This is a genomic window from Paraburkholderia sp. GAS348 (assembly GCF_050434205.1).
In the GTDB taxonomy this organism is placed as follows: domain Bacteria; phylum Pseudomonadota; class Gammaproteobacteria; order Burkholderiales; family Burkholderiaceae; genus Paraburkholderia.
Map to the genome: position 1 here is coordinate 570,639 of NZ_JBNPVT010000001.1, position 49,227 is coordinate 619,865.

The 49,227-nt window shown below is 58.1% G+C and carries 45 protein-coding genes and 4 pseudogenes (1 of these 49 cut by a window edge); 16 read left to right on the forward strand and 33 right to left on the reverse strand.

The annotated features are described in order from the left end of the window. Nucleotides 1–452 carry the 3' portion of an alpha/beta hydrolase family protein gene (locus P3T22_RS02655; protein WP_063498527.1) on the forward strand. Its footprint begins 1,135 nt before the window's first position, so only the last 452 of its 1,587 coding nucleotides appear in the window; the start codon falls outside the window, past its left edge; it ends in the stop codon at nucleotides 450–452. A gap of 77 nt (nucleotides 453–529) precedes the next feature. Here P3T22_RS02655 and P3T22_RS02660 read toward each other — a convergent pair whose 3' ends face one another. From P3T22_RS02660 to P3T22_RS02685, 6 genes are all read right to left on the reverse strand, one after another. Then, nucleotides 530–1,132: a phosphatase PAP2 family protein gene (locus tag P3T22_RS02660; RefSeq protein WP_063498528.1), complete on the reverse strand. Its 603-nt coding sequence runs from the start codon at nucleotides 1,130–1,132 to the stop codon at nucleotides 530–532. A 343-nt stretch (nucleotides 1,133–1,475) separates the two neighbouring features. Next, entirely contained in the window at nucleotides 1,476–1,781 is a 306-nt protein-coding gene (locus P3T22_RS02665; RefSeq protein WP_063498530.1) for a hypothetical protein, read from the reverse strand. Nucleotides 1,782–1,894: 113 nt separating this feature from the next. Beyond that, nucleotides 1,895–2,317 carry an arsenate reductase (glutaredoxin) gene (gene arsC, locus P3T22_RS02670; protein WP_429324144.1) on the reverse strand — a complete coding sequence of 141 codons (423 nt, stop codon included), beginning with the start codon at nucleotides 2,315–2,317 and terminating at the stop codon, nucleotides 1,895–1,897. Then, complete coding sequence (gene arsB, locus P3T22_RS02675) at nucleotides 2,314–3,399, reverse strand: ACR3 family arsenite efflux transporter (protein ID WP_063498532.1); 1,086 nt, start codon at nucleotides 3,397–3,399, stop codon at nucleotides 2,314–2,316. Before arsB ends, arsC begins: the two co-directional genes overlap by 4 nt. After that, entirely contained in the window at nucleotides 3,396–3,722 is a 327-nt protein-coding gene (locus P3T22_RS02680; RefSeq protein WP_429324145.1) for an ArsR/SmtB family transcription factor, read from the reverse strand. The genes arsB and P3T22_RS02680 overlap by 4 nt, the downstream gene beginning before the upstream one ends. Nucleotides 3,723–3,893: 171 nt before the next feature. Continuing rightward, complete coding sequence (locus P3T22_RS02685; RefSeq protein WP_063498534.1) at nucleotides 3,894–4,508, reverse strand: methylated-DNA--[protein]-cysteine S-methyltransferase; 615 nt, start codon at nucleotides 4,506–4,508, stop codon at nucleotides 3,894–3,896. 213 nt (nucleotides 4,509–4,721) lie between these two features. On the opposite strand from P3T22_RS02685, the gene P3T22_RS02690 reads away from it, so the two are divergent. Together P3T22_RS02690 and P3T22_RS02695 are read left to right on the forward strand one after the other, a co-directional pair. Further along, nucleotides 4,722–6,092 (forward strand): leucine-rich repeat-containing protein kinase family protein, encoded by a 1,371-nt coding sequence (locus P3T22_RS02690; RefSeq protein ID WP_063498535.1) that lies wholly within the window; start codon nucleotides 4,722–4,724, stop codon nucleotides 6,090–6,092. A gap of 60 nt (nucleotides 6,093–6,152) precedes the next feature. Next, the gene (locus tag P3T22_RS02695) at nucleotides 6,153–7,115 is read left to right on the forward strand and encodes a substrate-binding domain-containing protein (RefSeq protein WP_063498536.1); all 963 of its coding nucleotides are present in this window, start codon (nucleotides 6,153–6,155) and stop codon (nucleotides 7,113–7,115) included. 95 nt (nucleotides 7,116–7,210) lie between these two features. On the opposite strand, the pseudogene P3T22_RS02700 reads toward P3T22_RS02695, so the two are convergent. Beyond that, nucleotides 7,211–7,966, reverse strand: a pseudogene (locus P3T22_RS02700) (SDR family oxidoreductase). Nucleotides 7,967–8,009: 43 nt separating this feature from the next. Beyond that, nucleotides 8,010–8,411: a nuclear transport factor 2 family protein gene (locus P3T22_RS02705; RefSeq protein WP_063498538.1), complete on the reverse strand. Its 402-nt coding sequence runs from the start codon at nucleotides 8,409–8,411 to the stop codon at nucleotides 8,010–8,012. A 227-nt stretch (nucleotides 8,412–8,638) separates the two neighbouring features. Here P3T22_RS02705 and P3T22_RS02710 point away from each other — a divergent pair, with 227 nt between their 5' ends. Beyond that, a complete protein-coding gene (locus tag P3T22_RS02710) occupies nucleotides 8,639–9,277 on the forward strand; it encodes a TetR/AcrR family transcriptional regulator (protein ID WP_063498539.1) in 639 nt (212 codons plus the stop codon). A gap of 181 nt (nucleotides 9,278–9,458) precedes the next feature. Here the strand turns inward: P3T22_RS02710 and P3T22_RS02715 are convergent, their stop codons facing one another. Both P3T22_RS02715 and P3T22_RS02720 read right to left on the reverse strand, forming a co-directional pair. Beyond that, nucleotides 9,459–9,884 carry an organic hydroperoxide resistance protein gene (locus P3T22_RS02715; RefSeq protein ID WP_063498540.1) on the reverse strand — a complete coding sequence of 142 codons (426 nt, stop codon included), beginning with the start codon at nucleotides 9,882–9,884 and terminating at the stop codon, nucleotides 9,459–9,461. A 202-nt stretch (nucleotides 9,885–10,086) separates the two neighbouring features. Further along, the gene (locus tag P3T22_RS02720) at nucleotides 10,087–10,653 is read right to left on the reverse strand and encodes a TetR/AcrR family transcriptional regulator (protein WP_429324146.1); all 567 of its coding nucleotides are present in this window, start codon (nucleotides 10,651–10,653) and stop codon (nucleotides 10,087–10,089) included. Nucleotides 10,654–11,186: 533 nt separating this feature from the next. Here P3T22_RS02720 and P3T22_RS02725 point away from each other — a divergent pair. Beyond that, entirely contained in the window at nucleotides 11,187–11,645 is a 459-nt protein-coding gene (locus P3T22_RS02725; RefSeq protein ID WP_063498542.1) for a zinc-finger-containing protein, read from the forward strand. A 569-nt stretch (nucleotides 11,646–12,214) separates the two neighbouring features. Here P3T22_RS02725 and P3T22_RS02730 read toward each other — a convergent pair. Both P3T22_RS02730 and P3T22_RS02735 read right to left on the reverse strand, forming a co-directional pair. Next, nucleotides 12,215–12,550: a hypothetical protein gene (locus tag P3T22_RS02730; protein ID WP_429324147.1), complete on the reverse strand. Its 336-nt coding sequence runs from the start codon at nucleotides 12,548–12,550 to the stop codon at nucleotides 12,215–12,217. Between the two features lie 157 nt (nucleotides 12,551–12,707). Further along, a complete protein-coding gene (locus P3T22_RS02735) occupies nucleotides 12,708–14,411 on the reverse strand; it encodes a methyl-accepting chemotaxis protein (protein WP_063498543.1) in 1,704 nt (567 codons plus the stop codon). A 968-nt stretch (nucleotides 14,412–15,379) separates the two neighbouring features. On the opposite strand from P3T22_RS02735, the gene P3T22_RS02740 reads away from it, so the two are divergent. Beyond that, entirely contained in the window at nucleotides 15,380–15,535 is a 156-nt protein-coding gene (locus P3T22_RS02740) for a hypothetical protein (protein WP_158515313.1), read from the forward strand. A 380-nt stretch (nucleotides 15,536–15,915) separates the two neighbouring features. On the opposite strand, the gene P3T22_RS02745 is transcribed toward P3T22_RS02740, so the two are convergent. Further along, nucleotides 15,916–16,548 (reverse strand): isochorismatase family cysteine hydrolase, encoded by a 633-nt coding sequence (locus P3T22_RS02745; RefSeq protein WP_063498544.1) that lies wholly within the window; start codon nucleotides 16,546–16,548, stop codon nucleotides 15,916–15,918. 403 nt (nucleotides 16,549–16,951) lie between these two features. On the opposite strand from P3T22_RS02745, the gene P3T22_RS02750 reads away from it, so the two are divergent. The 5 genes and pseudogenes from P3T22_RS02750 to P3T22_RS02770 form a co-directional block, all read left to right on the forward strand. Further along, nucleotides 16,952–17,545 (forward strand): TetR/AcrR family transcriptional regulator, encoded by a 594-nt coding sequence (locus tag P3T22_RS02750; RefSeq protein WP_063498545.1) that lies wholly within the window; start codon nucleotides 16,952–16,954, stop codon nucleotides 17,543–17,545. Nucleotides 17,546–17,578: 33 nt separating this feature from the next. Beyond that, nucleotides 17,579–17,697, forward strand: a pseudogene (locus P3T22_RS02755) (oxidoreductase); the annotation flags it as partial. 52 nt (nucleotides 17,698–17,749) lie between these two features. Further along, a complete protein-coding gene (locus P3T22_RS02760) occupies nucleotides 17,750–18,175 on the forward strand; it encodes a PAS domain S-box protein (protein WP_063498546.1) in 426 nt (141 codons plus the stop codon). Nucleotides 18,176–18,434: 259 nt separating this feature from the next. Further along, nucleotides 18,435–19,409 carry a LysR family transcriptional regulator gene (locus P3T22_RS02765; protein WP_063498547.1) on the forward strand — a complete coding sequence of 325 codons (975 nt, stop codon included), beginning with the start codon at nucleotides 18,435–18,437 and terminating at the stop codon, nucleotides 19,407–19,409. A gap of 70 nt (nucleotides 19,410–19,479) precedes the next feature. Further along, nucleotides 19,480–19,749: pseudogene (locus P3T22_RS02770) on the forward strand (transposase); the annotation flags it as partial. Between the two features lie 74 nt (nucleotides 19,750–19,823). Here the strand turns inward: P3T22_RS02770 and P3T22_RS02775 are convergent. From P3T22_RS02775 to P3T22_RS02805, 7 genes and pseudogenes are all read right to left on the reverse strand, one after another. Further along, complete coding sequence (locus tag P3T22_RS02775) at nucleotides 19,824–20,477, reverse strand: DUF5134 domain-containing protein (protein WP_429324148.1); 654 nt, start codon at nucleotides 20,475–20,477, stop codon at nucleotides 19,824–19,826. Between the two features lie 368 nt (nucleotides 20,478–20,845). Next, complete coding sequence (locus tag P3T22_RS02780; RefSeq protein WP_201788178.1) at nucleotides 20,846–21,613, reverse strand: DUF899 family protein; 768 nt, start codon at nucleotides 21,611–21,613, stop codon at nucleotides 20,846–20,848. 237 nt (nucleotides 21,614–21,850) lie between these two features. Further along, nucleotides 21,851–22,699: a fumarylacetoacetate hydrolase family protein gene (locus tag P3T22_RS02785; protein ID WP_063500632.1), complete on the reverse strand. Its 849-nt coding sequence runs from the start codon at nucleotides 22,697–22,699 to the stop codon at nucleotides 21,851–21,853. Nucleotides 22,700–23,095: 396 nt separating this feature from the next. Then, complete coding sequence (locus tag P3T22_RS02790; protein ID WP_429324149.1) at nucleotides 23,096–24,076, reverse strand: MBL fold metallo-hydrolase; 981 nt, start codon at nucleotides 24,074–24,076, stop codon at nucleotides 23,096–23,098. Nucleotides 24,077–24,135: 59 nt separating this feature from the next. After that, on the reverse strand, nucleotides 24,136–24,312 hold the full coding sequence (locus tag P3T22_RS02795; protein WP_158515314.1) for a hypothetical protein: 177 nt from the start codon (nucleotides 24,310–24,312) through the stop codon (nucleotides 24,136–24,138). Between the two features lie 108 nt (nucleotides 24,313–24,420). Continuing rightward, the gene (locus tag P3T22_RS02800) at nucleotides 24,421–25,290 is read right to left on the reverse strand and encodes an alpha/beta fold hydrolase (protein ID WP_063498550.1); all 870 of its coding nucleotides are present in this window, start codon (nucleotides 25,288–25,290) and stop codon (nucleotides 24,421–24,423) included. 293 nt (nucleotides 25,291–25,583) lie between these two features. After that, nucleotides 25,584–26,004, reverse strand: a pseudogene (locus P3T22_RS02805) (alkyl hydroperoxide reductase subunit F); the annotation flags it as partial. Between the two features lie 725 nt (nucleotides 26,005–26,729). Between P3T22_RS02805 and dld the strand changes: the two are divergent. Next, nucleotides 26,730–28,421: a D-lactate dehydrogenase gene (dld, locus tag P3T22_RS02810; RefSeq protein ID WP_063498552.1), complete on the forward strand. Its 1,692-nt coding sequence runs from the start codon at nucleotides 26,730–26,732 to the stop codon at nucleotides 28,419–28,421. Nucleotides 28,422–29,180: 759 nt separating this feature from the next. On the opposite strand, the gene P3T22_RS02815 is transcribed toward dld, so the two are convergent. Next, complete coding sequence (locus P3T22_RS02815; RefSeq protein ID WP_063500633.1) at nucleotides 29,181–29,777, reverse strand: 2-hydroxychromene-2-carboxylate isomerase; 597 nt, start codon at nucleotides 29,775–29,777, stop codon at nucleotides 29,181–29,183. A gap of 121 nt (nucleotides 29,778–29,898) precedes the next feature. Then, nucleotides 29,899–30,663: an SDR family NAD(P)-dependent oxidoreductase gene (locus tag P3T22_RS02820; RefSeq protein ID WP_429324150.1), complete on the reverse strand. Its 765-nt coding sequence runs from the start codon at nucleotides 30,661–30,663 to the stop codon at nucleotides 29,899–29,901. Between the two features lie 195 nt (nucleotides 30,664–30,858). Here P3T22_RS02820 and P3T22_RS02825 point away from each other — a divergent pair, with 195 nt between their 5' ends. Further along, nucleotides 30,859–31,539 carry a hypothetical protein gene (locus P3T22_RS02825; RefSeq protein ID WP_429324151.1) on the forward strand — a complete coding sequence of 227 codons (681 nt, stop codon included), beginning with the start codon at nucleotides 30,859–30,861 and terminating at the stop codon, nucleotides 31,537–31,539. 254 nt (nucleotides 31,540–31,793) lie between these two features. Further along, a complete protein-coding gene (locus P3T22_RS02830) occupies nucleotides 31,794–32,114 on the forward strand; it encodes an EthD family reductase (protein ID WP_429324171.1) in 321 nt (106 codons plus the stop codon). A gap of 480 nt (nucleotides 32,115–32,594) precedes the next feature. On the opposite strand, the gene P3T22_RS02835 is transcribed toward P3T22_RS02830, so the two are convergent. From P3T22_RS02835 to P3T22_RS02850, 4 genes are all read right to left on the reverse strand, one after another. Then, nucleotides 32,595–33,848 carry a DUF3734 domain-containing protein gene (locus P3T22_RS02835; protein ID WP_063498554.1) on the reverse strand — a complete coding sequence of 418 codons (1,254 nt, stop codon included), beginning with the start codon at nucleotides 33,846–33,848 and terminating at the stop codon, nucleotides 32,595–32,597. 10 nt (nucleotides 33,849–33,858) lie between these two features. Next, on the reverse strand, nucleotides 33,859–34,641 hold the full coding sequence (locus P3T22_RS02840) for a 3-hydroxybutyrate dehydrogenase (RefSeq protein WP_063498555.1): 783 nt from the start codon (nucleotides 34,639–34,641) through the stop codon (nucleotides 33,859–33,861). A 32-nt stretch (nucleotides 34,642–34,673) separates the two neighbouring features. After that, entirely contained in the window at nucleotides 34,674–35,453 is a 780-nt protein-coding gene (locus tag P3T22_RS02845; protein WP_429324152.1) for an acetoacetate decarboxylase, read from the reverse strand. Nucleotides 35,454–36,124: 671 nt separating this feature from the next. Then, complete coding sequence (locus P3T22_RS02850) at nucleotides 36,125–36,331, reverse strand: hypothetical protein (RefSeq protein WP_148662281.1); 207 nt, start codon at nucleotides 36,329–36,331, stop codon at nucleotides 36,125–36,127. Between the two features lie 519 nt (nucleotides 36,332–36,850). Here P3T22_RS02850 and P3T22_RS02855 point away from each other — a divergent pair. After that, nucleotides 36,851–37,648: an enoyl-CoA hydratase gene (locus tag P3T22_RS02855; RefSeq protein WP_429324153.1), complete on the forward strand. Its 798-nt coding sequence runs from the start codon at nucleotides 36,851–36,853 to the stop codon at nucleotides 37,646–37,648. Nucleotides 37,649–38,243: 595 nt separating this feature from the next. On the opposite strand, the gene P3T22_RS02860 is transcribed toward P3T22_RS02855, so the two are convergent. Together P3T22_RS02860 and P3T22_RS02865 are read right to left on the reverse strand one after the other, a co-directional pair. Then, nucleotides 38,244–38,525, reverse strand: coding sequence for a hypothetical protein (locus P3T22_RS02860; protein ID WP_148662282.1), 282 nt, complete (start codon nucleotides 38,523–38,525; stop codon nucleotides 38,244–38,246). A 383-nt stretch (nucleotides 38,526–38,908) separates the two neighbouring features. Then, nucleotides 38,909–39,706, reverse strand: coding sequence for an SDR family NAD(P)-dependent oxidoreductase (locus P3T22_RS02865; RefSeq protein WP_063498558.1), 798 nt, complete (start codon nucleotides 39,704–39,706; stop codon nucleotides 38,909–38,911). Between the two features lie 783 nt (nucleotides 39,707–40,489). Here P3T22_RS02865 and P3T22_RS02870 point away from each other — a divergent pair. Beyond that, nucleotides 40,490–43,717: an ATP-binding protein gene (locus tag P3T22_RS02870; RefSeq protein ID WP_429324154.1), complete on the forward strand. Its 3,228-nt coding sequence runs from the start codon at nucleotides 40,490–40,492 to the stop codon at nucleotides 43,715–43,717. Nucleotides 43,718–43,724: 7 nt separating this feature from the next. Here the strand turns inward: P3T22_RS02870 and P3T22_RS02875 are convergent, their stop codons facing one another. The 5 genes from P3T22_RS02875 to P3T22_RS02895 all read right to left on the reverse strand — a co-directional run. Further along, nucleotides 43,725–45,998: a CoA transferase gene (locus tag P3T22_RS02875; RefSeq protein WP_429324155.1), complete on the reverse strand. Its 2,274-nt coding sequence runs from the start codon at nucleotides 45,996–45,998 to the stop codon at nucleotides 43,725–43,727. Nucleotides 45,999–46,230: 232 nt separating this feature from the next. After that, entirely contained in the window at nucleotides 46,231–46,455 is a 225-nt protein-coding gene (locus P3T22_RS02880; RefSeq protein WP_429324156.1) for a helix-turn-helix domain-containing protein, read from the reverse strand. A gap of 242 nt (nucleotides 46,456–46,697) precedes the next feature. Beyond that, a complete protein-coding gene (locus tag P3T22_RS02885; RefSeq protein ID WP_063498561.1) occupies nucleotides 46,698–47,720 on the reverse strand; it encodes a lysylphosphatidylglycerol synthase domain-containing protein in 1,023 nt (340 codons plus the stop codon). Continuing rightward, on the reverse strand, nucleotides 47,717–48,577 hold the full coding sequence (gene hpnK, locus P3T22_RS02890; protein ID WP_429324157.1) for a hopanoid biosynthesis-associated protein HpnK: 861 nt from the start codon (nucleotides 48,575–48,577) through the stop codon (nucleotides 47,717–47,719). The genes P3T22_RS02885 and hpnK overlap by 4 nt, the downstream gene beginning before the upstream one ends. After that, nucleotides 48,577–49,227: radical SAM protein (locus P3T22_RS02895; protein ID WP_429324158.1), on the reverse strand; the 651-nt coding region annotated here is incomplete at its 5' end. The genes hpnK and P3T22_RS02895, both read right to left, overlap by 1 nt.

The following is a 49,227-nucleotide window of genomic DNA, read 5'->3' on the forward strand; positions in this document are numbered from 1 at the left end:
AAGATGCCGCGGCCAATCCCGATGGCGCGTTTCCCAACACCACGGTTGCCCTGACCCCCGCGGCGAATCCTATGCATCCGCTGCGCCAGGCGTTCAAGCGCAATGACTTACGCAACTGGCTGCCGCGTGCGCCGGTTCTGCTGTGTGGCGGCGGCTCGGATCCGACGGTGTTTTTCTTCAACGCACGCATCGAACAGGCCTACTGGCAATACGCCAAAGTGCCGGCAGGGCTCACGTCCGTGCTGGATGTGGACTCTCCGATTGCCGGGTCCGATGATCCGTACGGGCCCATCAAACAGGGTTTTGCAAGCGCGAAAGCGACGCTCGCCAATCAGGCCGTTGCGGGCGGTGCAACCGATGGTGGCGCCTCAGCTGTACTTCAGGCCTATCACGGTGAACTGGTCGCGTCGTTCTGCATGGTCGCTGCCCGGGCCTTCTTCGCGAACTTTTGAGCGCCTGCGGCTATCGTGCGCAGACAACGAAGACCGGCGGCGAAGGGCCGAAGCACAGGCCCGCGCCTCACGCAGGCCTATGAGGACAACCAGCCACGCCTGATCGGCCACGCCAGCAGCGTGCGATACACCGTGACAAGGCCGCGCATCACCATGGCGCCGCCCAGCCGCCACAGCGGCGCGATCAGCTGGGATGCCACGCATGCCATGGCGATGGCCCCGACCATATCGAGCGGGAAGTGGACGCCGACAAACACGCGTGCCCACGCCACCGCGACACCGGACAGCAGGATCAGCATGCCGTACCGTCTCATGCCACCCAGCAACAAGCTCAGTGCGATGCAGGCGAATATCGTCCCATGGTCGCTCGGGAACGACGGGTCGGGTGCGTGCTCCAGAAACGTATGGCCGATTCCGATCACGAAAGGCCGGGGATGTGGCCAAACCAGACCGATAACCTGATTGAGCCCGAGGGCGAGCAGGGTCACGCAAAACGCGCGCACGGCGACTTCTCGCTGACGTTCGCCGCCGAAGAGCCATATCGCGATCAGCGACAGCGGCACGAGATAAATGACGTAGTCAGCGATCATTCGCGCGATGTCGATTTGCCAGGCTGGCGTCGATGGCGTGGCGTTGATCATCAGAAAGAGCGCCTGATTGAACGCTTCAAGTGTATTCATGCAGTGAGGTTTTTGAGGGGCGTGAGATGAATTGGGCCCCCGATCATAGCGAGCCAAGCTTAGGAAAGGCTTAGGCGCAGGCGGAGGCGATTGACAGAATCGTCCGGCGCGAGCCGTGTAATCTGTCGATGCATGGCGGCAAACATGTCGACGGCATAGGCAAGCATTATGAGGCGATCGGGATGAGCATGGACGAGCGCATTGATTTTATCGTGCGCAACATGTGGGCCAACGACGTCGCGTGTCGGTCGCATGGGCTGCGGCGCGTTTGCGTATGTTGCCGCCGACGGGGCATTTCGTGAACCGCAGGCGGCAAACGCATCGTTTGATACACGCGTATGCGCTACTTCCATTTTGAGCCGAGATTCTCCAGCCCGGCCTTCATGAGGTCCTGCGGTAACATGACGACGCGTAGCTCGCAGTCGGCGTTGAACTTCAGAAAAAATGGTTCCGCGAGTGCGGGAATTCCCGACGGATCGTCGAGGTTCACGACGAGTACCGCGCCGCGTGTTCCATTCTGCTCGGTGAAGTAGGCGGCTTCGGGTTTTAATTCTTCAAGTATTTTCCCTATCACTTCGCCGGCAGTGCCATCGCGCACCAGCGTGTTGAACGGTTCGTGCGGTATTCGTACGTTGAGAAGCATGCGCATGTCTTCCTCCTGGTTGATGCCCAAAGGGCATCTTAAGAATAGGAGGTTTATGCGTCGGTGTCGCAGTCGGTGTCTGCGTCGACTGCTTCATCTATCAGGCAGATTCCCGGGCTTTACCGAATCCTCCGTCCTGCGCTGTCGATCACATGCTCGCCGTCCTCTTTTGCAAACGCCCGTTGTTGCGCTGCGGGCAGGATATCGAGAACGACCTCGGAAGGGCGGCATAGACGCACGCCGAGCGGGGTAGCCACAATCGGCCGATTGATGAGGATCGGGTGCGCCAGCATCGCATCGAGCAATTGCTCATCGCTCAAGGACGCCTCCGCGAGGCCGAGTTCGGCATACGGTGTGCCCTTTTCGCGCAGCGCGGCGCGCACGGTGAGGCCCGCGCGCTCGATCAGGTCCTTCAGCGTGGCCCGATCGGGTGGGTTCTTCAGATACTCGATGATCTCCGGCTCGATGCCGGCATTGCGGATCATTGCCAGCGTATTGCGCGAGGTGCCGCAAGCCGGGTTGTGATAGATCGTGACGCTCATAGTCGCTGTCCTTTGACGCTGAGTGTTGCCTCGTACCAGTGCTGCGAACGATTGACGACGCCGACCACCAACAGCATCACCGGCACTTCGATCAGCACACCGACCACCGTGGCAAGCGCCGCGCCCGAATGAAACCCGAACAGACTGATCGCAGTGGCCACCGCAAGCTCGAAGAAATTGCTTGCGCCGATCAGACTCGACGGACCTGCAACGCAATGCGCGACGCCCAGCCGGCGATTGAGCAGATAGGCGAGGCCGGAATTAAAGAACACCTGAATCAGAATCGGCACCGCGAGCATCGCGATAACCAGCGGTTCCTTGACGATTGCCTGCCCCTGGAAGGCGAACAGCAGGATGAGGGTTGCCAGTAACGCGCTGATCGAATAAGGCGCGAGACGGCCGACCGCCTGCGAGAAATGCGCGCCGCCCTTGGCGAGCAAATGGCGGCGCAACCCCTGCGCGAGGATGACGGGGATGACGATGTACAAGCCGACCGACATGATCAGCGTGTCCCATGGCACCGTAATCGCGGACAAACCCAGCAGGAGGGCGACGAGCGGCGCGAATGCCACGATCATGATGGTGTCGTTGAGCGCTACCTGCGATAGCGTGAAATACGGGTCGCCTTTACACAGTTGCGACCAGACGAACACCATCGCCGTGCACGGCGCGGCCGCAAGCAGAATGAGACCGGCGATATAGCTGTCGAGCTGATGCGCGGGAAGCCATGGCGCGAACACATGCCGAATAAAAATCCAGCCGAGCAACGCCATCGAAAACGGTTTGACGAACCAGTTTACAAACAAGGTCACGCCGATACCGCGCCACTGGCTTTTCACTTGCGTCAGCGCGGCAAAATCGATCTTGACCAGCATCGGAATGATCATTACCCAGATCAGCACGCCAACCGGAAGATTCACCTGCGCCACTTCCATGCGGCCGATCGCCTGAAAAAGTTGCGGGAGCAGTTGCCCGAGCAGGATGCCGCATATGATGCACAGCGCCACCCAGACGGTCAGATAGCGCTCGAAGAATCCAATCGCCGGCCGTGCGTCGCGCGCCATGGTGTGGGTGGTGTTCATTTTTCGCAGCAGCCGGGGAGGTCGCTCGCGGCGCATGGCGCGCCGGCGCAGCAGTTTTCAGTCAGGAAGGCGATCAGGCCCGTCATCGCGTCGAAATTCGCCGAATAGATGATGAAGCGTCCGTCCTGCCGCGGTTTCACCAGCTCGGCATGTGACAGATCCTTGAGGTGGAACGAGAGGCTTGATGGGGAAAGCCCGAGCTGCTGCGCGATTTCACCGGCGGCCATGCCGTCCGGCCCGGCGACGACCAGCAAACGGAAGATCGCCAGCCGCGATTCATGAGCGAGCGCGCCAAGGGCGCGTACAACGAGGTTCGAGTCCATGGCCAAACGATACGCGGATCGTTATCATATTTCAAGTATTGTTGAAATGATGTGGCTGATTCGGCTGACCTGCGCAAAAGTGTGGGTGTGAGCTGACTGCATGTGCGATGTGGCGTGTTACGAGGCATTCAACGCCACATCGTGAGGCCACGGCAATCGCCTCGAATCAGCTCAGTTGCCGAACAACGAGGCCTGCGTCCCGCGGCCTGGCGCAGGGCGTGCCGGTTTGACCGGCGCTTCCCGACCGGCCTTTTCCGGCGCCGCAGCCGAATCCGCAGCCGAATCCGCAGCCGCTTCCAGCGAAGTCTGCCCGGCCTCGAGCGATAGAAGAAACATCTTGTTTGCCAGTCCACCGGCAAAGCCGGTCAGATCGCCGGACGCGCCGATCACGCGATGACATGGCGCCACGATCGAGAGCGGATTTCTGCCGTTCGCCGCACCCACGGCCCGCACCGCGTTGATGTGTCCGATTTGCGTGGCGATGTCCGCGTAGCTGCGCGTCTCGCCGAACGGGATCGTCAGGAGGGCCGCCCAAACTTTTTTCTGGAAGTCCGTTCCCTGGAAGTCGAGTTCAAGGTCGAACCGGTCTCTCGTCCCCGCGAAATATTCGTTCAATTGCCGCTCGGTTTCGATCAGGATCGGGCGATCATCCGCTTCGACCCTCTCCGGCAGACGCACCCGGTTCGGCTTGTCGTTCTCCCATAGAATGGCGGCGAGCCGGTTGCCGTTTGCAACGAGCTTTAGCTCGCCGACGGGTGAATTCATTGACTTGCATGCGTATGTCACTTTGCTGGGTTCCTGGCTGACTGGAGGCTAGGATGGCGCAATGCGAGGCTGCAAACTCGCCGTGCAATGGCTCCGATGCCTGACAGCTTAAACTCCGTCTTCGCCGAGGTCACGCCGGATCTTGCTATCCAATTCCGCGCATGGCCGCCGACTCAGTAGAATTGATACCCTCGGCACATCGCCGACCGGCAACCGGATATCTTCTCTACCACTGTGACAACCACCCTCGAACAACTGCGGGCCGGACAACTGGCGGGTACGCGCCGACTCAAACTCGCGTGCGGCCTGAGCGAATTCCCGCGTGAGATTTTCGATCTGGCCGACACGCTGGAAATTCTCGATCTGTCGGGTAATGCACTCTCAACGCTGCCCGACGATCTGCCACGCTTGAGCAAGCTGCGCATCATCTTTGCTGCGGACAACTCTTTCACGGAATTGCCGGAGGTTCTCGGGCAGTGTTCGCAACTGAGCATGGTCGGCTTCAAGGCCAACCGCATCCGCGAGGTTTCGGGTCAAGCGCTGCCACCGCTGTTGCGTTGGCTGATCCTCACCGACAACGAGATCGAAGCACTGCCGCCGGAAATCGGCGCCTGCACGCAACTGCAGAAGTTGATGCTTGCCGGTAACCGGTTGCACACCCTGCCCGAGGAATTGGCCGCCTGCTCGCGGCTCGAACTGGTGCGTCTTGCGGCGAATCAACTCAGCGGACTGCCCGCGTGGTTGCTGCGCCTGCCACGGCTCTCCTGGCTGGCTTACGCCGGCAATCCGTTCAGCGAAGCGCTGGAGACGGCCGCACTGACCGACACGCCGATTGGCGATATTCGATGGGATGCTTTGAAACTCGACGCGCAGTTAGGCGAGGGCGCGTCCGGTGTCATTTATCGTGCGGCGCTTGTTCCTCGTCATAACGATGCGAGCAGGCCTGTGGCCGTCAAGTTATTCAAGGGCGCGGTAACGAGCGACGGATTGCCCGACTGCGAGATGGCGGCCTGCATTCATACCGGCGATCATCCGAACCTGATTCCGGTGGTGGGCAAGGTGAAGGACCATCCAGCGGGCGCACATGGCCTGGTGATGGAGCTGATCGATCCGCAATTCACGAACCTTGCCGGACCACCGAGCCTTGAATCATGCACGCGCGACATCTATGGCGCCAGCATGCGCTTCGACCTGGCCTCGGCGTTACGCATTGCATATGGCATTGCATCGGCGGCGTGTCATCTGCATCGTCAAGGCGTGATGCATGGTGATCTGTACGCTCACAATATTCTGCACGGCGGGCAGGGTCGCGCGTTGCTGGGCGATTTTGGCGCGGCGTCTTTCTATGCTGCCGATGATCGAGACCTCAGCGCCGCGCTGCAGCGCCTGGAAGTCAGAGCGTATGGTTGTCTGCTCGAAGAGTTGATCGATCGATGCGACTGGCTGGATGCGGACGCGGACCTCGCGGCGAAGCTGGTGGCGTTGAAGGAGAATTGCCTGAGCGAGGATATCGGCAGCCGGCCCTTGTTCGACAAAATCACTTCCGTTTTGCGGCAGCTAACCGGCGCCGGCGATCGGGACGCTGCAGCGTGGGCGGCGATTTGATCCTCTTTTGTATGAACGCAATGCAACCATTCGTCCGTGTGTTTTAAGGAGAGAAAATCGATGACGCAGAGGATGCGCCGCCGCTTGCTGGTTGCCGGCACGCTTGCTGCGGCAGGTCTGACAGGTGCGGCTCGTGTCGATGCAATGCAGGGCGGCAAGCTCAAGATCGCCCTCGTGTTGAAGTCGATGACCGATCCGTTCACGGTTGCGATGACGAACGCTGCGCAGAATTATCAGAAGCACTATGCGTGGCAGTTCGGCTTGACCATTCGCGGAACGGCAACGGAGAGCGACACTGCCGTGCAGATCCGAATGGTGGACGAGTTGATCAAGGCGAGGATGAACGCGATCGTCATTGCGCCGACTGACTCGAAGGCGCTGACAGCGATCATGGCGCGGGGGATCAAGGCCGGCATCATCATGGTCACTATCGATAACCCGCTCGATGACGCAGCGCAGGATGCCGCCCATATCTCCGTGCCTTTTGTCGGGCCGAATAACCGCAATGGCGCGAAGCAGGTGGGGGACTATCTTGCGAAGCGGCTCAAGGTGGGCGATCAGGTCGGGATCATCGAAGGCATATCCGCCGACCGCAATGCGCAGCAACGCACGGCCGGCAGCAAGGACGCAATGAGCGCGGCTGGCATGAAGATCGTCGCCATACAAGCCGGCGACTGGGACTATGGGAAAGGACGGGACGTGGCGTCGAGGATGTTAGCGGACTATCCGCAAATCCGGGCACTGATGTGCGGCAACGACAATATGGCAATGGGGGCGGTCGATGCTGTTCGCGATGCGGGGAGAACCGGCGGTGTTTATATCACCGGGTATAACGGCAGCGATGCGATCAAGCCACTGCTGGCCGACGGCCGCGTACTCGCGACGATGAATCAGTTTGCCGATCGGCAAGCTGTGTTCGGCGTCGACGTGGCGTTGAAGGCGGTCACTGAACAGAGAAAGCAGAGCGAATTGTCGCGGGTCATCGAAACGCCATTGCAACTGATGACTGGGGTGAAGCGGTGATGTGAATTACGCGGGCGAACCCGCGTTTAAGTCAGCATGACGGACCCGATGGCGCCGGGCTAGTACTTGAGCTCACCTGTCGGACAGGTAGCCATTCACCCACCCAGCACTTCCAGCATCTGGGTATTCAAGCCATTGACGAAAGCGTGCTCACCGGGTCCCGGGTTCTCGCGGAACTCCTTCGCACGTTCAACCAGAACCTCGTCCACATCGGTCCCGAGGACAGCAATTGTTTCGTCGATGAAGGCGTCAAGCGGCATCGCCTGCTCGGCTTCGCGGCTGTTCATGAGGTCCGTGCGCACCTAGGGCGGTGCGATCTCGAGTACGCGAACCTTCGTGTCCCGCAGCATGAAGCGTTGCGACAGGACGTACGAATGCAGCGCCGCCTTGGTCGACGAATACACGGCAGTCACGGCCAACGGCACGAAAGCCAGGACCGAACTGGTATAGGCGACGACAGCGTCGTGCCTGGTCTTGAGGTGATCGATCAGCGCCGACGTCATGCGGATCGGCCCCATGAGGTTGGTCGTGATGGTGGACACCATCAGCGCGTCGTCCATCTGGCCGCCCGCCTGGTCAGGCTGCATGATCCCTGCGTTGTTGATCAGCACGTTGAGATCGGGGTAATCCGCGATCAGTTGCGCCGCTACCCGCTCGATGCTGGCGGGGTCGGCGATGTCGAGTTCGATTGCCGCCATACCGGGATTCGCCGCCACCACCTCGTCGAGATGGCTGCGCCGGCGGCCGCTGATGATGACCTTGTTACCGCGCGTATGGAGCGCTTCGGCTAACCCGCGGCCAATGCCTGAACCGCCGCCCGTGATGAAGATCGTGTTTCCGGTGAGTTTCATGATCGTTTTCCTGTTGATGCAGATGTAGGTGGGGGTGCCGTGGTCAGCCGGGGAACCGGTCGCCGAACATCGGCAGGCCACTCGCGGATTCGGTCCTGGTCGCTTCGTCCTGGAGGACGTCCCAGTGCTCGGCGAGCTTGCCGTCCTCAAAGCGGACGACGTCGGCCGCAATCCACGCAGCGGGCCTGCCCATCCCAGTGAAGCGGCCATGTGCGATGACATGGTCACCCTCGGCCACGATCAACTGGTTCTCATAGCGCAAGGTGTCAGGCAGCGTGCGGACCAGGTCGAACAGACCGTCGCGTCCCGGCGCAATATGAGCGCTATGCTGAATGTAGCGGTCGGACCAGAAGCGCTCGGCTGCAGCGTAGTCGCGCTTGTTGAACAGGGTGTCGAACGCTTCCAGTACGAACGCCTTGTTCTGTTCCGGGGTTGTCTTCGTCATGTTGAGACCCTCTTTAAAGATTCAGGTGACGACGTCGTCACGCGTCGGATAGCCGTTGTGCTCTCTGCCGCCTGATTGTTCGGGCAAAGAAGGCTATACTTAAGACAATGGTGAGTGACATTGTCATTGAGAGGAATTGTGGGCGCTCGTCATGGCAATGTCAATGGTGATCGACATTGTATTTCTCGATGGATTTGATTGGGCCGTTATGGGCCGAAGGGGGGAGAGTGGGTGTTTCCAGGCAGCAGGCGGTTGAAAACCGGCGCGCGATCGTGGCAGCCGCCGAGAAGCTGTTTCGCGAGCGTGGTGTCGATGCGGTCGGGCTCGCCGAACTGATGAAGGCGGCGGGCTTTACGCAGGGCGGTTTCTACAACCACTTCAAATCAAAAGACGCGCTGGTCGCCGCCGTGATGGAGAAGGCGATGAAAGATGGAGGAGAAGGTTTTGCCTCCATCACCGAAGACGCCAGGTCAACTGACGCCGACCCGCTCAGGCACAACATTCAGTGGTACCTGTCCCACGAGCATCGCGCGAATATCGATACAGGTTGCCCCTGGTCGGGTTTTGTAGGCGACGCCCGCCGGTTCGACGACGTCGCGCGCGGCTCTTACGCAGAGGGTCTCGCGGTGAACCTCGAACGATTTGCCAAGGTCATCGAAGAGAGCACGGGGATCAGCGAAGGTAGCCGCAGGAAGGCGATCACGTTGTTCAGCCAGATGGTCGGTACGCTGCTACTTTCGCGCGCGGTTGCAGACGTTGACCCGGCGCTCGCGGATGAAATTCTTGACGAGGGCCGCGAGCATCTCCTCACCGCCGTGGACACGCAACCTGGAATTCAATCGCGTGGCCGCTCGCGTCGAGGGTAGCGCAATGTCCGTTACGTAAAATCGAATGCTCTGATAGTCGCGGCACGATGCTGTTACGCAAGGCGCCGCGCTCAAGGTTGCGCAACTTACTTGACGCTGCTGGCCACAAGCGCGGCGGCGAGAAGTAAAGGCTTGACGGTCTCCATGATTTCTCCGGTTCCGTACCGTCAAGGCGTTCGGCTCAGACGATTGTCAGCGTGACGTCGATGTTGCCGCGGGTCGCGTTCGAGTACGGGCAGACCACGTGAGCCTTGTCGACCAGCGTCTGCGCCGCTTCGCGTGCCATGCCGGGGAGCGAGATCTTCAGTTCTACTTCGATGCCAAAGCCATTCGGGATCAGGCCGATGCCGACACTGCCGTCAATCGAGACATCAGCGGGGATAGCGATCTTGTCGCGGGCGGCGACGAATTTCATGGCGCCGAGGAAACAGGCGCTATAGCCTGCCGCGAAGAGCTGTTCAGGATTGGCGCCATCGCCGCCTGCGCCGCCCAGTTCTTTCGGCGTGGTCAGCTTGAAGTCGAGGTTGCCTGCGGGCACCACGGCGCGGCCGTCGCGGCCACCGGTGGCGTGAGCTTGAGCGCGGTAGAGAACTTTATCGAGTGACATGGTGAAGCTCCTTTCAGTAGGGTGAGTGATCGAATTTACTATCTACTACTAGATTGATTCGTTCGCGAAACAAAAGCGAATGAACCGGGTTGTTTCTGCCAGTTTTACATCTTCCCCGGATAACTATCTACTCAAAGATAGGCGGCCGGGCCAAACAAAGAGGCGGCGTACCGCCTCGCAATTGACTGCTGCACTGACTGCTCTACCGCGCGATCCGCACCGTCGCCTCGACGTCTTCGAGCCGGGCTTTGGTGTGAAACAGGCGGCTGGCCAGCACGCTGCCCTGAAATGCCGCGAACAGCGCGCGCGCCGCGTTTTCCGGCTTGCCGTTCACCGCCAGCGTGTGCTCTTGTGCGCCTTGCACGAGCACCTTTGCCAGCCAGTTCTCGTTGGCCTTGAAAAACGCCTGCACCGCTTGCCGGATGTTGTCGGGCAGCGACTCGATGTCGGCGGCCAGCATGCCGCACAGGCAAATCTGATTGCCGTCGCCAAGCGTCTTGCCAAACAGCTTCGCGTACTTGCTCAGCTTTGCGTCCGCTGGCAACGAAGCGTCAATGCCGCGGAGACCGTTGAATACCTCGTTGCTGTACGCATTGACCGCTTCCAGAACCAGATCGTCTTTCGACGGAAAGTAGTAGTGGATACTCGGGGTCTTGACGCCGACCAGGCTGGACAGATCACGGTAGCTGAAACCGTTGTAGCCGCGCAGCATGATGAGCGTGACTGCGTGGTCGAGAATCTGTTCGCACACTGATGTTGTCGTTTCCATGGATCGAACTCTATCTACTCATAGATAAAATGTCAAGCGGTTCCCATGCCCGGGACATGCGTGCAGTGCCTGTGATCGCGGATCAGTCCGGCCGCCGGCCAATTGCGCAAAGGCGCACGGATCGGCTAGGCTGGTGACATTCACAACCACAGAGAGGAAAAGCAGTGAACAAGCAGGAACTGGTGGATGCAGTCGCCGCGAAGACGGGTGAGAGCCTGTCGCTGACGCGTTGAGCGACTCATGGTTGGTGATTAGCGGACGGTCGCCACTCCGAGCTGAGAGTCTCCGAAGGGGGGCGACGATTGCCGTCGCTATCGTGCTTTATTTTTCGAGCGCCCCAGGCAGACGACGCCAGGCCAAAGACCAGCGTCCAGAAGGATCAATGATGCGCGCATCGCTGTAATACACCAGGCCAGTGGGAGACGGGCGGTTCTTTCCACTCTAACGCGGCCTTTGTGGATGGCCGGTGCCAGGCAGGCACGACCGATGATGCACGGATAATGTGAAGTGCATTTAGAGAGAAGGAGTATCCGGTGCGTCTAGGTCGCCCGATCAAGGCATTACCCCAGCCCTTGTGCGATTACTGCAGCGCTCACGCCACGCTCGTGAAATACGGCGAGGCGTCGTATCCCTACCGCGAGGACCACGGCGCGCTATGGGTCTGCACAGCGTGCCAGGCGTGGATCGGCATCCACTCACGCAGCACACGGAACGTGCCGCTGGGGCGTTTGGCCGACGGTGCGTTGCGCGACGCGAAGAGCCGCCTGCACGACACGCTCGAGCCGCTGGTCGCGGGCAAGGTCAGGCGCGATCGCGTCAACCCGTTTGAGGCCCGTGCGAAAGCCATCCGCTGGGTCGCGGGCGAACTCGGCTTCGAGCCGGTATCGGCGTCCATCCACAACCTGTCCCTCGACCAGTGCGAGCAGGCGATCCGGCATGTCGAAGCATTCATCGCGCGTCGCGGTGCCGCTTCGTCAGAAGGTAACGTTTAAGCGATCGCCTGCCGTGGCCGATCGCCGTCGGGCAGTGAGCGGCCTCGAAGCGACAGTCGTCCGGTGCTGTCGAAGGGGCGGTCATGGTGCCATGGCAGCCATTTAGAGAGTCGGAAAACAGGATGGACGACTGCCAAGTGTTATGCGCGGCATGGGCATCAGGGCACAGGGTTGCGAATTGAACAGTCAACGACGATACGTTGTCCTGCACCATAGCCGCCCATGACGGCCTGCTTCTATTGGCCCGAATTGCCAACCGTTTGCAGTGGTGGACAGGCGGTCTCCGCCATTAGTCGCGTCGACGGTACGGGGTTGGCATGCGGCCTTCACAGACGAGATCAGCCATTCGTGGACGCTCGTAGACGGTGATGCGGCGCTATCTGGCCAAAAAAAAGCCGACTGCGTTGGGGGCGGCTAAAGATTTTGGCTAGTCCGCGGCTGCGCCAGAATCTGAGAGAGTATTTCAGCGCATTATCCTTATTGGCAGGTCGAGTCGCCTGACAAATTGGGCGTACGCAAGCAGGCCGTGTTGACCGGTGAGTGCTCTGGAGCGGTGAGCAGGGCTGAGGCTATCGACTCCTCACCGATTCCTGACGCAGTTCGGCGAGAACAGAGTTGGTGAGTTCAAGCAGCGTCGAGTGGTATTTGGCCGGCAGGGCCACATCGTCCATCAGCGACAGGATATCTTCAATGCCCTGCGGGAATGACCGGGTGATCGAGACACGCTGCAACGTCGTGAGATGCGGCAGGACTGCATCATGGAACGTGCCCATAACCATCGCCCTTGCTCCGAGAACACCCATTTTCCTTGTGTTGGCGGCCATAATCTCGACTACCTGGCCCAGTACACTGTTCGTATTGCTCAATTTGCCGATCCGTTCAGGTTGCTTGACTGTTTGCAGCAACGGTATCCGTCGCGACCATGGTGTTCCTGTCTGCAGGGATGACTGGTGCCGTCTCTGCCCTTTCAACGTTGCACGACGGGGCGTCCGAACTTTCGGTACGGACGCCGACAAACATGGTTCGCGCTGTCGGCGAATCACCGGCGATACGGATGGCCACCTAGAAGCTGTCCCATTCTCCACGCTCGAGGGCTTGCGCAGCCCTGACAGGCTGCGCTGCGGGCCGCTGCGGGATTGGCGCCGCCAGCGCTCGGGCTCGCGCCGGTGTCGCCGTCGCGTGCGTTTGCCCGACACGGCGGATGACCTCGGCGTCGCGTGAGGCGTTCAGCCTGAACATCGAAACGGAAGTTTTCAGATCGTTCGCCTGCGACGCGAGCGAACTGGCGGCCGCTGCCGCCTGTTCCACCAGCGCGGCATTCTGCTGGGTGACTTCGTCCATCTGCGTGACGGCCTGGTTGATTTGGCCGATACCCTTGCTCTGTTCCTGCGATGCGGCTGTGATCTCACCCATGATGCCCGTCACGCGTCTGATTTCGTGGGTGATCTCACGCATCTTCGCACCCGCATCCCGCACATGGCCGGCACCTGCCTGCACGCGCTCCACGGAATCGTGGATCAGTTCCTTGATTTCCTTGGACGCCGCCGAGGAGCGCTGCGCCAGCGAACGCACTTCCGAGGCCACCACCGCAAAACCCCGACCCTGCTCTCCGGCCCGCGCCGCTTCGACGGCCGCATTGAGCGCGAGGATATTGGTCTGGAAGGCGATGCCCTCGATGATGCCGACAATGTTGGCAATCTTGTCCGAGCTGGCATTGATGCCATCCATGGTTTCGACCACGCGTGACACCACGGTGCCGCCCTGTTCGGCCACCTGGGCGGCCTGCGCTGCGAGCTGGTTGGCCTGACTGGCATTGTCGGCATTCTGGGCGACAGTCGAGGTCAGTTGCTCCATGCTGGACGCAGTTTCCTCGAGCGAGGCGGCCTGTTCTTCGGTACGCTGCGACAGGTCCTGATTGCCCGCCGAAATCTGGTGAGTGGCGGTGGCAATCGAGTCGGCCGAAACCTTGATCGTGCTGATCGTATGCGTGAGCTGCTCCTGCATACGCTTTATCGAAAACAGCAGGCTCGAGCGGTCGTCCTGGGCGATCTTCACTACGGCAGTCAGATCGTTATTGGCTATCTGGTTGGCGATATCGGCGGCATAGGATGGCTCGCCGCCCAATGAGCGGATGATGCCGCGGTTGAGGAAGACCACGACAACCGACAGGGCTCCGGCGAGTACCAGCAGAATCCCGAGGCTCTGATACAGCGACGAGCGGAATGCGGCATCAAGGTCGTCGACAAAGAGCCCGGTCGTGAGAATCCAGTCCCACGGCTGATAGGACACGATGTAGGTGATTTTCGGAGAAGCTTCTGTTCTCCCCGGTTTCGGAAAAGAGTACGCGGTAAAGCCCTGACCGTCATGCTTGCTAACAGCGACCATATCCCTGAAGATAGTGACGCCGTTCGGATCCTTGTAGTCGTCAACGTTTGAGCCATCCATCTGCGGGCTGGTCGGGTGCATCAGGACTGTCGGCTGCGAATTGAGGATCACGAAATAACCGTTGTCCCCGTACCGCATGTTCCGGATGCTGTCCATGGCGCGCTTCTGGGCTTCCGCTGCCGACATAGAGCCGGCGGCCACCTGATCGCCAAAGGTCTTGACCACACTCAGGGCGATCTCCGATGCATGTTTCAGGTCCGCCTTGCGCTCGTCCAGCCGCATTTCTCGAGTCTGGTAAGCGTTGTAGATCGATATTCCGGCGAGACACAGCAGGCTCAGGATCAACGGCAACCAGAGTTTTTGCGCAAAAGACAGCTTCATGTGCTTACCGACCTTTCGGATTGACCAATGTGTAGGAGAGGGCGCGGAAGCTCACTTTGCAGGGTGGGCTTCGACGGAATACGTACAGATAACGGCGCAAGATCGATTGCGATTAATACTCGATCCAGGAACAGTCTCTTACGGATATTGCACAATACTGGCTGCCGGTATGTGATATAGGAAGGTGCGGACGCCACGGAAGAAAAACGCCAGATGCCAGAACTGGAACTCGGGGGAGCGGACAAGAGACGATCAGCGCTTGGTGGATTCCCTCACATTCAGGGCGACAAATTGGCCGGCCGGGATTCCCAGGGACAGGTTTTTCGCCGCTGACTTGCCACGGTCAGCGCCGCGGCATCACCCCGTTTTTCTGATGCACAGAATCCGTGAGCACCGGCCGGCAAGATACGCACGCCGGCATCTGGATCTGACCTCGGCATGTTGCGGCACGTCGCCGACAAACCGAGGTACAGACTCGTCGGCTGTTCGCCGGCGCGACCGTTCTCCGGGATAGAGCTAAACGTGAGACGATGGATCGCTCAGGCTCCGCTGGGTGTGTGCAGTTGGGTCGCGGGCGGCTGCTTTTTTGCGAGGTTGGGACATTCGGAAAAGCTCACCGGAGGGCAGCAAGGGGTCGACAGCCTCTATTCGATTTCTCCGAGACGGTCATTAAGTAATGACCAAGTTCGGGCAGGCTCGAGTGACTGTCGTGGCCGATATTCCGCCGCAAAGGGCATCGTCCTTGTTGCCGTCACGATCTCTTCAATCAGTGGTCGACATGAAAGGCAACTGTCGTTCTCAGGCAATGCCGCCAACGGAAACACCTTCGCCAGGGCGGGTAAGCCCCTCTCTCGAATTCGCGTCACCAATCCGTCCAACGATTTCGGTTCAGGCACCGTGGAGCAAGTGAGCGAATTCATTAGCAGGTCATTGGTTGACAAGGCCAGACGGTCTAAGGAATTCGGTATGTGACCAGCATCATCATGCCAGTGGAGGGAATTCGAGGAGAGGCGAAAGTGATGAAGGTACCTGACGACTTTCCTCGCGATGTCACCCCAACCGTGCTTCGCGCTTGGAACGATCGGTTCTTCAACCGACTTGAAAGTGCATTCACCCAAGCATGACGCAATTAAATTGATCAATCGGCTGACACAAAGCGAGCGACGACCTTCTGTGCCGGAACAGTCGATCATCCGCCCGCCCCACGAGATGTAGATCACCGTCGAGGTCTTAACCCAAACTGCTCTGCACGGCTGAGCAAGCGCTTCGCTGCCGCGTAGGTCGGTACCTCAACGAGATGCCCATCCATTTCCACCTGCGGATCTCCCAGCTTTTGAGCCTCCTCGAATGGTGGTAGCGAAACGGCCCTGCCAGCCCGTTCGACGTGATTGGCGGTCAGGCTAGCGTTGATGGCCAACACTTTTGAGCGAAGTGTCGATACGCGCGTTGCGTTGCTCTCATACGCGTGCCCAATCATATGCTCGCAGGTCGTAAAGCCATTGTGTTACCGACACTGAGCGGACGTTTTCATCGCTTCCACAAGCTGAGAAGTGGTGAGAATCTGGTGAGCGTATGTCGGTCCGTCAATGTTCAGTGCGGCGTGTAGAGCCTCTTTTGAGCGCGCAGCAGTTGCATCGCGTACCAGCGTTACGTGATATCCCAACTCCATACCGATTCGCGCAGTCGCTTCGACGCACGTATTTGCGAGAAGGCCAATCAAAATGATCTTCTCCTTTCCGTAGCGTTTGAGTTGATGGTCAAGATCCGTATTCGGAAAGCCGCTTGAAGCCCAATGCTCGGTCGCGACGATATCACCGGGCTGCACCTGGAAATCGTCATGGAAGGTGCCCCCCCACGTTCCCTTTGCGAAGGTTTGCCGTTCGGCAGCGCCAAGTTGATAGGGGGACGGGTATTTCCAGTTGACATAGTCACCCGACTCCCATCGATGATGCGGAACATGGTAGATCGAGATACCCACCTCCCTTGCCGTCCGGACAACGGTGCGGAGGTTTTCTAGCATGTTGTTCTCCTTCGCGATGTCCTTAACCCAAGGAAAAAGCTTGCCTCCCTCGCTAAGGAAGTCGTTGTAGAGATCGACACACAATACGGCAGTAAGTTTAGGCTCGTAAGTGACCATCGCAAATTCCAGAAAGTGAACGGAGCATACCCAGCCTGCAGCCCAGTATCGATCGAAAAAATAAATGTCGAGTATAATTTATTCTATCCGCGCTTCGTGATACCTGACAAGGTTTTGTGTGCCCCTTTGAGTGATCTTGCTCGGTATGTACGTGCTTGGAAGCCTTGAACAGCCGCGCCATTCGCATCGACACTTCCGGAAGCGCAGTCGACTAGGCGGCGCGCCGTCGTACCGGTCCCTTGAGCCCGCTCACGTGCGAGTCGCGCGTGAGCGGCGAGTTTTGCTTGAGGTGTCAGATGTCCGGGATATGCGACGTGCTGACGCCTACAATCGGGGTCCAACTGAAACAGTGTGGAAATGCGGATAGGCCGGTTTCCCAGCTCGAATATCGAAGGAGCTCTTTATGGGACGTTCGAATCGCGAACAGGCGGACAAGAACCGCCAACGCATCGTTGATGAAACTGCGGCGACCATGCGTGGCCTAGGTGTTGCCGCGGTCAGCATCTCAGAGATCATGGCACGCGTGGGCATGACGCCCGGTGGTTTCTACAATCACTTTGCCTCGAAAGACGCACTGATAGCCGAGGCTTGCTCGTCAGGGTTCGCACGGTCCGCTGAAAACTGGAGAGCGAAGACGATATCGCACAAAGGGGCCGTAACCGGTACGCTCAAGCGGCTCGTCTCGTACTACTTCGCTAGCAAGCCTATCGAGAAGACTTGCCCCATGGTCGCTCTTGGGCAAGATGCAGCTCCGCCTCGTGCGAGTGAAGGTTTGAGTCAGGCCTATCGTGAAGGTGTCGAGCAGCTATTCACGACTTTCGCGGACATCGCGCATGTCGATCCTTCATGCTCGCTGTCGCCCGAAGACCTTGTCGTGGTATTCGCCGCGATGGTTGGTGCGAATATGCTGGCTCACTCTACTGGAGACAGGACCTGGGCCACCGAAGTCGAGCGCGTTCTCGTCACGCCGCACAGTCATCAAGCGTCCAATGTCTAAAAGCCGATCGGATATTTCATGTCGTTAACGGAAAGCAATGTTTGCGCGGAGATGCAGTACCGGGGTGTGGTCTGGCTTGCGGGATGGGCGCCTGCATGCCTTTTCCAGCGACCGTCGCACCCTTTGTCCTACGCGGCGTGACGTTGGCTGGGGGCATGATGGTACGCCTGTCGATTATTGAAGCAACCACTAGGAAACGACATCATGAACTACACTCCTGCGCTGGCCGAATTGGTAATCGAACAGATATCCGACGCCGTCATCTTTGCGGACTGCTCGGAAACGATCGCACGGTGGAACCGTGCCGCTGAGACACTGTTCGGCTACAGCGCGAACGAGGCGGTCGGCAGAAAGCTTGATCTGATCATCCCCGAGCACCTACGCGCCGCGCACTCGACGGGATTCGGGACGGCAATCGCGAACGGTACGACGAGACTGCATGGACGGCCAACCTTGACCCGCGCGACACACAAAAGCGGACGCAAGCTCTACGTCGAAATGACGTTCGCGCTGGTGAAGGCCCTGGATGGGACGGCGCTTGGTTCGGCGGCGGTCGCGCGGGACGTGACGGCGCGCATCGAAAAAGAACGCGCTACCCGTTCTGTAAGCACGGCAGCGAGCGCAATTTAGGCGAGCCACAACTGACGTCACGTCGCGCTCACGGCCATGCGACTGAAAATTCCAACTTCGTTCACGCAAGACTAGCTCGTGGCTCGGCGGACAAATATAGGGCTGCATAACCCGAGGCCCGCGGAAGGCGAAAAACCGAGGGAACCTGAGGGAGTGACCGTCAGTGCTTTCTCCCCCCATACTCAAAATTCAACAGGCGACGTGCGTGTAGTGGCAATACATAGATCGTTGGAAGCGAACTGGTAAGGAACAATACAATATGGCGGATCTTGTTAGCAATATGCGGATCTTCGTCCGTGTGGTCGAGAAGGGTTCCTTCACGGCGATCGCGAAGGAAATCGATATGACTGTCGGGCAGGTTTCACGCGCCGTAAATATTCTAGAAGAGCAATTGCAGGCGGTCCTCTTGCACCGGACCACGCGCCATCTATCGTTGACAGATTCCGGCGGACGCTTCTATGAACGTGCAAAAGCGATCCTTGCGGATTTTGACGCTGCTGCGGAAGACGTGCGCAACGCTAGCCATTCGCCTGCGGGCCGCCTGCGGCTACACTGCGCACCCGGGCTCGCGCAAAGCCTAGTCGCCGCAGCGCTGGCACGCTATCAGGTAATCTGCCCCGATGTCCAGGTCGAACTGAAGATCGAGCAGTGCATGCCGAACCTCGTCGAGGACGGCTACGATCTTTCACTGTTCTCCGCAACACAACTTCCCGACTCACTTTACGTTGCGCAGCCGCTCGGCACAGCCTATTCGATAATGGTAGCTTCGCCGGGCTACCTTAAGCTCAATGGTGCACCGCGTACACGAGACGATCTCGCGTCTCACACGCTCATCGAGTTCGATTCGCCGGTGGCACCACCAAACGAATGGCATCTCGAAAGCGGACAGGAGTCGCATCTACTGAATATCCCGAAGTCGCCCCTCCAGACGAATGTGCCTGACGCAATGCGTGCAGCATTACTGGCCGGAGCGGGAATTGGTGCGCTTGCTACGTACTCTGTGGTGGATGACCTTGAATCTGGTGCGCTCATACGTGTGCTGCCGCAATACCGCCTGCGTCCTTTCACCGTATTTGCAGTGTATCCGTCTCGACGATTCCTCGATGCGAAAGTGCGGACAATACTCGACCATCTGCGGGAGACGCTTTCGCATTCGCTGAAGGATGTGATAACACGCGTCGAGGTGCTTGAGCGGACCGATGAGGAAGGCGTGAGCCTTCCCCATAGCATCTGAGAACTGCAATTTAAACTCTGTGCAATTCTCCGAAGTTGCACAACACCGCCACCCGTTCACATTTTCATGCCGGCAGGCCACACGCCGGACGGTTAACGTGGCGTTCGCCGATCGGGGATATGCAGGCGGCGAACCCGCGCAGGCTGCGCTTGACGAGGGGATCGAGCTTGAGGTGATCAAGTTGGCGGAGGCGAAAAAAAGATTCGTGCTGTGGCCGCGCCGCTAGGTGGTAGAGCGCAGCTTCGGTCGCTTGAATTGCTTTCGCCGGGCCGCGCGAGATTACGAGCGCTTACCCATGACGCTCGCAAGGCTTCATCTCGTAATCTTTGCGGTACTGATGCCCGTCGCAAACCTGACAAAACGCGCCCATCAAGCTCTATGCACGACTACCTGCGGTCGGTCTGATCGACCCGATCATCTCATGATGAGAAGCATCACTGCCATGTTCACGTTCATGGCGACACGACACGCTACCGTCGGTGCTGTGCTGCGGGCTGAGGTGGCGCCAACTGATATTTTCCGGAGACTGTAGTGTCGACCCGGCAGTTGAGCGAGTATGTCCCAAGCCCCGCAACAGACAAGGATAAACGCGAGCGCCAGAGTCGGAAGTTTGAACGGCTGTACCATGCTGCTGCTTTCCGCTCCCCCCCTGCAGATGTCGTCAGTCATCGTGAGGGCGGCGAACATGTAGACCGCGGCCGCGCAGTGCAACATATGTGCAGCGCGATGCACGCTCGCCAGAGACCGCAGGCCGTTCACCCTGGTATCGGCTAAAAAGCGCCATGCGAACCACACAGTGAGCAAGCCAAAGATCGCCTCCCATGCGTGTGACGGCAGAGTTCTAATGCTCGGTGCCAGCATTCCCGTCATCGCGACACCCATCAACAGATACGCAATGTCAGTATCGGCTCCATCTGAACACCGCGAAGACGAGCAAGGCCCGCCTGGCTTAACAGCTGAAAGCCAGTTGGCTGGTAACTTGGCGGCTCCGAGGCGGATCGTGCTTACTGCCGTGACGACCAGCATGAGCGCAGTCAGAATGCCCAGCAGCCAGGGGGGAGGCATCATGCGACGGTTCCTTTCAACGTAGCTCCGTGGCCAGTGCGGGCCAACACCGTGGCGACCAGAAGACAAGCGCCATGGTGCGCTCGCGTTGCCGACATGCGCGTCTGGGCCGTTTGTAGCTTGCGATGGGTTGGGCCGGCGACAACGGTCATAGCGCGCTTGATCATCATTTGTCACGAGGCGTGACCCGGAGGCGGCGGCGAGCGGGAGACCGCAGTATTCGGAGATAGACTTCGGCGCGTGCGGCGTGGAAGATCACGACGCACGCGCACACCGATGTGCACCGTGGATGCGGTGCCATGCCCACGGGGTCAGAGCGACCCTGTTCCAGGGCCACTCAAACCGATACGAACAGAAGTGCAAAGACTTCCTTAGTACTGCAGGTTGGGGAAGCCCCCGCCCTCTCCGCGTCCTTCGCGCGTCAGATCGAGAACACCGTAGATTGTCCAGATCGCATCGAACGAGCTGGTATCGCCGCGCTTGTACGTCGCTTCGCTCCCCCAGTGGTGGTGGATTCCGTCCGCGTCGCGGGAGAATACGTTCAAGGAGGCGCGCTGCCCGCCGTCTGGCGTTTCAGCGCGGTAATCCCGGTTGAAGGTGTTGTTCCGCGAGGACAACAGGCGCAAATTGTGCCAGCCGCGTTCACGTGCGTAGGTGCCGAGCCGTTCAGGGCTAGTCTTCGCGACGACGACGAGGTTGGCTCGCTCGGCAACGTGAAAGGCCGCGCCCTCGAGCCCGTCGACAATCGATGTGCAAGACGGACACGGCTGCTCGACAAGCGGCAGCTCGGCAGTCTTGCCTCCTGGGGCTCCCGCTCGTTGGTCTTGTGACCAGCGCGGAAACATCATGTGGTAAATGATCAGTGAGTTCTTGCCCGGCTCGAACAGTTCCGACAGCTTCACCTCGCTTCCATTGTCGGCAGACTCGAAGACGTAGTCCTCCTTGATCAGGCCGCCCGCAGGGAGTGCCCGGCGCATGGCGGCTACTCGCTCGTTCAGCTCTTTGAGCTCTAATTCTGCCTCTAACAGCTCACTACGTGCGCGGCGGTATTCATTCGACTCGCCGGGGAATCTGGCATTCGGGTCGAGGAGTACATCCCTCCACTTGTTCATGTCGCGTGGCGTGCCCTTGAGAACCATAGTTTCCATCCTTCTCTATGCTCTGAACTCTGTTCCTTGCGTAGTGTGAAGATCAGAGCGTCCGTTGGAGATTGCGAAGAGGGTACTGCGTACTACGCCGTCAGCGGGCGTATGTAAACCGGACCTACCACGTGGGTATGGGATGCCAGGAAATCATAGGTATATGCATGAATGGGGTCTCCTACCTGATAATCCTCCGTTATCCGTTATCTCTGGCGGATAACGGAGGGGTCTGTCTTATACCTGTCGCTCGACGATCAGTTGCTTTTGGGTGCCGAGTCCTTCAATCCAGAGCGTAACAACGTCGCCTTTATTGAGGTAGGTCGGTTCGGGCTTCATACCCATGCCGACGCCCGGGGGCGTGCCGGTGGTAATCACATCGCCCGGAAGCAGCGTCATGTAGCGGCTGCAATAGGCAACGAGTTCCTTGACCGTGAAAATCATGGTCCTGGAGTTACCGCCCTGACGACGCTCGCCGTTGACGTCGAGCCACATGTTCAGGTTTTGCGGGTCGGGCACTTCGTCCTTGGTCACGAGCCACGGGCCAATCGGGCCGAAGGTGTCGCAACCCTTGCCCTTGTCCCACTGGGAGGATTGCAGCTGGAAGGAACGCTCGGATACGTCGTTCACCACGCAGTAGCCGGCGACATAGTCCAGAGCTTCTTCTTCGGAGATGTACTGCGCCTTTTTGCCGATCACAACGCCGAGTTCGAGCTCCCAGTCGAGCTTCGTCGAGTGCGGAGGCACGACGATGTCGTCGTTGGGGCCACCGATGGACGTCGTCGACTTCATGAAGATGATGGGCTCGGTGGGAATGGCCATGCCAGCCTCTTCGGCGTGGTCGCGATAGTTCAGACCGATAGCAATGAACTTCGAGATGCCAGATACGGGTGCGCCGATGCGGGGATTTCCCGGGACGAGAGGCAGCTCGGACAGCCGAATTTTTGACAATTTTTCGAGCTCACTCGCCGAAAGATGCGCAGGCGTGATGTCGGACACGTAGCCGGACAGGTCGCGCAGTGCACCTTGCTCGTCAAAAATCGCAGGCCTTTCCGCGCCAAATTCGCCATAGCGACAAAGCTTCATTTTGTATCTCTCCAAGTTAGGGGCTGGAAGATCGTTACAGGGCAGCCCGGTTTTTTCTTTGCCACGCACAGCAGAATTGACGAAGTTGATTGGCCACTGGCCTTCGAGGACACGGCGCACTTCTCCCGGTGCACCGGATTGCAGGCCGGCCAGCGTGTCGCGGCTGTCTGCGATCTCCCCGAGAATGCGATTTCCAATGTCGATGGAATCCCAGGCGCAATCTGTCAGGACAACCTTTGCTTTCACTTTCATCTCATGCTCTGGCGTGTCATTAGCCTGCACCCACCTGGCTGCCATCAGGTGAGTTTGATTTGAAAATCGTCCAGGGCTTTCTATAGCAGATTGACCGTGCAGGTTTTGGGCGCTGAAGCCGATACTGTTGCGCTGTTTCCGCGATCACTCGCGGTCCATAAATGATTCAGGTACCCACGCGTAAGCGTCACCATCTGGACGAATATGTCCGACACCCGGATAAGGCAAATGCGGGGCGGCGACGAGCACTTGCGTGCGAGAGAACTCGGCGAAGGCTGATCTGCGACTCTCCACCGCGCCGGCGGGATCCACGTCAAACGCGATTGTGAATTCAGGTTCGGCAAATTGCAGTGCGGCAATATGAACGATATCGCCGACAAACACGAGGGTTTGGCCTTCGCTGGTTAGTGCGTAGAAAGCTGAGCCAGGTGTGTGTCCCGGGTGGAGTGACGCCGTAATGCCGGGGACAATCTCAGTGGTCTTGTCGAAAGGGCGCAGTTGACCCGACTCCGCATAGGGTTTAACTGTTAGTACTGCTTGCTCGAATGTGTACGGAAGTGCATCCGGCCGATATGCGGATGTGGCCGCCTGTTCCGGGTCAAGAAAGAAATCGACGTCCGGCTTGCCGACATGTACAAGTGCATTCGGGAACATTCGCTCGCCTGCCATCGTGAGACCGCCTGAATGGTCCACATGAATGTGCGTAATTAAAATGTCGGTGATGTCTTGAGGTCCAAGCCCTGTATGCTCGAGACGCGTGAAAAGTTTTCCGCCGACGTTAATTTGGCGGAACAGTTCTCCGGCACCCGTATCGACAAGAATCTTACGGTCATTCAGTTCAATCAGGTAGACGTTAATCGACGTCTCGACCTCCCCGCAAAGAAATGCCTTGGCCAACAGCTTCTCCAATGTCGCCGTATCTTTGCCGGAGATCAGTGTGGGCGCATTGAGAGGAATAGTGCCGTCAGATATAACGGTTACCTTTGCGGCGCCAACTTGCAGGCTATAGAGCGGTGCGACTTGCGGCAGTCTGCCGATGTTTGAGAAAGAAGGGCGCGAGTTGGTGATTTTTCCGCTAAATGACGACTCACCGAGTTCGGAACTACAGGAGCAGAGTGTTTGCATGGTGTTCATCCTGTAAATACGTAGATCAGCTGCAACCAGGATTTTGTGATTGCACGCATTTACGTCGTCGAATAAGAAACGCCACGGATAGGCGTCGATAGGTGCACGTTGCTCAGGTACTGGCCGAGCAGTTTCTCGAGGATCAGCACTGCCTTGATGGTAATTCTGGATTGCGCGACGGTCGCCTGTTGGGATGCTGCTGTGGCGGCAGGGACGATGTCTTGAATCTGGTCCAATGTGGTCACTGGCTTATGTGTAACTACATCGGACGTTGCGAAACAATAGAGTAATATTCCTTGATAAAAATGAATATCATGCTCTAGCGCGGCGTTTTGAGTCGATAGCTATCCTTTCCAACTCTGCAGAAAATCGAGCAGTTGGGCATTGACAATCTTAGGCTGCTCCTCCTGCGGCATGTGTCCCGCCTGCGCAATTGCGTATGTCCGTATGTCGGTTGCCATGGAGCGCCATACCTCGGCCATATCAAACATTTTACCGACGGCGTAGAATTCGGCACCCCAAAGCGCCAGCGTCGGCACCTTGATGGGCACATGTGCGTCAACCTTGTCCTGCGCGACGTCTTCGGCGTTCGCTCGGTAGTCGGACATTGCTCCACGGACGGCACCAGGAGCCTGGTATGCTCGAACGTATTCCTCGAACGCATCGCCACTAATTGCAGTTGGATCGTAGCACCAGTCCGTGAAGAAATGGCGGAGCCACACGCGCTCGTTGCCTGCAATCAGTGCTTCCGGAAGATCGGGAACCTGGTGGAACAGGAAGAACCAGTATGCCTTTGCAATCTGCGCATTCAGCCGCTCAGCGACCACTCGCGTCGGAACGTTATCCATCACAACGAGGCGGTCAAGTCTGTGCGGATGGTCCTTAGCGAAGCGCGTCGCTACTCGTGCGCCTCGGTCGTGGCCCACTAGCGCGATACGGTTGATGTCCAACTTGTCAAGCAGGGCAAGCAGGTCGTTTGCCATCGTGCGTTTGTCATATCCTGCCGCGGGCTTGTCCGTTGCCCCATAGCCACGCAAGTCTGGCGCAATCACACGGAAATGTTGCGCGAGCACGGGAATCTGATGACGCCACGCGTAATAGGTCTCGGGGAATCCGTGAAGCAAGACGACCGTGGGTCCGTCGCCTGCTTCTACATAGTGCTGACGAATGCCGTTTGCCTCAACGGTGTGATGAACCAATTCAATGTCTTTCATGATGTCGTGCAATCATTGGCCAAAGTAGATAGGTTGATACCGGGCATGTTTCGCGCCGATCCGGAGACACACGTGAAGTCTAGGACCAAGCAGAGGGGCGATAAAGGCGCTTTCGAGGTAATGAATTTCCCTGGCAGTAGACAAATCGCAATATGTTCGCTAAAGAATCGAACAAACCAGGTGTTAATACCGATTTAAAAATTGACGCTTACTTGATCTTCCTCAGTGGTATTTCGGCGGGACTCCGGATGGAGGCTCCTCGCTTGCAATTAACCGCCATGCGCTTGCCCTTGAAGAGAGCGCCAGCGCGAGTCCGTCGCGAGCACCACGCTTTTAGCGCGCAGCGTCGCGCCGCTTGCGGTGCCGATCTCAACGGTCTTCACACCCGGCACGAGCATCTCGGCACTGCAGATTCATGATGTCGACGTCGTAGGCGCGCACGTGCTACTCGAGCGCGGTCGCGAAACTCAGTCCTTCCGTTTCCTGCACCGATACGAAGTCTCGATCGCCATCGTGTAGAGCACGTGACCGCCGAAGCGTTCGGCGGGCACGCCGGTGCGAATGTCTTTGTGCGCCGCGTCGATCGCAGCCGCCGCGCCAGCGGGGCCGCAGCCGCCGGCAAGCATGTCAAAAATCTTTTTTGCGTTGAGCGTTTTCCGCGTTGCGCGCGGAGGCGCCGGTGTCCAGCTTCGCGAGAAGCTCGCCGACACCCGCCTACCGGTGGAGTTCAGCAGATAGCAGCCTGAACTTGATTTGAAGAATGCGTCCGTCACGAGCAATGCTCGCGAGCGCGAAAGCGTTTCTTTTAGCATTGTTTCCATTGCTGAGAAGGTGTTTTACGCTTTGGGTAATTTTGCGGCGAAAAAAGAATGGAAATCGCTCAAACCCAGGCCGGCTGGATATTCCCCGGTTGGCGCTTCAGTAGCAGAATCGTAGGCGTCACTTTTTCGCTATTGAAAGTGGCTGCGACTTGTACTTACCATTGCGCCTGCGGAACGCACCATGGCAACGGAAATGAACCTTGCATGGATTATTTTTTATAGCTATGTACTACTTATAATATAGTCGATCGCCATTCCGGATTTTCGATATGGGATATTTCGTCTTTTTTTGCGAGAGCGGCCTGGATGTAGTGCGCGTGATCGCTGCCTCACGTCGGGCGCCGTCTGCCTGGTTTGCTCTCGGGCCCGCTGGTTGTCAAGCAGATGCCGACATAAGCGAAAGCGGCGAGAATTTCTGAAGCTGACGTCAGAACGCCGCAGACGGGGAATGTGTCGCCGAGTCAGGACGACTGTGTACTTGAACGGGTTTGGATCGGCTGCACTGACCGGGCAATTGATTGTGGCCGGTCACGATCGGTTAACGTAGTTACGGATTTTACTAGAAGTCAGGTGGCTCCAATCAAAAGGGGTAAGCCTTGAACAGCATGGAGCATGGATATGTCAAGTAAAGAGGTACTAAGTAAGCTGCGAAGTGTGGTTGCAGCAACGGATCTGTTAACTGGTGAAGACGAGAAGGTTTTTTATACCAAGGGTTTTCGGGTTGGACACGGCAAAGCGCTCGCAATTGCGTTGCCCCGCACGCTACTGCAACTTTGGCAGGTTCTTGAGGTTTGTGTTGCGAATGACGTAATCATCTTGATGCAAGCGTCGAACACCGGCATCACCGGAGGCTCGACTCCAGACGGCGACGATTACGATAGAGATCTGATAATCGTCAGCACTCGGCGTCTTGGCGGACTTCAAATCATTGATGACGCGAGGCAAGTCATTGCATTCCCTGGATCAACGTTGACTGAGTTGGAAAATGCCCTTAAGCCATACAATAAAGAACCGCATTCTGTCATTGGTTCTTCATGTATCGGCGCATCGGTTATCGGTGGAATCTGTAATAATTCCGGCGGTTCGTTGATTCGGCGGGGGCCGGCCTTTACTGAAAAATCCCTTTTCGCCAGGATCGACACGAGTGGAAAGCTTCAACTCGTCAACAATCTCGGAATCAAGCTAGGACGGGATCCGAAAACCATTCTCGAGAACCTCGCTTCACGTCAGTACACGACGGGCGATTCGCCAGACTGGGACGGAAAGTTGTGGGCGGAAGATTACGCAAAAAATCTTCGTGACGTAACTGCGGATAGTCCGGCTCGTTACAATGGGAATCCGGAATATTTGCACGACAGCGCCGGTAGTGCAGGAAAACTTGCGGTCTTTGCCGTTCGCTTGCCTACCTTTGATGCCCCGGCGAATACCACCACCTTCTACATTGGAACTAACGACGAATCTGAATTGGTCCAGCTCCGTCATTTCCTTTTGACAAGCTTGTCTCAACTGCCGATCCAGGCGGAGTACATTCATAGAGGCGCGCTGGATCTCTCGATTCGTTACGGGAAACACATCTACAAGGCGATCCGGCGCCTAGGTCCTGAGAAGATCCCGGAATTGATCGCACAAAAGGCGAGGTGGGACAGATTGGTTAAGCGCGTTCCCTTGCTTCCCGAAAACACCGTGGACAAGGCAATCCAGATCTCCAACGCACTCACTCCAATTGGTCTGGCTGACCGCATCCCCAGCTATTTGGATCTGTATGAACACCACCTGGTGATCAAGGCGGATGAGCGCGATGCAGCGGAGATGGCTACACTTCTCGAACGCTTTTTTGCAACTCGCACAGGGAAGTACTTCAAATGTAACGAGGACGAAGCTCGCGACGCGTTTCTTGTACGATTCACCGTCGGTGCCTGCACCATCTGCTACTGCGAAAGTCACGGAATTGACACCAACGAAAGGTTGCTTGCATTTGATGTGGCACTACGTCGAAATGACACTGAGTGGCGCCTGAAGTTGCCGCCTCACCTGCGAGAGCAGGTCCTGCTGGACTCTTGCTGCGGACACTTTTTCTGCTTTGTAAATCACCAGGACTACATCCTGAAGCCCGGATACGACGCCGTTCTCTTCAAGAAAGAGGTATTGGCATACCTTGAAACTCGCGGTGCAAAATACCCCGCGGAGCATAACGTCGGCCACCTGTACCACGCTTCTGAAGGTTACGAGGCGCAAATGAGGCAGCTGGACCCGACGAATAGCTTCAATCCTGGTATTGGGAAGACGAGCAAGAAAAAATATTGGCATTAGAGAAGCCGAGGGATGTCGAAAATCAAGCAAAATTCGACATTCCGACACTTGGCTTAGTGTTAGCCAGGTGGGGGAGTTTCGTCTGCTACGCATGCAGCTCCATTTCACCGACCTCAGGTCCCGTCACTAATCCGCTGTTTTTTGGTGATCCGGTGTGGAGCGACTATTCGATTGGCCCATGGGCGGGTTCCTGTGGCCATATCGACATTGACACGGTCGGCGTAGCAACGGCTCCCAGGCTGGTGTAAATCGAACTCCTGCGGCACCGATCGGAAAATCTGGATCCCAGAAGCCAGAGTGCAATTGTGCGGCTAAGCGGGGGCGTGATGTCGAGCTTTTCGCTGCGCGATCGAAATACTCATCTCGTGCGGCGCGCGTCGGTTCGTCCGCGATGTTCGCGCCGCGGATGAAGCATGTTGCATGGGAACTCAACTGAAACCGAAAGTACCAACGAACGGCGTATGCGTCAAGGACCTCGGGGCGGATTGCGAAGTTGTCGTAGTTGACCACTGAGTGAGGCTTGACACTGGCGTCGTGGAGACGAGTTTCGACCTCAGTGCGAATGGTCTCTACGTCTTCGAGACCGGCGACTTCGTGCTCCTCAAAATTGTTGAAGAACAGACTTTGCGCCGCGTCGTAGCTGAACCGTTCGTTGAGCTGTAATCTGAGAATTGCAGCGCGCAACCCATAGGCACTAAACGGAATATCCTCTCAGGCGCTCACGCTCGCAAGATCACAATGAGCAGTAGCGCCGGTCTATCATGCTCGGGAGTCGCGCAGAGCGTCTGCCACGAATTCGAGTCGATCCTGGCCGAAGAACAACTGATCGTCGACAAGGAACGACGGGCACCCGAATACGCCAAGTCGCGCGGCTTCTTCGGTATTTTGCTTGAGTTCGTCCTTCACTTTCTGGACAGAGACGCACTGCAGGAAGTCGTCCAGAGAGATGTCAATCGGAGCAAGAACCTCTGCAAGCACAGATGGGTCGTTAAGATTCTTGGACTTTGCCCACATTGCCTCGAACACCGTGTCGAGGTAAGGACGGAAGAGGAGCGTATCCTTGAAGACCACAGCGCCTCGCTGGATAACCAAAGTGTTGATCGGCCAAAATGAATTCACCTCAAACGGCACGCCACGCTTTTTTGCGCATAGTGCCATGTCCTTCCAAAACCAGGCTCTTTTCGTGGGCACGTCGGTCGGCCCGCTATTGCCGATTGACTTGAGTAAGGCGCCGAGGAGGACAGGAACCCATTCTATCGAGGCCGCACCTTGTTCTGCAATTTTTGGGAGCTCGCAATAGGCGAGGTAGGAAGCAGGGCTACCAAAGTCAAAAAAGAACTTGAGCTTTCGAGACATATCAGTACCTTTAGTGAAACTGGGGCGGCGCATCATTCGATTTACTAACGTTCCATATACGGTCACACGTCGAACTCGAATGTCTACGCTGTCAGCTGTTGTTGATGGAGGTTCCAGTAGTTTACGCATTATGCGCCGGATTGAGAATGCCATCGATCTCTTTCGGCTTGTAGCGTTCCGGAAAGAGTGTCCGGATGAACTCGGTGTCGATCGAGCCGTCGATTACCAAATGTCCTAAGTGAATGTCTTCGGGGCCCAGTTCGCGTGCGATGTTTTGCGCCAAGTCTCTCAGGCCATTTTTGGCACCGGAGAATGCAGAGAAACCGGTGCCCCCTCGCACGCTCTGTGTTGCCCCGGTAAAAATAATCGCGCCACGTTTGCGCGGCAGCATCGTCCGCGCTGCCTCCCGTCCGGTCAGGAAGCCGGTGAAACTGCCCATTTCCCAGACCTTGTAGTACTTCTGCGCCGTTGTTTCCACGATACTGAGCTGCACGTTCGCGCCAATGGTAAAGACCATCACATCAATCTCTCCGATCCCAGCCTCGATGTGCGGGAACAGAGAATCGACCTGCTCTTCTGTTCGGGCATCAATGCCAAAGGCGTGAGACTCATGACCGTCGACCGAAATCGTGTCCGCCAGAGGAGCAAGTTTCTCCGCATCACACCGAACGGCCGCGATAGCGAAACCTTCGCAGGAAAACCGCTTTGCGATTGCGCTGCCTGGTGCGTCAACAGCCCCAATGATGAGGGCTATCGCCGAGTCGAGCGGCGATGGGAGCACGGATTCCGCATGGGTGAGCACGTCGAAGCTGCGTTTACCGTGATAGTAGCCCGTGCAGGATTGTGCCGTCCCTCCAAAGGACATGGACTCAATGAGCACTTTCATGTTGACCTAATTTGGATCGCTTCGAGCGCCATGCTCGAAACTCCTGGGCCAAGTACGGGCTATTCAGCTTAGCTTACCAGCAGAAGCTCAGTGCTCCTCGAACACCTGCGTGTCGCGTGCAATCACGGTGGGCATGAGCTGACGCAAGAACTCTATCCAAGTTCGTATCCTCGCGTCCGTATCTCGTCGAGACGGATGACCGAGAGATTCGGCATCACGCGGCTGGCGCTGGTTGTCGGCGGTTCAATGGCGGCACAGCAGACCTACGAGTGGGCCGTGAGCTATCCGGAGATGGTGCTTCGCGCGGCGCTTATTGCAGGGACTGCGAAGATCACCGAGCACGACTTCCTCTTCGTTGAAACGCTGGTTGAGGCAATCATCACCGATCGCGGATTCAAGGGCGGCGACTACGCTACGCCTGCCGAGGTGGCGGCCGGCTTGAAGCGGCACGGGAAGATGTGGACCGTGATGGGTTGGAGCACGGAGTTCTTCCGTGCCGCGCGCCACAAGGCCCTAGGCTTCGATTCGATGCAGGCCTTTGTCGATAATCTTATGACCGGCTACTTCGCGCCGATGGACCCGAACGACCTGCTCGCCATGACTTGGAAGTGGCAGCATGGAGACGTGAGCAGGCACATTGGCGGCGACCTTGCAGCAGCGCTTGGCCGCATCAGGGCCAAGACCTTCGTGATGCCGATCAGCCATGACATGTTCTTCTCGCCAGCGGAATGCGAGGCCGAGCAGAAACTCATTTCCGGAAGCGACTTCCGGTCGATCTCGAGCATCGACGGACACTTGGCCCTCTTTGGAACCGACGCTGAATGTCTGGCGCAGATCGACCTGCACCTGAAGACCTTGCTGGCCACGTCGACATGACCGGAGCCGACTGCCGGAGGCGACTGGTTTGTTAGCTTCGATCGCGTTTCGCGCGCGCGAGGCATGGTCGCCCGGCAGGCCATGGTCGTTGTCGACGGAGGGAAGTCAAGCGACTCGGGGAGGTCCGCTTGATGGCGGGGTTTGCCGCCGGTTGCCGATGGCGGTTAGACAGGTATGCATTACGACGGCGCAAATTGTTCATACTTCGGACCCAACGTTTTGGGGACTCACTTTCTACCACTTGGAGGCCTATGATGATCGAGGTTAGTGTCATGTACGCAAACACGCCTGACGCCCGCTTCGACCACGAGTACTACCGCGACAGGCATATGCCATTGCTGAAGAAGTGCATGGGCGAAGCGTGTTTGTACTACACCGTTGATAAAGGACTTGCAGGCGGTTCACCCGGCGAACCAGCAACCTACGTTGCCATGTGCCACTTCTTCTGCGACTCGGTCGAGTCTTTTCAAACAGATGTCGGGCCGCACGCGAAAGAGATCTTCGGTGACATACCCAACTACACTGACTTGGTGCCAACGCTTCAGATAAGCGAAGTTGTAGTAGAGCGGGCTTGACAGGAACGGCCGATACGTTCCGAACGGTTCTGTCGCGGTAAGGATCTCGGGGGGCGCCGCTGCAAATAGCGTGGTCGAAATGGCTACATTCGCGGACTGGGCGAATTTGGGCGCCGACGGTGGGAAAATTTGAGAGTCTGGAGAAATTGATGGCGGGGCGCCCCTCTGATCGCGAGGTGATCATCCGGTGTGTTTGCTGGCCCCGACATCGCGCCACGCTTCTCCAGCACTTTCGCATCGGGTAGAACGCAATCAACATGTCAGTTGAGCGCCCGGTGCCGACAGGGTCTCGGCGTATGTGTTGACAGGTTTATTTCCACTCCGAACTAAATAAACTCGCCAATTCACATAAGCGCGCATTAATTTTATCAAGCGCGTCAGAGACTTCGAATTTTCTCCGGAAATTACTGATCGTATGGACAATACTATGATTGTATATTGCCATCGTCGTCCGTCAGCGAACACCAGATACGCACCCGTTCAAGCTGCGACTTTCCGTTCCGCCCCGAGCGGCAATTCAGGCATGTCAAGATCAGACTGCGGCACAGCGCCAAGCTGGCGATGTACGTCATGCGTCACGAAACCCTGTTCGCGGCTCGGCACATCGAACCAATTCCGGTGGGCAAACGAATCGCGGATGTCTTCGAGACCGCTTTCCCAATGCTCTTGCATCGTGTCGACGCTGAACTCATAGTCTTTGTAATGCCCCTCGTAAGGCTTGTTCTTGTAGATGAGGTGCACCACATTGATCGCGCTGCCGTCGGCTTCTTCTTCAGCGAGACGGAATAGCGGATCGGCCCTGCGAAGATCGGGAGGGACATGTGAGAGCAGTTCCTTGATGAAGCGCGCATGCTTCTGACGATCCGCCAGCATGCCGGTAATCGCCCGCGTACGGCTCGAGTACTGAATGTCTTTGGCACGCTCGGACACGTCGAGAAAGTCCCCCGGCGCATTGCCTCTCGCGCTCCATAGATCGACCTGAAAAACGAGTGCATCCTTGTGGTCGGCATCGCGGAGCACTTCGGTTAGCGGCGTGTTGGAAACGAGGCCGCCATCCCAGTAATACTCGCCGTCGATCTCCACCGCCGGAAAACCTGGCGGCAGCGCCCCTGACGCCATGAAATGCTCCGGGTGCAGACGCATCTTCGTGTTGTCGAAGTACACCAGGTTACCGGTCTGCACGTTCACCGCGCCCACAGAAACGCGGATGTCGCCATCGTTGATACGGTCGAGATCGGAGAACTTCAACAGCGTTTCCCTCAGGGCGGCCGTGTCGTAGTAGCTGACCATGTTGGGGCTTTGCTTGCCGAAACCTGCCATTGGAAACTGGGAGCGCGGCGAGAAAAAACCCGGCTGACCCTCTGTCAACGCGCGGCTGGCTGCCCACAAACTTGCCCACTTGCGCGACAGGTCCTGCACGCCGAAACCGGGCGGCATCCATGCACCCAGACTACCTACCCAGTCGAGCGGATGGCAGATCGAATTCCAGAAACCTCGTAACGCTTCCACACGGTTTTCCGGCGCATTGCCCGCGATGATGGCGGTGTTCAGAGCGCCGATCGACACGCCGGCGATCCAGTTCGGTTGCACACCGGCCTCGGCCAGGCCTTCGTAGACGCCGGCCTGGTAAGACCCGAGTGCGCCGCCGCCCTGAAGCACCAGGGCGATCTCGTCGTAGCGCGGCAGCGCAAACACATCCGACTGCCCGTTGATTTTTTTTGTGCTGCTGCGCATACGAGACCCCTTATTGCATTGCCCAGCCGTGGCTGACGATCACCGACTGCCCGGTGAGCGCGGACGATTCGAAGCCCGCAAGGAACGCAACCGTATTGGCGACGTCCTCGACCGTGGTGAATTCACCGTCGACGGTTTCCCTGAGCATCACGTTCTTCACGACGTCGGCTTCGGAGATACCGAGCGCCTTCGCCTGCTCGGGAATCTGCTTGTCGACGAGCGGGGTATGCACAAAGCCCGGACACACCACGTTTGCCCGCACGCCGCGCGGGCCGCCTTCCTTCGCCACCACCCGGGCCAGTCCCAGCAAGCCATGCTTGGCCGTCACATAGGCAGACTTCAACTTCGACGCCTCGTGCGAATGTACCGAACCCATGTAGACGATCGAGCCGCCCTTGCCGCCGGCGTACATGTGCTTGATCACAGCCTTCGTCGTGAGGAAGGCGCCGTCCAGATGGATCGCCAGCATTTTCTTCCAGTCGGAAAAGGCATAGTCCTCGATGGGAGCGACGATCTGGATACCTGCGTTCGACACGAGCACTTCGATGCTGCCCAACTCCTTCACCGCGCGTTCGATGCCGTTATTGACGGCTTCCTCGCTGGTGACATCCATTGCGACTGCCAGCGCCTTGCCGCCCGCCGCGACGATGCTGCTGGCCACTTTCTGCGCGTTCTCGAGATTCAGGTCGGCAATCACCACTGCGGCACCGAGGCTAGCGAGTTTGCGTGCGCACTGCTCACCGATACCGCTTGCTGCGCCCGTCACGAGCGCGACTTTATTGTTCAACGACATGTTGCTTTCCTTTCCTAACGGTTCACGGAGCGTTATTGATTGACCGCAAGCTTGACGCTCTCGGTCGAAGCCAGATAATCGAGCGCAACCTCGCCGATATCCAGCGTGAGATTGGCAATCACATGACGCGCGCCGACCACCCGCTTCACCGGCAGATCGGCGATGGGCGCCAACGCGTGCGGATGCAGTTCGAGCGCAGCGGGACCCGACCACGCGCCCAGCACGCTCACGTCGCGCAGATAGAAACGCACGAGCTCGCACACGCGCGGCGAACCGTCAACGTGCGGGATCACTTTCAGCAGGTAATTCGGTGTGTCCGCAAGCTCCTTGCGTTCAGCCTCGATGTCGAGTGACACATGCTTGAAGCCCATCGTGCCGGTTGCGATACGTTGTGTGCCGTAATCGAGTGTGCCGAGCAGCGTGTCGTTGCCGTCGACGCTCAAGGTCGGCCTGGCCAGCTTCTTCGGAAAGCCCCAGATTTCCCGGCCGCCGGCGATTGGACCTTCGTCATCGAGGTACATCGAATGCGTGTAGTTACCGAGGCGCCCTTGCTGGTCTCGCACCGAGATGACCTGACCGCTTTCGGTGTAGTCACCAAAGCCCGACGAATCTGGCATGCGAATGAATTCGTAATGGACGAGATCGTTTTCCGGATGCAGCGGCTCAGGCACGATGGCGCGCAGAGCATCGAAATCGGTCTCGTATGAAATGATGAAGTATTCCCGATTGATAAAGCGGTACGGCGGCCGTGGATAGGCCGGATTGTGAACAGGCATCGCAAAGGCGTCTTTGCGGATCGAAGCGAGATTCATAACAGTCCTCTATGACAGGTGGCGCATGTAGACCCGGTGCAATGGTAGAGGCAACGCCGATGCAGTAGGAGCCACCATTTATCAAAAGACAGTTAACCAGACTGCAACGCTTCGGCTGGAACCTCTGTCAAGGTCACGGTGTCGTACGCGCTACCGGAATCGCCAGAAAGATCAACGCAGCCGCGGCTGAATCGTTCCTCGGCGGGCGCGCTTCGCCCGGGGGCAGTTGTTGATGTCCGTTAATTTCGCTAGCGCGTTTAACGTGTCCTTTAATTCCGCTAAGGCGGCTGTTGAGCGGCGCAACAGGTAAACAGGGGCAAGGCAGGGGCGAGCGGAAATATCATCCGTCGTCCATGCAAGCATACGATGCCGCTGGCCTATGGGCGCAGACGAAAAGCGGCGCACTGGAGCACTTTGAGTGTTATTCGATGGACTTCTACGTTCCACAGTCGATGTCCGGAACCGCACTCCCGCACAGCGTCATCGTCGTCCATGCTAGACGGTGAGTGCGTGTCGGCCATCAACACGCGCGCTAGCGGAAATGGCGGACATCAATTAGCGCCTCTGTGGACACGGCTAGCGCAATTAACGAACTTCAACAGGTAGCGTGTCCCCGGACAACCTTAGCGACTCATTTCTAGCCCACTGCCAGGGCTGCCTCATGGGAACATTCAGCGGGCATTGCCTACAGAGCAGGTGGTGACATCGTCGATCGGCTGGCTGGAGCGCATCAAAACTATGGGGACTTCTCCGCCGTACACGGTGTCGTAGGCAAATTGACAAATATGCTGTCGAAAGGGCGCCACTTTATCGCCGGTCCAGGAGCTAACAGCAACAAGCTTGCAACTTCGTTCATTAAAAGTGAGCGCGGCGGTCATTTTGGTCCGTGTGTTTTATCCATAAACTCTGAAGGCGTTGTATTGAATTTCTCAACCTTGAGGCGGGGTAGGAAATTGCAGCGAGCGCGGTCGTCACCAAACCGATCGCTTCTGCGGCCGCACGAAATATTCGCGCGAGCGAGCGCAGTCTGAAGACCCTATTTAGACGCTCCCGATCTAACACATCTTGGCAGATTGTTACAAAGCTATATAACGGGTGCCTTTTCTTAATCGTGCCTTATTTGTCTGAGGGGGGCGCCTCGTCTGACGGACGCCGTGCAACCGACGTCCTGCACGTCGGAGGACTCGGTGAACTGTTGATCCGAGGCGTTCAGATTCACGGGAGCGGTATCGAGGATCACGCCTCAACCCCGCCATTGGGGGGCGAGAGTTTTATAGAACAGTGGCGCGAGCAGGAGCGTCCTGCAAGCGGACCCTGCTCGTTGGTTCCAATACAAGTCGGAACTGACACCGTTACGTCCACTTCACACAAGCAAAAAAACACAACGGAGTTATCAAATGTTCGAGCTTGACTACCAGCATGCTGGCGCCATCGCAATACTGACGCTGAAACGACCGCCTGCAAACGCTTTCACTCCGGACGGTCTGTTCGCACTGCAGGAAACCGTAGAGAGGTTGAACTCCGACCCGCGCGTACGCTCGCTCGTGATAACTGGAGATGGACCTAAGTTCTTTAGTGCGGGTGCCGATCTCAATGCCTTTTCTGACGGAAGTCTCGAGATCGCGCGAACGGTTGCGACACGATTTGGCAGGGCGTTCGAGGCGTTGCAGAATGCTCGGATGGTAGTGATTGCGGCCATCAACGGCTATGCGATGGGCGGGGGTCTTGAATGCGCCCTGGCGAGCGACATTCGAATAGCGGAAGAACACGTGGTCCTTGCCCTTCCTGAAACCGCTGTCGGTTTGCTCCCATCCGGATGCGGTACCCAGACGCTACCGTGGCTAGTTGGCGAGGGCTGGGCCAAGCGGCTAATACTAACCGGCGAGCGAATCAATGCCGCCACCGCTCTTCGTATCGGCCTTGTCGAAGAAGTGGTAGGGAAGGGTGCGGCGTTGGAGAGCGCGCTGACGATGGCCCTGCGCGTAGTGAACCTCAGTCCGCAAGCGGTCGAATACAGCAAGAGGTTGATTCATCAGGCGCGCAATGGCATTCCGCGTGCTCCGGCACTCGCGGTAGAGCGCGAACGCTTCGTTGATCTATTTGACCACCCAGATCAGCGTGAGGGTGTGAACGCCTTTCTTGAAAAGCGTCGGCCAAAATGGACTTTCTCAGAGTTTCAGGAGGGGCAGTCGTGAGGACGACTCGAAGTACATTTGCATATGACGAACCATATATTCTGTTTCATGTTGTAAACAGAGGGCGGTCATTTCGCTAAACCACTCAATTTTGCCGGCGCCTTTCGGGGGCGCTGGTGGAGATTTCCGCGAGCTCTATACGTCCGACCGCCAGAAGGAGATCGGGCGACAGTTGAAGGATGAAGCGGGGCGTCTTGAAAAGCATCTCGCTCGTGCCGCTGCAATGCGGCCCAAACCCAAAACGAAGCTGCATAGATTACGCTGAACAGCCCGTTGAGCCGTTTTAGCCCGTCAGTCACCAGCAGCCTGCTAGGCGAGCAACCAGGCTTGAGCCGCGTAGAGGCTACGGGCAACTGAACGGCCTGTCTCGACACCAACCTTTTCACGTCGCACGTTCGCCAGACACTCGAATCCCGGTGCATGCAGCGCGTTAAACGACCTCTTGGTCGTGTTGCGGGTTACTAAGGGCGAACTATTTATTCTTGGTCGAAAAATTTATATCTCATTTTTATTGCAACCTCGACAGTGGTCAGCCCACGGAATCGGACTTTTCATTGATCGAACTTCAGAATCTCGAGGCTCAATAAGTTCGATATCAATTGCCAAAATACATGTTGCAAAAACTGGCCGGTCCGTCGCACCCAGGCACGTTTTGAACGGCGGTTCGACCGACGTTATAGCCGCTCCGGATGACTACCGCGGATCGATGGTTTTGAGAGTCCCCAGCACCTGTGCTGTCTGCCGCTGTGGCATAGCTGGCCACTGGCGCTCCCGTTTCTGCTTGATAATCCGTCTGCGTTTGCGCCTGAGCTGCCCCAAGACCGGCAACAAGCAGTGCACCGATGACCACACTTTTACGCACTTGACTGTTCTTCATGACTTTCTCCATAGGCGGACCCTGTCCGTGAGAAGAAATTTACCAGTCAAGTTGCTTTGCAAAAATCACTGACTTGATAAAGGAGCGTTTCACCGGGAGAAGAAATCGGGTACTCCATCCTTCGATTTTTGCAAATCCTGGTATAAGAAAGTTTCAAATGATATAGCCAGTTATCTTCGCGCTGAGTACAAGATACGGGCTACTCGTCCCGGGCGTCGGCTATGTCAAAACCAACACCGGGAGCGAGTGTTCCGAAAGCAGCGACGCAATTCACGGGAAGTTTGCAAACCCGATTCAGCATGCTGCGTGTGTCCGATAGCCGGCATGATCCCGGAGCTGCACTGGAGGCTGGTGCCGTTGCCAGCAACGAGTACCCGTGCTCGTCAGGCGCACCGCGCGGTCAGGCCGCCGTCTACCACAAGGCTGGTGCCGGTGATGTACTTTGCCTCATCTGAAGCGAGAAAGAGCGCGGCGTAGGCGGTATCCCAACCGTCGCCCATCTTTCCCGTTGGCACCTGCTTGTTTCTCTTGTCAATCATTTCGCCGGTATCGCCGCCATACGTTTCCTTGAGCGGCTCCCTGATGAGCGGCGTATCCATGAAACCAGGCAGAACGCAGTTCGCCCGAATACCTTGGGATGCGTACTGAATAGCCATGTTTTGCGTCATGGCGAGAATCGCTGCCTTCGCAGCGCTATAAGCCAGATACGGGAACCCAATCCAGCGGGTGGCGGCGACCGATGCGATGTTCACAATCGAGCCGGAACCATGTTCGAGCATGTGCGGGATGACGTACTTGCACGTGAGATACACGCTCGACTGGTTGACGGCGATGACGCGGTTCCAGGCATCCTCGTCGGTTTCAACGGGACCGCCCACTTCGACGATGCCGACATTGTTGTGCAGTACGTCGATTCGGCCGAAATGCCTGATGCACTCGGCTGCCATAGCTTGAACGTCAGCGGAGTCAGCCACGTTAGCGCGAGCTGCGACGCACTTTCCTCCTTCCGACTTAATCTGTTCGGCAGTTTCCAGCGCTGCTGCGATTCGATAATCGACGGCGAGGACGCTTGCTCCTTCACGCGCGTACAACGCGGCTGCAGCCTTACCGTTACCCCAGCCGGGTCCGGATGAACCTGCGCCGGTGACGACTACTACCTTGCCCTTCATTCTGTCTGCCATCCTGTACCTCGTATCTTCCCGAAGAACTGCGACGACCCGGAACGGGACCGCTGCCGACTTAGGAGCTAATCAATTTGTCAGTAGTCTGAACGTAAGACTATTGGTCTTTTCCGTGGACTGTACGAATTACGCCGCTACGGCCAGGCAACGCCTGGGTAGTGGCGGCCGTCTCTATGCAAGTTTGATGCCGCAGACGGAGGACAACGCGGGATTCACCGTTGCGGCGGGCGTTCCGACCCGGCGGTGTCTGTCGTACAGGTGCCTGCGTTTCGCCGCGAAACGCGACATCTGTAGCGCACCGACGCGACAGCTGTCGCATGGGCCGCCACATCGCGCGCCGGGTTTCAGCTCCGCGCCCAGTTGCGCGGCGAGCGCGACGCAGGTCCCGGCATCAGCGTCGTCGATAACCGCTGAAGGTTTGATGCTATATTTGTTGGTGTCTGGCAGACGCGTGTTAGTACTTTTTTCTCACTAACCGATCTCGTTGTTCGCAGCGTCATAGGCAGCGATCTTGCTGCGATTAGAGGTGCGGAGCAGCCAGCGCCGCGGCCGGCAATCGAAGCGTTTTGCCTGGAGCAGGAAGTGTCTTACCGTCAGGCAAACGCCGTCATGTCGACGCACTTCGCGCCGGCATGACCAAATCAAGAAGGGAAATGGTCTAGGATGCCGCTTACCGATGGTGGGCCAACCAGAGGCCAGGGGTCAGATGTTCTTTCGCCAGAAGAGGTGCAGGGTGTTTTGTCCCGCACCCTAGCCAGCCCAGAGTTTCTGTCGTCTCCACGGATGGGCGCGTTTCTGAAATTCCTGGTCGAGGAATGGCTTGCCGGCCGTGACAGGTCGCTGAAGGAACTGAACATCGCGATGTCGGTCTTCGGCAAGGATTCGTCATTCGATCCGGGCAGCAATGCCATCGTTCGCGTGGAGGCTGGACGACTACGCCGCCTGCTAACCGACTATTCCCGTGGCTCCGGGATCGATGACCGGCATTTCCTTGAGATACCGAAGGGCAGCTATGTGCCATTCCTTCGGCTGGCACCAACACCAGAACGGCTGCCTCCCGGCTTGAGCCATGCGTCCCAACTTCCGGGCCGACATCACGTCACGGTGATTGCCTGCAGAATTGCTGGAAGTTTTTCCAATCGATCGATTGATTCCGGTCGAATACACGATGACTTTCTTGTCTTTCGAAGGTTATTTGCAAAGATCACCGAAAAATACGGCGGAAGAGTTGCGGAGGAGGCTGGCGATCGATTCGTCAGCTATTTCGGCTGGCCGAGATCCCTGGAAAATGCCGCATATCTTGCCGTCGCTGCGGCAAGAGAATTGGTTCTCGGGGAAATTGACTCGCCCAGAGATGAATCCGTCGCCGGGCATGAGCAGACCCTCGACGATGTCGCGATAAAGGTCGGGGTGGCAACCGGCTGGGCGATCAGCGGTACGCGAAACTCCGATTCGGGGACACCCGTTCCGGCATTGTTGGGAGACGTATTGGCTGACGCCACGGCAATTTCTTACTGTGCCTCGGCCGGGAGCGTATTTCTGTCCGAAGCTACCTATCGGGTCTTGCGCCATTATTGCCGCGCCGAATTGCCCTGCTGCCGCCTTGCGTCCGGCGAGACCGTCTGGCGACTTGAGGAATTGGGGATCCCCTCCGAGTCCACCGAGGGCGTGCCGCTAGTCGGGCGCCGCCACGAACTCAACCTTCTGTTCGGACGTTGGTCTCTGGTCGAGGGCAAAGAGGGGCAAGTCGTCGTCATCAGCGGCGAACCGGGGATCGGCAAGTCGCGTCTGATCAACGATCTGTGGGCGTCCATCCGGCAAAATGGGGGGCGGCGCATGCTTCTCAGGGCCTTGCCGCTCTATTCGAGGAGCGCCTTGTCGCCTGTGCGGGACGCAATATCCGAATTGGCAGGGATCGTGCGTACGGATGGCGGCGAACAAATCAACGCCAAACTCCTCGCGCTGGCGATAACACCGGCCGAGTCCGAGCCCTCGGGTGTAGCGATGCTCGGCTCGCTGTTCGGCCTGGCGTTGCCGGACGCGCTGGAAGCCATGCCGGCGAGCCGTCGCAAGGAAGCGATTTTTGCAATGCTTGTTAGGGTGATTTTCACCGCGGCGCGCAAGGCCCCCCTGCTGCTAGTCGTCGAGGATGTTCATTGGCTCGACCCCTCTACGACCGAACTGATTCATTTGATCGCCCGCGGCCTCCAGGCCCAACCAATCATGCTGGCAGTGACCTCGCGGCCGGGCAACGATCAGTGGCGTCGTTTGCCGCGCGCCACGGTCCTGGAACTGGCGCCACTAGGAACGGCTGACGTCGAACAAATGATAGACGAAGTCACCGGCTCCATAAGGCTGTCGGCGGAACAGCGCAAACTCGTGGTCGAAAAGACCGAAGGCATTCCCCTATTTGTCGAAGAATTTGCAAGAACCCTTTGCGACATGCCTGAGTTCCGCGGACGACTTCCTGAACGATTGATTGACCTTCTGATGGCAAGACTGGACCGGCTGGGCGACAACAAATTCATTGCGCAAGTTGCGGCGGCGATCGGTCGGGAATTCCGCAGTGATCTTGTGGCCGCTGTAGCGGAAGTGCCGGAAGCCGCCCTCGGCAAGGCCATGCAGACTCTGGTCGAGGAGGGCGTGATTCTTCCGGGCGGGGAGAGCGGGACAGGAATAGGGTGCTTCCGCCACATCCTGTTTCGCGACGCAGCCTATGAATCGATGCTACTCGAGCAACGCCGCCAGATTCATCAGCGGATCGCCCGACTGTTGGCAGGACAAACCGGCTTCGAGCCGCGCGCCGAAATCATCGCCGACCATCTCGTCAAGGCGGGTCTGGCAGAAGAATCGGCGACCCGGTGGCTGGAGGCAGGAAAGCGGGCCGCGAGAGATTTCGCCAATGAGGAGGCGACCGGCCATTTTCGCGCAGGCCTCGCGGCGCTCAACGGACCTGCGCTCACCGCCGCAAACAAGAGGCACAGGCTCGAATTGCTCACGGAACTGGGCGTCGTTGTTCGGGTTGCCAAGGGTTACGGAGCGCTTGAGTTATTTCCTATTTACGAAGAGGCTAAAACGCTCTGTGCACAGATTCATAGTCCCGATCAGGAAGCAGCGACCTTTGCCGGGCTTTGGGCCTATTTCTGCGCGCGCGGAGACTGGGCGGAATCGGCTGCGATTGCCGCCGAGGTTGCCCACCGAGCCAAGGAAGCGCGCCATCGCGACCTGCTTCTTGAAGCCCGCAGGCTGTTCGGTACGAGCGCCCTGTTTCAAGGACGACTGTCAGAGGCAAGGCGCTGGTACGACAAAGTTCTGCGTCACTATGACTTGGCGCGTTACAGGCCTTCCTACGGCTATGACGCGGGAGCCACTGCCGCCGTTTACAGTGCATGGGCGTTATTCCTGCAAGGCGACGACAAAGCGGCCCTGACGCGAGCGGATTTAGCCTGGTCGATCGCTCGGTCGCAAAAGCACGCGCCAACACAGGCGGTCGTCCTGGGTTGGCGTTCAGTGTTGGACATTCTCCGCAGCGAAACCAAAGATGGGCGTGAACATGGCGAACTATTGAGGGAACTCAGCGAAACACATGGTTTTAACCATTGGAGTCCATTGGCAGAACTCGTCCTGGCCTGGAGCGAGACCATGGCCGGCTTGCGGCCTCTTGACTATGATGCCATGAGCCGGAATGTCGCCGATTTTTGCCGTGGTTGGGGTGGCTTCCTTTCTCCCTTCCTCTGGATGACGGTTTCCCAATGCTGCGCGCTGGGTAACCGCAACGATCTGGCGCTGGGCGCTCTTATCCAGGCCGAAGACTTTGTCCGCTCCCATAGCGAACATATTTGGGATGCCGAAATCCTTCGATGTCGAGGCGAGTTGACATTGAAAGAGGAGGGTTCCGACGGGAAGGCCCTCGCAGCCGGCTATTTCAACCACGCCGTCGCCCTGGCAGCATCGCAGGGCTCCGCTATATTCGAGCAGCGCGCGCAAAAGAGCCTGGCCGCCCTGACGTAATATGGCGCTATTCGACCGCCTTAAGCTCGGAAGGGCTGCCCCATAGCACCTGTCCGACCGTTCCGACGGACATCATTTTCTCGATATCTGCCGCGCCGTAGCCCAGTTCCTGGAGAATTTCCTGCGCGTTGGCCCCCGGTGCCGGAGCAGCCGCGAGTTCTGGCAAAGGCGAGCCATCGAAATGGAACCATGTCTGACGCAGATTGAAGGCAGGAAGATCCCCGGAGGAGGTCTTGAAGGCAACGTCCGCAGACGGGTTTTCTCGATGTCGAGCCTTGAGTTCGGCGATCGATTGCACCGGTGCCGCGATGATTCCGGCGGACTTGGCGGCGGTCAGTGCTTCCGGCACGGTTAGTTCGGAAATGCCGGGGATATCGGCATCGGCCGGCTCGACGCAAATCCAGCCGTCCTTGACCTTCCGCAAGCAGTTTGCCGTTCCGACCGGTGCGGGCGTTACCTGGAACGAAGCCTGAATGAAACTCGCGGCGCTGGCGAGGGACGTGTCGACCCAGTCGCCGCCCCTTTCAGGACGCCGTTCGCGGGCGAAGAGAGCGACGATCGCTCCGAAGGCCGCAATGTACCCGGTAAGATAGTCGACGCAGGAAGCTAGCCCGTGCAACTCGGGCGCATCGGAAGAGCCGAATCTGGTCATGATTCCGGTCGCGGCCTGCAAGAGCGGGTCGTACCCAGGGTAGTCGTCGTGACTGCCCGGCCGTTCGCCTTTGAAGGCGCTCAATTGGACGGCAATGGCATCGGGATTGAGCCGCGCGAGACCGGCCCGATCGAGACCCAACCGCTTCATGACCGGGTCGAGTTTATTGAACACGACCAAATCAGCCTGTGCAACCAACCGTCTGAGGATCTCTCGCCCGTCTTCCTGCCGCAGATTGAGGAGAATGCTTCGCTTTCCTTGGGAGAGCTCGCCCGGCCAGACCACGGTTACCGCTGGCGCATGCTCGGGCTGTGTGGAGTCCACTTTGATGACCTCGGCGCCGAGTTCAGCCAGCATCCGGCCGCAAGCCGGCCCGGCAATGACGTTGGCGAGATCGACGACGCGCATGCCGGCCAGGGGCGCTGCCAATTTTGCCGCTTCCTTTGCGGTCGCCGACTGTGAAGCAGGCAATGAAGTCTTCCCGGTCGTGCCGATGTGGAGAGCCGGATAGGGTTTGGCGGAAGCCAGCCGAACGGCACGCCCAAGCTGCGGCCAGTCGCAACCGCCAACTGTCTCGACGATTCCGGACTGCCTTGCATGATCTGACGCGCGCCATTCGTCGAAATCGCGAACCATCGCGCAGGGAATGTTGGCCTCGCCAAGGATGCGTTCCCACTCCTCGGCCGGCTTGCGGGCGACGGCGGCAGCAATCAGTTCAGCCAATTTGGCGCGAAGCGGCAAACGCAGATTTTGCGCCACGGCAATATTGTGGTCGGCGTATTCGGCGTTGGATGAATCATAGATCGGGAGGTCGACCACCCCCAAGGCCTGCATGTCCTCCCAGATCCCTAGCGTCTCAAGCAGTCGCCGAGCGTAATCACGATGAATGACGCTGAGAAACATGACTTGGCGATCGTCGGCGGCAGGATAGCAGGCAAACAAGGGGTTCATCTGGCGTTTGAGCCATTCGAAATAGGCCTTGTCGGCACGAGCCTTCCCGACATGCGCAGCCAGTTCGGGAGGCAGCGAAATAATAGGTCCTGTCTTCAGATGCTCAGGAATGCCCCCAACCTCCAGCGCCAGCGCGCCGACCGAAGACAGGCCGGCAGCCAGACGCGAAATGACGATATCCCGGCCGGCATCGGACCGGAGGCGGTCCATCAGAGCCGCTCCGACTGCCGTCGCACCGAGGACGCCGGCATAGACCGAGCACAGCGGCACGGGGGTGTAGAGGACGTTGTCGCCGAGCAGACTTCGGGTCATCGCCAGATCGGTATAGAAGCCCGAGACCGCCTTGAGGATGTCGTCACCAACCTCGTCCGGGAAAGGATAGGCGGTTTCACCGGGAAGGACGGCTGTAATGGCGAGACGAATTTGCTCGTGAATTCTTTCGCCATTATCGGTGCCGTCGCGGATCACCACGTCGGCCCCCGCCGAGCAAGCCGGTTCTGCACCGGCATGAATATGCTTGCCGCGGTCCAGATACGCATCTAGGGGCGCGGGCTCGCCGCCTTCGCGGCAAACGATTACGGTTGCACCTTGATCCGCCAGCAGCAGGCCCGCCAACCGGCCTGCCATTCCAGTGCTGCATTCGACGACCGAGATTCCCGACAAAGGCAAAAGCGACATTTATTCCTCCCATCCTGCAACTATGTAAACCTTGGAGAATTATCTGCTCTAGCTGTTCTCGGCGAAACGTTTGTTACGGTAACATACGTCGCAGAACGTGGTGTTTTTCCATAAAATTCAATAGGTTAGGAGGGGCGATAAAATAATCGCCGCCTTGATGTCCAAATGGTCGCCCGCCTTCGAAATTTGCGGCAGCCACTCGATCGAATAATCGGGTACTTCGAACACGGAGTCATCGGCCCGTGCGTGCCCAGGTAACCACGAGCCTCTCGCTGACCGAGTACCCTCCCTCCCGCGTGAGAGCAACTTTATTCCCTGGCAGTGCTGCCGAATAGTTCGGATACTCCCTCCTTACGCTGATTAGCGTAAGCACTAGCCGATGCACGGTCGGTTCGTTGAGGTCGGTGTCGCGCATGAGTTGCGGGAGACTGATGCCAGCGCCGAGCGTTCCTGCCACCGCTCACAACAGGCGCAGGGCGCGTCATACGGCCTGCGCTCCAGGCGCAGTCTCCATCACGACGCCACCAGTTCAGATTTTAGGTCGCCGATTCTGGCACGACTCATGATGCCGAAACCCGACGACGTGGTTACTGTTGACTCGGCACTATTGCAGGATCCGCCGCGTGTAGGCCGAAGCGTGGGAGATATACTGACAAGGTCGAGGTCACAGACACGGTGACGGTAGCGGCGCTCCGTTTTCTAGATCCGCGCGTCATCCGGTAACTGATTTTCTACTTGGGCAGCCGCGACTTCGCCTTTACGAGCCGGTCGTCTGATTAAGATCTCCGCGACTTGCCACGAGGCGAGCGCACAGCAGCCAAAGACTACTTCGCGCACACGCTTGACTAACGCCAGCGACAACGCCACTTCGCGGTCTACCCCAAACATTTGTGCGAGGAGAACGACAGCCGCCTCCTGCACACCCATACCTGCCGGAATAATGAAAGCCGCGTGTCGGACTGCCTGCGTGAGCGCTTCGATTGCGAGCGCGCCAGCTGGTGAGATTGAATGGCCAAGCATTGAAAGCGCCCAGTACGTCTCCAGCGCTCCGAGTGCATAGCCGGCAAATTGCCATAGAAAGCTGCGAATCAAAAGCCCGACACGTGACATCAACGCATCGATATCCGTATCAAGTTGTTTACAGTCGATAGCCTGAAGTAACGGATTTTCCGCTCCAAGCAAGCGCGCTGCCCAACGTTCTATTGCGCGAAAGACGCCCCCACGCCGAACTACGATGAAGACGACGGCGGGTAGTGGCAATGAGAGCACCACGGCTAACGCAATGGGCCCGAGTGAATTCTTCATCTCAGTGCACGCGAGGATGAGGACCAGACCAATAGCCGAAAACGCATACTGCACCATCATTGTCACGAGCACTTCGACGATCACCGACGCACTGACGCTGCTCAGGTTATGTGCCTTCCAGTTCGCAAGGCGGATGCCCACGATTTCGCCGCCAATGCTAGCTACCGGTAACAGGCGGCTGACCGCCTCACGCACCGTCGCAATCCACCAAAGGAAGAGAAGTGACGTGGACTTACCTAGGAGGGTCCTCCAGCCGCAGGCGTCTAGTAGCAGCGGAAGAGCGTGTAGCGGTATCAGCCAAAGGATGGTCGGACCGGCGCGCCGGATCGTGTTTAGAACGTCGCCGCCGTCATGCAATACAAGGTAAAGAAGTAGTCCGATGCCAGCCGGTAGTCCCACCCGTTGCAGCCATTTCATCGCGCACGGTTCCCGCAAGCAATTTCAGCGAAGCCAGTACAAATCGCACCGGAAGCCGAAATGGCTTTCATCACACGCGGCGATGTCAATGCAGCGAATTCGTCGGCGTGCCGGTACGCGCTCATCGCTGGCGTCAGTTGACCATCATCGAGCAATGCTGGGTGGCTGTAGATTTCGCACACGCCCTCACGCATGCCGGATATCGCATCAAGTAGCACTGTCTCGTCCATGTTTCCCGTTTCGGATATGCCGACCACATAGTCGTTTCGTGCGATCCCCGCGCGATCGAGTTTCGCCCGTACGAGCGCTACCCAAGGTTTAATCCAAGCCGGGGAGTGTGCTTCGAACGGCAGGCGCACGGCGCGCATGCCGTATTCTGGCCCGATCTGGAGAATCAGCGACAGGACAGTGGGATGCAAATGGAAGTGCTTGTGAGTATTCACATGGTCGAGCGTGAGCCCAGTTCTGGCGAACGCGTCAAACTGGGCGCGAATTTCCGCCGCGAGCTGTCGACGGACATGCGGGAAGAAGTAGAAGCGGAAACCGTCACGCACCATGTTACGACCGAAGTGGCCTTGCTTATCGACCAAGGCCGGTATCGACTGGCGTAGGAGTGTGGCCGCCCCGTCGGCCAGCACAAGATGAAGACCGACGTGCAGGTCTGGCAGACGTCGCGCACGAGAAACGGCGTCGGGTGCAGCGGGCGCGCTCACCATTAGGCTCGCGGCGGTCAGTACGCCGTGCCGGTGGGCCTGTTCGACGGCCTCATTAACACGCATGTCCAAACCGAAATCATCAGCGGTTATGATCAGCGTGCGATGACCAGCGCGCGACCTCGTTAGCTCTCTCCTTGACATCACGCTTCGTGGGCCCGCAGAAACCGGAAGAATTCGACGCCTTCACGCAGGCGCCGTTTCATCATGTCCCAGCTCGTGAGCATCTCGCGCAGAATTTCCCAGATCTTCGACGGACGGAAATAGAAGCGCTTATAGAAGTTTTCGAGCTGGTGGTAAATCTCGTCGCGCGACAGATGCGGATAGCCGATCGCCGCGAGCTGCACCCCTGACTTGCTGACGAGGTTGATGACCTTGTTCTCTTCCAGCCAGCCGTTCTCGACCGCCTGGTTGTAGAGCGTCGTGCCGGGATAAGGCGCTGCGAGCGATACCTGAATCGTATGCGGATTGATTTCCTTCGCATACTCGATGGTCTTCTGGATCGTGTCCTGCGTCTCGCCGGGCAGCCCGAGAATAAAGGTGCCGTGAATCTTGATGCCGAGCTTGCGGCAATCTTCGCTGAAACGGCGCGCGATGTCGGTGCGCAGGCCCTTCTTGATGTTCAGCAGAATCTGGTCGTCGCCGGACTCGTAGCCCACCAGCAAGAGGCGCAGGCCGTTTTCCTTCATGATCTTCAGTGTGGCGTACGGCACGTTCGCCTTCGCGTTGCACGACCACGTCACGCCCAGCTTGCCGAGGCCGCGGGCGATTTCCTCGACGCGCGGCTTGAAGTC

What these genes read in the sequence shown, in the direction of transcription:
- P3T22_RS02660 (WP_063498528.1), bottom strand. Translation starts at nt 1,132, where the DNA reads ATGAATACACTTGAAGCGTTCAATCAGGCGCTCTTTCTGATGATCAAC.
- P3T22_RS02665 (WP_063498530.1), bottom strand. Translation starts at nt 1,781, where the DNA reads ATGCGCATGCTTCTCAACGTACGAATACCGCACGAACCGTTCAACACG.
- arsC (WP_429324144.1), bottom strand. Translation starts at nt 2,317, where the DNA reads ATGAGCGTCACGATCTATCACAACCCGGCTTGCGGCACCTCGCGCAAT.
- arsB (WP_063498532.1), bottom strand. Translation starts at nt 3,399, where the DNA reads ATGAACACCACCCACACCATGGCGCGCGACGCACGGCCGGCGATTGGA.
- P3T22_RS02680 (WP_429324145.1), bottom strand. Translation starts at nt 3,722, where the DNA reads ATGGACTCGAACCTCGTTGTACGCGCCCTTGGCGCGCTCGCTCATGAA.
- P3T22_RS02695 (WP_063498536.1), top strand. Translation starts at nt 6,153, where the DNA reads ATGACGCAGAGGATGCGCCGCCGCTTGCTGGTTGCCGGCACGCTTGCT.
- P3T22_RS02705 (WP_063498538.1), bottom strand. Translation starts at nt 8,411, where the DNA reads ATGACGAAGACAACCCCGGAACAGAACAAGGCGTTCGTACTGGAAGCG.
- P3T22_RS02715 (WP_063498540.1), bottom strand. Translation starts at nt 9,884, where the DNA reads ATGTCACTCGATAAAGTTCTCTACCGCGCTCAAGCTCACGCCACCGGT.
- P3T22_RS02720 (WP_429324146.1), bottom strand. Translation starts at nt 10,653, where the DNA reads ATGGAAACGACAACATCAGTGTGCGAACAGATTCTCGACCACGCAGTC.
- P3T22_RS02735 (WP_063498543.1), bottom strand. Translation starts at nt 14,411, where the DNA reads ATGAAGCTGTCTTTTGCGCAAAAACTCTGGTTGCCGTTGATCCTGAGC.
- P3T22_RS02745 (WP_063498544.1), bottom strand. Translation starts at nt 16,548, where the DNA reads ATGGTCACTTACGAGCCTAAACTTACTGCCGTATTGTGTGTCGATCTC.
- P3T22_RS02750 (WP_063498545.1), top strand. Translation starts at nt 16,952, where the DNA reads ATGGGACGTTCGAATCGCGAACAGGCGGACAAGAACCGCCAACGCATC.
- P3T22_RS02760 (WP_063498546.1), top strand. Translation starts at nt 17,750, where the DNA reads ATGAACTACACTCCTGCGCTGGCCGAATTGGTAATCGAACAGATATCC.
- P3T22_RS02765 (WP_063498547.1), top strand. Translation starts at nt 18,435, where the DNA reads ATGGCGGATCTTGTTAGCAATATGCGGATCTTCGTCCGTGTGGTCGAG.
- P3T22_RS02775 (WP_429324148.1), bottom strand. Translation starts at nt 20,477, where the DNA reads ATGATGCCTCCCCCCTGGCTGCTGGGCATTCTGACTGCGCTCATGCTG.
- P3T22_RS02780 (WP_201788178.1), bottom strand. Translation starts at nt 21,613, where the DNA reads ATGGTTCTCAAGGGCACGCCACGCGACATGAACAAGTGGAGGGATGTA.
- P3T22_RS02785 (WP_063500632.1), bottom strand. Translation starts at nt 22,699, where the DNA reads ATGAAGCTTTGTCGCTATGGCGAATTTGGCGCGGAAAGGCCTGCGATT.
- P3T22_RS02790 (WP_429324149.1), bottom strand. Translation starts at nt 24,076, where the DNA reads ATGCAAACACTCTGCTCCTGTAGTTCCGAACTCGGTGAGTCGTCATTT.
- P3T22_RS02800 (WP_063498550.1), bottom strand. Translation starts at nt 25,290, where the DNA reads ATGAAAGACATTGAATTGGTTCATCACACCGTTGAGGCAAACGGCATT.
- dld (WP_063498552.1), top strand. Translation starts at nt 26,730, where the DNA reads ATGTCAAGTAAAGAGGTACTAAGTAAGCTGCGAAGTGTGGTTGCAGCA.
- P3T22_RS02815 (WP_063500633.1), bottom strand. Translation starts at nt 29,777, where the DNA reads ATGTCTCGAAAGCTCAAGTTCTTTTTTGACTTTGGTAGCCCTGCTTCC.
- P3T22_RS02820 (WP_429324150.1), bottom strand. Translation starts at nt 30,663, where the DNA reads ATGAAAGTGCTCATTGAGTCCATGTCCTTTGGAGGGACGGCACAATCC.
- P3T22_RS02825 (WP_429324151.1), top strand. Translation starts at nt 30,859, where the DNA reads ATGACCGAGAGATTCGGCATCACGCGGCTGGCGCTGGTTGTCGGCGGT.
- P3T22_RS02830 (WP_429324171.1), top strand. Translation starts at nt 31,794, where the DNA reads ATGATCGAGGTTAGTGTCATGTACGCAAACACGCCTGACGCCCGCTTC.
- P3T22_RS02835 (WP_063498554.1), bottom strand. Translation starts at nt 33,848, where the DNA reads ATGCGCAGCAGCACAAAAAAAATCAACGGGCAGTCGGATGTGTTTGCG.
- P3T22_RS02840 (WP_063498555.1), bottom strand. Translation starts at nt 34,641, where the DNA reads ATGTCGTTGAACAATAAAGTCGCGCTCGTGACGGGCGCAGCAAGCGGT.
- P3T22_RS02845 (WP_429324152.1), bottom strand. Translation starts at nt 35,453, where the DNA reads ATGAATCTCGCTTCGATCCGCAAAGACGCCTTTGCGATGCCTGTTCAC.
- P3T22_RS02850 (WP_148662281.1), bottom strand. Translation starts at nt 36,331, where the DNA reads ATGACCGCCGCGCTCACTTTTAATGAACGAAGTTGCAAGCTTGTTGCT.
- P3T22_RS02855 (WP_429324153.1), top strand. Translation starts at nt 36,851, where the DNA reads ATGTTCGAGCTTGACTACCAGCATGCTGGCGCCATCGCAATACTGACG.
- P3T22_RS02860 (WP_148662282.1), bottom strand. Translation starts at nt 38,525, where the DNA reads ATGAAGAACAGTCAAGTGCGTAAAAGTGTGGTCATCGGTGCACTGCTT.
- P3T22_RS02865 (WP_063498558.1), bottom strand. Translation starts at nt 39,706, where the DNA reads ATGGCAGACAGAATGAAGGGCAAGGTAGTAGTCGTCACCGGCGCAGGT.
- P3T22_RS02870 (WP_429324154.1), top strand. Translation starts at nt 40,490, where the DNA reads ATGGGCGCGTTTCTGAAATTCCTGGTCGAGGAATGGCTTGCCGGCCGT.
- P3T22_RS02875 (WP_429324155.1), bottom strand. Translation starts at nt 45,998, where the DNA reads ATGTCGCTTTTGCCTTTGTCGGGAATCTCGGTCGTCGAATGCAGCACT.
- P3T22_RS02885 (WP_063498561.1), bottom strand. Translation starts at nt 47,720, where the DNA reads ATGAAATGGCTGCAACGGGTGGGACTACCGGCTGGCATCGGACTACTT.
- hpnK (WP_429324157.1), bottom strand. Translation starts at nt 48,577, where the DNA reads ATGTCAAGGAGAGAGCTAACGAGGTCGCGCGCTGGTCATCGCACGCTG.